Source organism: Cupriavidus sp. USMAHM13, assembly GCF_001854285.1.
Taxonomy (GTDB): Bacteria; Pseudomonadota; Gammaproteobacteria; order Burkholderiales; family Burkholderiaceae; genus Cupriavidus; species Cupriavidus malaysiensis.
In genome coordinates this window covers 57,672-114,229 of the sequence record NZ_CP017753.1, presented here as the reverse complement: position 1 = coordinate 114,229, position 56,558 = coordinate 57,672, and the positions used below count along the sequence as shown (strand labels likewise).

53 protein-coding genes and 1 pseudogene (1 of these 54 only partly in view) are annotated in these 56,558 nt (G+C 62.8%); 27 read left to right on the top strand and 27 right to left on the bottom strand.

All coding sequences use genetic code 11. From position 1 onward, the window contains the following. Positions 1-129: 129 nt before the first annotated feature. The 13 genes from BKK81_RS35870 to BKK81_RS33295 all read right to left on the bottom strand — a co-directional run bounded on the left by BKK81_RS35870 (position 130) and on the right by BKK81_RS33295 (position 14,656). Positions 130-1,074, bottom strand: a complete 945-nt coding sequence (locus BKK81_RS35870) for a hypothetical protein (protein WP_156811586.1) — start codon at positions 1,072-1,074, stop codon at positions 130-132. Between the two features lie 354 nt (positions 1,075-1,428). Beyond that, complete coding sequence (locus BKK81_RS33355; protein ID WP_071023142.1) at positions 1,429-3,141, bottom strand: ATP-dependent helicase; 1,713 nt, start codon at positions 3,139-3,141, stop codon at positions 1,429-1,431. A 51-nt stretch (positions 3,142-3,192) separates the two neighbouring features. Then, entirely contained in the window at positions 3,193-4,068 is an 876-nt protein-coding gene (locus tag BKK81_RS33350; protein ID WP_071023140.1) for an ATPase, read from the bottom strand. A gap of 29 nt (positions 4,069-4,097) precedes the next feature. Continuing rightward, a complete protein-coding gene (locus tag BKK81_RS33345; RefSeq protein ID WP_071023137.1) occupies positions 4,098-4,715 on the bottom strand; it encodes a DUF4400 domain-containing protein in 618 nt (205 codons plus the stop codon). 219 nt (positions 4,716-4,934) lie between these two features. After that, on the bottom strand, positions 4,935-5,447 hold the full coding sequence (locus tag BKK81_RS33335) for a hypothetical protein (protein ID WP_071023132.1): 513 nt from the start codon (positions 5,445-5,447) through the stop codon (positions 4,935-4,937). A gap of 6 nt (positions 5,448-5,453) precedes the next feature. Beyond that, positions 5,454-7,310 (bottom strand): conjugative transfer system coupling protein TraD, encoded by a 1,857-nt coding sequence (gene traD / locus BKK81_RS33330; RefSeq protein WP_071023129.1) that lies wholly within the window; start codon positions 7,308-7,310, stop codon positions 5,454-5,456. 3 nt (positions 7,311-7,313) lie between these two features. Next, positions 7,314-8,597, bottom strand: coding sequence for a TraI domain-containing protein (locus tag BKK81_RS33325; RefSeq protein WP_231908286.1), 1,284 nt, complete (start codon positions 8,595-8,597; stop codon positions 7,314-7,316). After that, positions 8,594-9,643, bottom strand: a complete 1,050-nt coding sequence (locus BKK81_RS33320) for a type IV secretion system protein (RefSeq protein ID WP_083384857.1) — start codon at positions 9,641-9,643, stop codon at positions 8,594-8,596. Before BKK81_RS33320 ends, BKK81_RS33325 begins: the two co-directional genes overlap by 4 nt. 12 nt (positions 9,644-9,655) lie before the next feature. Then, positions 9,656-10,408: a conjugal transfer protein TrbJ gene (locus BKK81_RS33315; RefSeq protein WP_071023123.1), complete on the bottom strand. Its 753-nt coding sequence runs from the start codon at positions 10,406-10,408 to the stop codon at positions 9,656-9,658. 45 nt (positions 10,409-10,453) lie between these two features. Continuing rightward, entirely contained in the window at positions 10,454-12,904 is a 2,451-nt protein-coding gene (locus BKK81_RS33310) for a VirB4 family type IV secretion system protein (protein ID WP_071023120.1), read from the bottom strand. Beyond that, positions 12,898-13,227, bottom strand: a complete 330-nt coding sequence (locus tag BKK81_RS33305; RefSeq protein WP_071023117.1) for a conjugal transfer protein — start codon at positions 13,225-13,227, stop codon at positions 12,898-12,900. Before BKK81_RS33305 ends, BKK81_RS33310 begins: the two co-directional genes overlap by 7 nt. A gap of 5 nt (positions 13,228-13,232) precedes the next feature. Further along, positions 13,233-13,586: a hypothetical protein gene (locus tag BKK81_RS33300; protein WP_071023114.1), complete on the bottom strand. Its 354-nt coding sequence runs from the start codon at positions 13,584-13,586 to the stop codon at positions 13,233-13,235. Between the two features lie 17 nt (positions 13,587-13,603). Then, entirely contained in the window at positions 13,604-14,656 is a 1,053-nt protein-coding gene (locus tag BKK81_RS33295) for a CpaF family protein (protein WP_071023112.1), read from the bottom strand. Positions 14,657-15,066: 410 nt separating this feature from the next. Between BKK81_RS33295 and BKK81_RS33290 the strand changes: the two genes are divergently transcribed. From BKK81_RS33290 to BKK81_RS33225, 14 genes are all read left to right on the top strand, one after another. Continuing rightward, positions 15,067-15,774 (top strand): type IV secretion system protein, encoded by a 708-nt coding sequence (locus BKK81_RS33290; protein WP_071023109.1) that lies wholly within the window; start codon positions 15,067-15,069, stop codon positions 15,772-15,774. 3 nt (positions 15,775-15,777) lie between these two features. Continuing rightward, complete coding sequence (locus BKK81_RS33285) at positions 15,778-16,674, top strand: TrbG/VirB9 family P-type conjugative transfer protein (protein ID WP_071023107.1); 897 nt, start codon at positions 15,778-15,780, stop codon at positions 16,672-16,674. A 12-nt stretch (positions 16,675-16,686) separates the two neighbouring features. Next, entirely contained in the window at positions 16,687-17,889 is a 1,203-nt protein-coding gene (locus BKK81_RS33280; RefSeq protein WP_071023104.1) for a TrbI/VirB10 family protein, read from the top strand. After that, positions 17,879-18,691: a transglycosylase SLT domain-containing protein gene (locus BKK81_RS33275; protein WP_071023101.1), complete on the top strand. Its 813-nt coding sequence runs from the start codon at positions 17,879-17,881 to the stop codon at positions 18,689-18,691. The genes BKK81_RS33280 and BKK81_RS33275 overlap by 11 nt, the downstream gene beginning before the upstream one ends. Next, positions 18,688-19,962: a pilus assembly protein PilL gene (locus BKK81_RS33270; protein WP_071023098.1), complete on the top strand. Its 1,275-nt coding sequence runs from the start codon at positions 18,688-18,690 to the stop codon at positions 19,960-19,962. The genes BKK81_RS33275 and BKK81_RS33270 overlap by 4 nt, the downstream gene beginning before the upstream one ends. Beyond that, positions 19,962-20,384, top strand: a complete 423-nt coding sequence (locus tag BKK81_RS33265; RefSeq protein WP_071023096.1) for a lytic transglycosylase domain-containing protein — start codon at positions 19,962-19,964, stop codon at positions 20,382-20,384. Before BKK81_RS33270 ends, BKK81_RS33265 begins: the two co-directional genes overlap by 1 nt. Positions 20,385-20,401: 17 nt before the next feature. Beyond that, on the top strand, positions 20,402-21,043 hold the full coding sequence (locus tag BKK81_RS34885; RefSeq protein WP_083384855.1) for a TcpQ domain-containing protein: 642 nt from the start codon (positions 20,402-20,404) through the stop codon (positions 21,041-21,043). Positions 21,044-21,053: 10 nt separating this feature from the next. Continuing rightward, positions 21,054-22,853, top strand: coding sequence for a protein PilN (locus BKK81_RS33255; RefSeq protein ID WP_231908285.1), 1,800 nt, complete (start codon positions 21,054-21,056; stop codon positions 22,851-22,853). Further along, positions 22,850-24,199 carry a type 4b pilus protein PilO2 gene (locus BKK81_RS33250; RefSeq protein WP_071023087.1) on the top strand — a complete coding sequence of 450 codons (1,350 nt, stop codon included), beginning with the start codon at positions 22,850-22,852 and terminating at the stop codon, positions 24,197-24,199. Before BKK81_RS33255 ends, BKK81_RS33250 begins: the two co-directional genes overlap by 4 nt. Positions 24,200-24,214: 15 nt before the next feature. Further along, positions 24,215-24,898, top strand: coding sequence for a hypothetical protein (locus BKK81_RS33245; protein ID WP_071023084.1), 684 nt, complete (start codon positions 24,215-24,217; stop codon positions 24,896-24,898). 8 nt (positions 24,899-24,906) lie between these two features. Next, a complete protein-coding gene (locus tag BKK81_RS33240; protein WP_071023081.1) occupies positions 24,907-26,724 on the top strand; it encodes an ATPase, T2SS/T4P/T4SS family in 1,818 nt (605 codons plus the stop codon). Positions 26,725-26,881: 157 nt separating this feature from the next. Next, entirely contained in the window at positions 26,882-28,090 is a 1,209-nt protein-coding gene (locus BKK81_RS33235) for a pilus assembly protein TadE (protein ID WP_156811585.1), read from the top strand. A 63-nt stretch (positions 28,091-28,153) separates the two neighbouring features. Further along, positions 28,154-28,816 (top strand): type 4 pilus major pilin, encoded by a 663-nt coding sequence (locus BKK81_RS33230; RefSeq protein ID WP_071040798.1) that lies wholly within the window; start codon positions 28,154-28,156, stop codon positions 28,814-28,816. 126 nt (positions 28,817-28,942) lie between these two features. Continuing rightward, the gene (locus BKK81_RS33225) at positions 28,943-30,154 is read left to right on the top strand and encodes an adhesin (RefSeq protein WP_071023073.1); all 1,212 of its coding nucleotides are present in this window, start codon (positions 28,943-28,945) and stop codon (positions 30,152-30,154) included. Between the two features lie 59 nt (positions 30,155-30,213). Here BKK81_RS33225 and BKK81_RS34880 read toward each other — a convergent pair whose 3' ends face one another. The 5 genes from BKK81_RS34880 to BKK81_RS33210 form a co-directional block, all read right to left on the bottom strand. After that, a complete protein-coding gene (locus tag BKK81_RS34880) occupies positions 30,214-31,065 on the bottom strand; it encodes a hypothetical protein (RefSeq protein ID WP_083384853.1) in 852 nt (283 codons plus the stop codon). Between the two features lie 254 nt (positions 31,066-31,319). After that, entirely contained in the window at positions 31,320-32,216 is an 897-nt protein-coding gene (locus BKK81_RS34875; RefSeq protein ID WP_083384852.1) for a CAP domain-containing protein, read from the bottom strand. A gap of 569 nt (positions 32,217-32,785) precedes the next feature. Beyond that, a complete protein-coding gene (locus BKK81_RS33220; RefSeq protein ID WP_071023071.1) occupies positions 32,786-32,980 on the bottom strand; it encodes a YqaE/Pmp3 family membrane protein in 195 nt (64 codons plus the stop codon). A 750-nt stretch (positions 32,981-33,730) separates the two neighbouring features. Continuing rightward, positions 33,731-34,990, bottom strand: coding sequence for a FlhC family transcriptional regulator (locus BKK81_RS33215; protein ID WP_083384849.1), 1,260 nt, complete (start codon positions 34,988-34,990; stop codon positions 33,731-33,733). A gap of 176 nt (positions 34,991-35,166) precedes the next feature. After that, the gene (locus tag BKK81_RS33210) at positions 35,167-36,309 is read right to left on the bottom strand and encodes a hypothetical protein (protein WP_156811584.1); all 1,143 of its coding nucleotides are present in this window, start codon (positions 36,307-36,309) and stop codon (positions 35,167-35,169) included. Between the two features lie 641 nt (positions 36,310-36,950). Here BKK81_RS33210 and BKK81_RS33205 point away from each other — a divergent pair. From BKK81_RS33205 to BKK81_RS33170, 8 genes are all read left to right on the top strand, one after another. Continuing rightward, on the top strand, positions 36,951-37,292 hold the full coding sequence (locus tag BKK81_RS33205; RefSeq protein ID WP_071023061.1) for a hypothetical protein: 342 nt from the start codon (positions 36,951-36,953) through the stop codon (positions 37,290-37,292). A 106-nt stretch (positions 37,293-37,398) separates the two neighbouring features. Continuing rightward, positions 37,399-37,827 carry a hypothetical protein gene (locus BKK81_RS33200; RefSeq protein ID WP_071023058.1) on the top strand — a complete coding sequence of 143 codons (429 nt, stop codon included), beginning with the start codon at positions 37,399-37,401 and terminating at the stop codon, positions 37,825-37,827. Positions 37,828-37,837: 10 nt separating this feature from the next. After that, entirely contained in the window at positions 37,838-38,635 is a 798-nt protein-coding gene (locus BKK81_RS33195; RefSeq protein ID WP_071023055.1) for a hypothetical protein, read from the top strand. 19 nt (positions 38,636-38,654) lie between these two features. Beyond that, positions 38,655-39,185, top strand: coding sequence for a single-stranded DNA-binding protein (locus BKK81_RS33190; RefSeq protein ID WP_071023052.1), 531 nt, complete (start codon positions 38,655-38,657; stop codon positions 39,183-39,185). Between the two features lie 260 nt (positions 39,186-39,445). Continuing rightward, a complete protein-coding gene (locus BKK81_RS33185; RefSeq protein ID WP_071023049.1) occupies positions 39,446-40,510 on the top strand; it encodes a primase-helicase zinc-binding domain-containing protein in 1,065 nt (354 codons plus the stop codon). A 105-nt stretch (positions 40,511-40,615) separates the two neighbouring features. Continuing rightward, a complete protein-coding gene (locus BKK81_RS33180) occupies positions 40,616-40,834 on the top strand; it encodes a hypothetical protein (protein ID WP_071023047.1) in 219 nt (72 codons plus the stop codon). Positions 40,835-40,906: 72 nt separating this feature from the next. Further along, on the top strand, positions 40,907-41,248 hold the full coding sequence (locus BKK81_RS33175) for a type II toxin-antitoxin system RelE/ParE family toxin (RefSeq protein ID WP_071023044.1): 342 nt from the start codon (positions 40,907-40,909) through the stop codon (positions 41,246-41,248). Then, positions 41,245-41,580, top strand: a complete 336-nt coding sequence (locus BKK81_RS33170; protein ID WP_071023041.1) for a helix-turn-helix domain-containing protein — start codon at positions 41,245-41,247, stop codon at positions 41,578-41,580. Before BKK81_RS33175 ends, BKK81_RS33170 begins: the two co-directional genes overlap by 4 nt. A gap of 74 nt (positions 41,581-41,654) precedes the next feature. Here the strand turns inward: BKK81_RS33170 and BKK81_RS33165 are convergent, their stop codons facing one another. Then, a complete protein-coding gene (locus tag BKK81_RS33165; protein ID WP_071023039.1) occupies positions 41,655-42,089 on the bottom strand; it encodes a hypothetical protein in 435 nt (144 codons plus the stop codon). A 14-nt stretch (positions 42,090-42,103) separates the two neighbouring features. Continuing rightward, entirely contained in the window at positions 42,104-43,108 is a 1,005-nt protein-coding gene (locus tag BKK81_RS33160) for a PRTRC system protein D (protein WP_071023036.1), read from the bottom strand. A gap of 1,227 nt (positions 43,109-44,335) precedes the next feature. Between BKK81_RS33160 and BKK81_RS33155 the strand changes: the two genes are divergently transcribed. Continuing rightward, complete coding sequence (locus BKK81_RS33155; RefSeq protein WP_071023033.1) at positions 44,336-45,469, top strand: integrase domain-containing protein; 1,134 nt, start codon at positions 44,336-44,338, stop codon at positions 45,467-45,469. Between the two features lie 495 nt (positions 45,470-45,964). Here BKK81_RS33155 and BKK81_RS37175 read toward each other — a convergent pair. The 3 genes and pseudogenes from BKK81_RS37175 to BKK81_RS33145 all read right to left on the bottom strand — a co-directional run. Then, positions 45,965-46,147 (bottom strand): annotated as a pseudogene (locus BKK81_RS37175) (helix-turn-helix domain-containing protein); the annotation flags it as partial. Further along, positions 46,134-47,198, bottom strand: a complete 1,065-nt coding sequence (locus tag BKK81_RS33150) for a phosphotransferase family protein (RefSeq protein WP_071023031.1) — start codon at positions 47,196-47,198, stop codon at positions 46,134-46,136. The gene BKK81_RS33150 and the pseudogene BKK81_RS37175, both read right to left, overlap by 14 nt. A gap of 40 nt (positions 47,199-47,238) precedes the next feature. Next, positions 47,239-48,027, bottom strand: a complete 789-nt coding sequence (locus tag BKK81_RS33145; RefSeq protein WP_071023029.1) for an SDR family NAD(P)-dependent oxidoreductase — start codon at positions 48,025-48,027, stop codon at positions 47,239-47,241. A 256-nt stretch (positions 48,028-48,283) separates the two neighbouring features. Between BKK81_RS33145 and BKK81_RS33140 the strand changes: the two genes are divergently transcribed. From BKK81_RS33140 to actP, 3 genes are all read left to right on the top strand, one after another. Further along, positions 48,284-49,948 (top strand): fatty acid--CoA ligase, encoded by a 1,665-nt coding sequence (locus BKK81_RS33140; RefSeq protein WP_231908283.1) that lies wholly within the window; start codon positions 48,284-48,286, stop codon positions 49,946-49,948. Positions 49,949-50,030: 82 nt separating this feature from the next. Next, entirely contained in the window at positions 50,031-50,345 is a 315-nt protein-coding gene (locus tag BKK81_RS33135) for a DUF485 domain-containing protein (RefSeq protein ID WP_071023026.1), read from the top strand. Then, on the top strand, positions 50,342-51,913 hold the full coding sequence (actP, locus tag BKK81_RS33130) for a cation/acetate symporter ActP (RefSeq protein ID WP_071023023.1): 1,572 nt from the start codon (positions 50,342-50,344) through the stop codon (positions 51,911-51,913). Before BKK81_RS33135 ends, actP begins: the two co-directional genes overlap by 4 nt. A gap of 68 nt (positions 51,914-51,981) precedes the next feature. Here the strand turns inward: actP and BKK81_RS33125 are convergent, their stop codons facing one another. Beyond that, the gene (locus BKK81_RS33125; RefSeq protein ID WP_071023020.1) at positions 51,982-52,398 is read right to left on the bottom strand and encodes a nuclear transport factor 2 family protein; all 417 of its coding nucleotides are present in this window, start codon (positions 52,396-52,398) and stop codon (positions 51,982-51,984) included. A gap of 172 nt (positions 52,399-52,570) precedes the next feature. Then, entirely contained in the window at positions 52,571-53,443 is an 873-nt protein-coding gene (locus tag BKK81_RS33120; RefSeq protein ID WP_071023017.1) for a LysR family transcriptional regulator, read from the bottom strand. Between the two features lie 163 nt (positions 53,444-53,606). Between BKK81_RS33120 and BKK81_RS33115 the strand changes: the two genes are divergently transcribed. Further along, positions 53,607-54,626, top strand: a complete 1,020-nt coding sequence (locus tag BKK81_RS33115; RefSeq protein ID WP_197524090.1) for an NAD(P)H-quinone oxidoreductase — start codon at positions 53,607-53,609, stop codon at positions 54,624-54,626. Between the two features lie 83 nt (positions 54,627-54,709). On the opposite strand, the gene BKK81_RS36205 is transcribed toward BKK81_RS33115, so the two are convergent. Next, on the bottom strand, positions 54,710-54,862 hold the full coding sequence (locus BKK81_RS36205; protein ID WP_197524089.1) for a hypothetical protein: 153 nt from the start codon (positions 54,860-54,862) through the stop codon (positions 54,710-54,712). Positions 54,863-55,245: 383 nt separating this feature from the next. Next, a protein-coding gene (locus BKK81_RS33110; protein ID WP_071023015.1) for a LuxR C-terminal-related transcriptional regulator crosses the window boundary here: on the bottom strand, positions 55,246-56,558 show its 3' portion. The gene runs 1,462 nt beyond the window's last position; only the last 1,313 of its 2,775 coding nucleotides appear in the window; its start codon lies beyond the right edge, outside the window; it ends in the stop codon at positions 55,246-55,248.

Below are 56,558 nucleotides of genomic sequence, written 5' to 3'. Positions count from 1 at the left end.
GTCTCGTCCTCTATAGGGAGTCTGTTCGCGGGGCCACCTTCAGACACATCTCCGCGGCCCAGTTGCAGGCTCTGAGCAGCGAGCTTTCGGCTTGCATCTCTGAGAAGACGATGCGATGCGCTACAACGACTAGCGAAGACTGCCCAACGCGAACTCCCTCCGCGCTGCGCGGAGACTAGCACCGGCCGTGTTCGAAAAGAGATCGGCAGAGCGCAATGAGACTTCCTGCTCGGCGGGGAGTCCTAGGCTTTCTTCTCTGTCCACCCGCGCAAACGCCTGGAGCCATTGAAGTGACCGCTCGTGAGGAAGGGCGTAGCGGACCCCGTGGGCGGTCACGATTACTACCGACGCTTCGTCTATTTCTAAGGCCATCCCATCCTCTCGCAGATGTCGCTGGCCACGAAGGAGACGAAGCAGGTCGGCGATCTTCTGAGACTCGGCTGCTCGGGCCTCAGCGGTAATTCTCTCGACCTCTGCCTTGGCTTGCCGCCTCGCAACGAGATGACCATAGTCAATCGGTTTTTGGATGAGAGCGCGAACGTAGGAGAACAGTGAGCGACCGCGTAGCCCTGCGAGTGCTCGCCCTGTCGCCGCAACTATGTCGGACAGCCTCTGCTTTGCATCACGCGCCATACGCATGAGTAGAAAGAGTGCAGGCAACTCCAGAGCATTCTCGATGACGAGCCAGGCGAGGTCAGCTGGCACGGCTTTGCCTTGAACCAGAACAAATTGCCTAGCCGGAGGCGGCTGTTTCTTCGAAGAAGACTGTATGTGTGTCGGGTTTACATCTCGCATCGACGCGAGGTCAATATGAGCAGGCTCCGAGGTCTCCGCTAGCGCTGGAGACCCGCTTGATGCGTCGAGGCCCAGCGCGAAGATCGCACGGCGCGACAGTCGGATCTTCCCAACTACCTTGAGCTTCGCAATGGTTTGAATGCGCTCCAGGCGCTCGATCCACGATGCGCATTCCAACGCAGCCAGACAGCGATAGATCGTCGCCTCGCTTAGTCCAAGGTGTCGCGCGATCGTTGACTTCTTCACGTAGATCGCGTTATCCGCTGCATCCTTCTTCACGCCGAATCGCATCAAGCAGGCGAGGACCTGTCGCTGCGTGTGTGTCAGCCCCGGTAGCTGCTCATAGACACGCACGATCGCGTTGGCGATCCTACTCGGTAGAGGGGCCGCCGCAGCCTGGACGCCGTCGGGACCTGCCGCCGATCGAGCGATGCCGGCAGGCATCACGCCTGCACCAGCAGAAGTTGAGTATATGGAACGAGTCATTGCTTTCAAATATGTACGATGATGCGTTGACAGCCTGCAAGCGCATCCCTCAATCGCTCCTCGAGTGAAGCGAATCAGCTGCTCCAGATCATGCTCGGGCCGTCAGCATGCGAAAGAGTCAGGAATACGGTTCCTGACTCCGTCTGGCTAAGCCAAATCGGCTTCCTGCACAAAGCGTGATGTGGGGTTCTTTCGCGCAGTGCTGATGTGCAACTGGTCTCTCGCCCTCGTCATTGCGACATAGAAGAGGCGCCGCTCTTCGCTTTCGGTGCTCTTCTCATCAGGTATGACGGTTTCCTCGGCACGAATGATCTGCACCGATGACCACTCCAGCCCTTTGGCGCTGTGCATGGTCGTAAGGACAAGGGCGTCCTCCGCCGGTTCATTGTTGTCGCGTCGAAGAAATTCCAATCGCTCGGAGAACGGACCGCTCAGGCGGGAGAGCACGTCATAGGTTGTACGGATCGAGCGCTTCGCAGCATCGGATCTCGCGAACTGCATCATCCATTCGTTCACACCGTCGAGCACGAGTGCGTAGAGTTGCCTGTCACAGAGACTACGCCACTCCAAAAAGCGCTTGAGCAACTCTCGATATCGGTCCGCACTGATGTCAGATAGACCCATATCGGTCAGGTCCTTCTTCTGCTTCTGCTCCAAAGTCGGACCAAGCTTGGTGTGGAGCAGCCGCAGCTCGTAGCCTCCGAGCCCGGCGAAGCCGAGGAGGGCGTCGAGCCCCTCTGACTTGGATTTCTGAATCAACTCCAGAAGGTTCCCCATCAGGGCACCCTCTGGCCGATCAAGAATGGACCTTCCCGAAGCACGGTAATAGCGGACGCCATGCGAGCGGCAGACAGCCTCTACCGGATCGAGGATACGGTTGGTGCGAGCTAGTACCGCTGCTGTCTGCCCAATACGCAGTACAGCGGCCAGAGTTTCGACCGCGGCAACGGCCTCGGCATATTCGTCGTCGAAACGCTGGAACAACACACTCCCGCCGGGACCGCGCGCCGCCACCAGTTCCTTCGGAATTCGATTTCTATTGCACTGGATCACCTTGTCGGCGGCGGCGAGGATTTCGGAACGACACCTATAGTTTTGACCGAGGACGACCGGGGTAGCGTCGAACTCACGGATGAATGTCTCCATCCCGCGAAAGCCCAGTGCTTCCCGAAAGCCGTAGATGCATTGGTCATCGTCCCCGACAACGGTCACGACGGTTCCCCCTTCCGCATGTAGCGCAATCCACTTACTCTGTATCGAGTCCGTATCTTGGAACTCGTCAACCAGGAGCTCCGTGAAGGGATAGGGCTTGATGGTACCGCGTTGCATTCCAGCGACCGCGAGGCGCAGCATGTCCTGAAAGTCGATCTTGCCATTGCGCGCCAGCGCGTCCTGATAGGCCTCGAACAGCAGCGCTTCCGGTGTGCCGGCCGGTGGTGCGTCCATGCCAGTCTTCGCGCGCTCAATTGCCGCCACCGCGTCGTCGACCCTCCACTCCACCCCAGTCTCGTCTAGTACCTGGGCGACCAATGCAAGTCGGTCACCGTCCGACGCAATCCCGGGGCGTTTGCCCCCCGATCCCAGTTGCTTGAAGGCCAACGAATGGAAGGTGCCGGCGAGCAGCCGCTTCTTGGCGCCAGGCCCAGCAAGTGCCAAGATGCGGTCCCGCAACTCGACTGCCGCATCCTTGCTGAACGTGACCGCTCCGACCCGCGCATTCTCGTTGGCCAAGAGCAAAGCAGCCTTGGTCGCGATGGTCTTGGTTTTCCCCGCACCGGGCACGGCGACGGCGACGCAGTGCCGGCGCAGAAGCGCAACCTCGCGCTGTGAAGGGTTGAGTTCGTCGATGAGTTGCTGCATTTCCGAGCCTCTGCGGAAGCGGTGGCGTGCGATTCGGCTGGCGCTGACGACTTATAGGCCGCGAATCGTCGTCATCAGCTTCAGGTGGGTCATGTACGAGCGAAGGCCCAGCGGCTGGAACTTGCGCAGGAAGCGCTGCACCTCGGCATTCACATCCGTCTGGTCACGCAGCCCGTTCCACACCATGAAGTCGAACTGGGTCATCGTCTTGTCGAACTTAGAGATGACGCTGAGCGCGCGCATGGCGAACCGCGAGTAGACCTCGACGTCCATCTCCAGCGAGGGGCGCGTAACGGTGGGCTGAAAGACGATGTCGTTGCGGGCGCGCATGTCGGCTTCGGAACGTTCCCGGAACGCTTCGGCCACGCGCAATTGCTCGTCGACATACTCCTCCAGACGGGAAACCTCTGCTTCCAGATAGGCTTCCACCTTGCCTAGATCGCCCTTGCCGAACGTGCTCTCGCCGAAGCGCTGCAGGTTCACGCTCATGCGATTCAGGTACGGCCACCACTGCTCGAACAGCGGGCGAAGCCGCGTGTGATCGAGCTTCACGTTGACCGAGACGACCGCGGCGCCGGCCAACTGGCGGCTCAGCATTTGAACGCCCAGTTCACGACGACGCCTGACGATCTCGGCGCGCGCCTCGGGTGCCAGGTCTCGGAAAACCTTGCGGGTGCGCTCGACCTCCGCTTTCTTACTGTCGGCTTCGGAGCTGGAAATGAGACCTTCCTTGCGCAACGCATCGGCGGCATTCTCCATCTCGTCCAGTTCGGCTTCGATGGCACCTTCGCCGCCGGTCAACGATGTCGCCACATCGGTCGAGACCGGCGCCGCCGGGGTGGCTGGCAGGGGAGCCGAGCTGTCGGCGCCAGCAATGGTTTCGTCGGCGAGTTCGAGGGCTGCGGTTTCGGAGATTGCAGTGGTCATACGGACTCCTTGGGAGTGGGTGTTGAGGACTATCGTCCGACGTGGAAAGACGACGCCATGCGCCAGCAGAGCAGGCCAGCGCCCACCAGGGCGGCGGTGCACCATTCGGCGGACAGCGAAATAGGTAGAAGAAGGGCGCTGGCACCCACCCCGGCGAGCGCGAGAATGCCGTGAGCAGCCAGGTGAAACGCCACAGGATTCGCGAAGCCTGCTGCTGCGGCACGGATGCTCCGGTGCACGGCGCCGTCGTTCAGCATGGCGCCGAGGAATACCAGGCCGCCGGCCAGCCAAGCCAAGCCTGCACCGGCGCGGTACAAGGCGCGATAGACGTTCATCCAGAAATGCCGGATCCAACCGGCTGCTAAGGATGTGGCGCCAGCATCAGGGATCGCCCCCGCCGCGTTGTTCACGCTCATCGTGGCACGCACGGCGCCCGTATCGACAAACCAGCGTTGAAAACGGTCATTGGTCACCCGGGACAGCCGGGCAGCGCCGTCCTCGCCCAAAGCGCGTTCGACGGACTGCTGTTCCTCGCGACCGATCTCGAACGCGGCATCATCGGGGATCGCCGGCGCGAGGACGCCAAGAAGCAGCGGCGCGGCCAACAGCCACAAGCGCAGGTGTGAGACGAAGCGGCTGTGGGCCATCAGCGCACCCAGCGGAGGACGAGCAAGGCAGGAATCGCGACGACAGCCAGTCCAGCGCCCCAGAACAGCCCAGGCCGCGAGAACGCGAGGCTGAAGAGGGCATAGCAAAGCGCCGGACGGCCGGCGGCAAACTCGGCTGGCGCCGGCGACTCGTCCCGCAGTTCCGCTAACACGGCCGCGCGGACGGCGGCTGCCGTCTCAAGTGTCACGCCGGATAGCCTAGCAATCAGCGAAGTGGTCGGCGACATGGTAGTCCTCGAAATAGAGGTGGAAGGTGTGTCCATTCATGACGCGTGCGGCAAGCTGGAACGCCACGCTGCGCTGGGAAACAACATCAGGGCAGGCTTCGGCGACATTGCGGCAGACATAGCCAGGCTTCTGTCGCCCCTCAAACGCGGGGATGGACTCCAAGAACGGCGCCCAGACCTCGTACTTCTCCCCTTTGAAGGCGGCGTAACGGCTTGCGTAAAGCTCGTGCGAGCGAGCCAGCAAGCCCTGGAGAAATGCAATGTTGGGCGGGCGATTCGCCTTACGTGCCGCGCGATAGCCTGCGATCGCGTCGACTAGCATTTCCTTGGCCAGCGGCTCCACGCGGATGCGGAAGTTCACGCCGGTGAAGTCCACGATCTGCGTGCAGACGTCGCTCAGCTCCGGATAGGCGCCGAACATGGGCGCCAGCTTGGGGGACAGCTTGTACTCCTTGACGAGTTGTCGGAACAGACTAATGGGCATTGAGACTCAACCTTCGATGATGGGAATGCGGCCCTGATAGACGGCGCCGCCCGAGATGCGCATGAAGTACTGCAGGTTCGGCAAGCCGGTGATCAGTTGGACTGGGATGAGAGGGACCTTCTCCAACTGGGCCGAGCGCGACACCGAGCCGGAAAACTCGCCGATGTGCGCCTCCGATGCCGTTGCCGCACTGCTGGTGGTGACCAGGTTGCGGATGGCCGTCTCGCCGACCTTCTTGGAGAACCACTCCGCGGTGTCGGTATCCTCCAGGCGCAGCACGATCTGGTTATTCATGTTGCCAAGCACCTGGAGCATCTTGGCGGCGCTGCCCAGCTTCGCTTCCAAGTCCGAACGGCTCTGGAACGCGGCGAAGACCTTGAAACCGGCGCCACGGGACTTGTTGAGCAGTTGCAGAGTGTTTTCCGTCAGGCATTCCGCGATCTCGTCGATCATCAGGACTACCTCGGGCCGCTTGTCATAGAAGTTGTAGATCGCGCCGGCGACCGCGGCGACGTCTGCGGTCAGCATCGAGGCAATGGCCTTGGCGACGATGCTGTTCGACAGAGAGTCGAGGCCGATGTACAGCACGGCCTTCTGGCGGATCACCTTCTGGATGTCCCAGATCTCCCGGTCGTCGCTGAAGTCATCGGCCTTCGGCGCCAACATCAGGCCGGTCTCGCCGGTGGCCAGCATCTGGAGCAACGGCAGCGCCGAGGCGATGATGCGCCCGTAGTGGTCGCGATCGTGGTGGAACGTCGACACCAGTCCGTCAATCGTCTCGTGGCCGCGGCCCTTGTTGGCAAAGCGGTCCATGTAGAGGCAGACCATCGCGTCGAGCAACGTGCCTCCTGCCTTTTGACCAACCTTCTGCATCATTGGGGTGGCTTCATCCTCCCAGTCCGCCAAGCCTGCCTCGGGAAAGAAGCTGCGCAGCGCGCGATCGAGCAGCTCGTTGATGCCGCCCTGGGCATAGCGCAGGATCGAGCGGAGATTCGGCTTGTCCCCGACATAGAGTTCGCCCTTGACGGCGCGATCGATGAACAGGAAGGCAAAGTCGCGGAAGGGACCCTCCTCCATCAGCTGCGCAATACGGCTCGCGATCTCGGACGGCTGTGACCAGTTCTCCAGGGGATTGAGCCGAATTGACTGTGATGGCGTGGCCTGCTTCCAGTACAGGAACTTGCGTCCCGTGCGCTCACATTCCTTCCTGGCGCGCTCCTTGAATTCGGCATCGTTCTTCGGATCAATGATGATGAGCACATCATTTGGGTTGTGGATCACCTGAGTGGCGATCACCTCATAGGTGCGAGTCTTCCCCGCGCCGGTTGTGCCCGCAATGGCTGTATGGCCACCGAGCGCCTTGTAATGCAGCGGCACCGACACCTTGATTGGCTCCATGCCTTGAATCCAGGCCTTGCCCTGCGGCGCCGGATCGGGAAAGCTGTTTGCTGGTGCGAAGAACGACTCGATCCGCTTCGCGGCGCTTGCCGGAACCCAATCCGGTATCCCCGGAATGTCGGAGCTCGGCATGCGCATGATGTCGTGGGCGATTTGGCAGTGCCTCTGCGTCCACTCAAAGCCGGTGCCGAGGAACATGGCGTCCTGCTGCGCGCGTAGCGCAGCGCTTGTGCGCAGGAGCGCCTCGATGCGGATCTTCGTGAGCCATTTCGTCGAGATCCCCATGCGAAAGCGCAGAGCAGCCCATACCTGTGTACCCCGCACCGCCAGCATCAGAAGGCAGACCAGCGCGAGGTAGCCGCCGTGCGGCATTCCCGACAGCGGAAGGACGACGCAGGCCAGTAGCCAGCCTGCCACGGCGCGGGCCTCGAACAGGGGCCGGAAGTGATTCGTGTAGGCAGCCATGGCTTAGCGCGGGCTCACGAGTACGCCGACGCGTTCGACAAGCACGATCTCACTACCCTGCACGCTGGCGAGGAGATTCAGCTTGCGCAAATGCTCGATCAGGGTCTCGCTGGTGATGCCGTAGCTGGCCAGGCTGCGCTTGGAAAGCGTCAGGCCCCGGTCGCCCCAGGCCACCTGCACCTTGCCTGCCGCGACGTCCTGAGTTAGCGCTCGGAAGAAGTCGCGCATCAGGTTGGACGCGCCGCTCAGCACTTCGGCAAACGGGTCGGCGGCGCGATCGGGAGCCTCCCGGCGGGGCGAGCGAAGGGTGTCCAGCGGTACCGACGGGGTTACATTCGCCTTAGGCGAGGGCGCCGGAGCCGGTGCCTGCGCAGTTGCCCCGTTGCCAGTGTCCTGGCGCGGTTCCGTCGCCGCGAACATGGCCGTCAGGCCAGCAGCTGCGTTAGGTCCGGCCGGCAGTTCCGAGGTCGGTGGCTTCGCCGTAGCTGCTGGCGCAGGGGCGGGGGCCTCGCGGCGCGCGACTTCGCTGGTGGCGGTCGCCTCCACCTGGCTGGCCGGCGGTGCGGGCGTGGTGTCCAGGGCAAACGCTGCCCGGCGTGCTTTGCGCTCGAAGTCGCCCGTGACTTCCACTGCTTGGCGGACGAGCCTGTGCAGCAACGATTCGTTGCCGATCGGCCGGCCTTCGGGCTGGATAGCGCCGAAGAGGTCGTTTTGGACGATGGGGTCCAGCCAGCCTAGACGATCACTGCCGAGAATGGCGTGGGCGAGCAGGGCCGTGCGCATCCGCTGCACCGGCGCGGAAGCCTCACGTCGGATGACACGGTAGGTGGCGTCGCCAAGCCACACGTTGAAGGCACCGTGCGCGGCAGGGTTCCATGCTTCGCCGTCCGGTTCCCGGTGGAAATGGAAATGCCGACACGGCTCATCCAGCCAAGTGCAACATGCCGCCAAGAAGAGCGCATAGAGATACTGCGGCTCCAGCAGACGGCGTCGCTCGGAGGACTCGTTAGCAGCGAATTTCTGGCCGCCGGACAGCCGCATCGCATAGTACGCGGTTTCCACCGATGCCCGGAACGCCCCGCCCGATTCCGCGTGTTCGTCAGGCCGCAGCGGCATCGTCGAGAACCACTGCGCGCAGCCCCTGAGCACCGATTGCCACTTGCGCTCAAAGTCAGTCGCGTCGGCCTCATTGGCATATTGCCGGATCAGATCCAGGCGACCCGCATGCTGGGCGAGCATCGCGTCGGCCGAGGCCGTAGGGTGGCTGTCGTGCATGAAGACCGTCATGACTTGTTTCCCATGAACTTCTTGAGTGCCTTGCCGGCAAGGCCGCCACTTTTCCCGATAACGCTCAGACCACCGCCGCCGTCAACGCCACCGCCAGTGCCGAAGATACTTCCGGCGATCGAAGGGATCTGCATGGCGACGAAACACAGGTAGAGCGCCATACACATCGCGTAGCAGGCCGCGTAAAGGGTATCCGTGCCGATGCCGTTGACGCCGTCCGCCTTCGGTTGGATGACGCCAAGCACCAGATTCGAGATGATGCCCGCCACCACGATGTACATGCATCCGGTGATCATGTAATGCAGCCAGGAGAAGAAGTACTTCCGGGTGAAGCTGGCAAAGCCAAGTGCCACGGCGATCTGCCCGACGACGATCCCAATGGCAACTTGGAGGTCCCCTAGATTGACGTAGAAGATATAGATGATCGTGGCGACGTACAGCAACAGGAAGGCGACCCCAAGGGGCAGAGCGCTGATAAAGGCGGCGATCTTTGACAAGCCGGAAGCGTCGCCTAGCGCGCGAGCCCAGGCGTCCCACAGTTTGCTACCCAAGTTGAACATGGATTGCGGCGTGGCATACACGGGTGTGCCACCGTTGACTTGCGTGCCAACTTGCTGGAACCAATTCCAAAGGCCCGTGACCGCGTCGGTGTACCCAAGATACAGGGCAATGAAAATGCCAAGCATCATGAATTCCTCGAGCAGCGTGGTCCAAGCCGAGATCGGGTGATGGGAACCGGAGAAAGCCAGGCACGCGCGGATGATCGTGATGACCGCCAGGGCGTAGGCGAACTTGTTGGCGTCCGAGGACAGCGTCTTGCTCAACTGGGTTGCTGATGGAATCAGCTTGCCGCGAAGTTCCGTCATTAGATTGCTGAAGCCGCTGAGGGCCTTGCCCGCGTCACCAGCTTTCCCGATCGCTGTTGGTGCGGTGGAGCTGGCGTCGGCAGCCGATGCGGAAGCGCTTTGTGCGAGAGCATCGGCAGAGGTGACGACGAGAAGCAGCGATAAGAGCGAAGCCAGAAGCGCCAAAGCGACACGGGACATGATGGAGTTCCCTTACTGGACGTTGGTCAGATCCAGCAGCTTTTGGCGCTGGGCGTCCCGGTCGTTTTGGAGCTGCTGCGCGGCGTCGTTGGCCGCCGTCGCCGCAGCGTTGGCCTTCTGGTCTTTGATCGCATCCGATTGCAGTTTCGCGCCGATCAGTTGCAGCATGTCCGAGTTCTGCCCGGCTACCAGATCGAGCAGGCGGTTGGTGGTCTGCGCGGTGGCTTGGGCGGTCGGGTTGCCCTGCATGTCTTGCTGGATTTGCTGACGACGCTGGGCGTTGGCCTGATTGGCTTTGACGATATCCGTGCCTAGGCTGAACAGCCGCTTCGCAGTCTGGTCGCCGTTGTTGAGCAGGGTGCGCTGGTCCGCGAACCATTGCGATGGCGTTTTGCCGGACTGCGCAATCAGGCCATTGACCTGCTGGAGGAAGTCGACGTTCTGGCTCAGGCTGCCGTACAGTTGATCCAGTGCCTGACCATAGTTCTGCTGCTTCTTGATGTCCGACTGCACCGAACTGAGCTGCTGGATCAGCGTGACCGGGTCGAGGCCGGTGGCTTGCTTCAGTTGGTTCGCCAGCATCTGGTACTGGTAAATGATGTTGCTGTTCTGGTAGGCCTCGGTCTTGACGGCTTGCTCGGCGGTGATGGTGTTCTTCAGGAAGTTGGCAGCGTCGAAAACGGGCCACCCGCTGGCATGCGCGAGCATGGGGACGGCGAGGGCAAGACCGGCGAGGGCCGGCACGAATCGGGGAAAGCGAGTCATTTCTGGAGTCTCCAGCGATGGGCGGGGGGGCAGGGCAGCACGCAGCTATGCCGCGCGCGCGAGGATCTCGCGGACGTAGCGGTCCTGCCAGTCAGGCTCGCCCGAGGCGAAGTGACGATCGAGAACTGCTTGTGCGTAACCGTCGGACCGAAGCGACGCGACCATTTCCGGCGTGAAGTTCGTCTGCAGCATGCGGGTCTGCGCTTTGGTGATCCACAGGTAGTCGCGATTCGGGACGGCATCGTTGACCATTTGCACCTGGTCTTCAGTCAGGCCGAACACGTCGCAGTAGAGATCCTTGCTCGTCGCCGCCTGGTTGTTCGGCAGGTAGATCAGGTTGGCGATGTTGTCCTTCAAAATCTCGAAGTTCTTGACGCGTGCGACTTGCCGCAGCGATTGGGTGGCCATCCAGATGACGCCGTTGAGCTTGCGGATAGTGGTGATCCACATCTCCAGGCGCGCGTAGAACCGCTCGTTCTGGAAGAAGAAGCCGGCTTCCTCCACCTCGATGATCGTGAAGCGCACGCCGTCCATCGCCTTGCTGATGCGGTAGAACGCATAATCCATGAAAAGCGCAGCGACGCGCGGGTAGTGCAGAAACAGGTCGCCCATCTCTATGGAAAGGTCGTCGCTGACCTCGAAGGCATCGTCGACGTGATCAAAGAAGTGGCCGTACTGGCCGCCGGCGGTCCAAATCTGCAGGCGCTCGCGGAGTTCCGCGTGCAAGAGCGTGATCAGGTTGCCGAGCGTCCACCGCTCGCGGGGATAGCCCGCGAGTATCTGCACCGCCTCAAACAGGCCTGTGCGCTGCGCGGGGGAGGCCCGGAAGCCTTCGTCTTCGAGCGCCAGGATCAGCCAATCCGTCAGGTAGGTATGACTGCCCGAGTCGCCAAGGAGCGACAGCGGGTTGCAGCGAGTCGCGGCTTGGAACTTGCCCGTGATGTCGATGAACGTGCCGCCGCCCAAGACCGTAGTGATGCGTGTCGACCGGTCCTTGTCGAAGCGGATACGGCGCGGGTGATGGCGCCCGGCCTGAGAGACCAGGAAGTTCAGGAACACCGATTTCCCGGCGCCGATGGGACCGAGGATCAGCACATGCCCGTTGCCACCGGGCTCGTGCATGTCGACGCGTTGCAGGGTCCGGTGGCGAGTTGGCAGACAGGTCAGCGGGGGCGTGAGTACCCCGGACTTGTCGGTGAGCCATGCATTGTGGGTCGGTCCCTCCAGGACCGAGCGCAGCGGAGCGATATCCGAGACCGCCGGCGTTTCGACGAACTGCAGGCGGCGCTGTTTGTCCCACCGACCGGGCATGGTGCTGTTCCATGCGGCCATCAGGTTCGCCTTCTCGACGATGGTGCCGAACCCCGCGTTGGTCATGGCGCCGACGACCTCGCTGACGGCATCCGCGCACTCGGTTTCGGTGGCGCCATAGACGATGATCGAGATATTGGCAAAGCCGTGCTGCTGGCCGGTTGCTGTCAAGCGCTTGAGTGCTTCGCCCGCCTCGTCGGCCAGTTGCTGCCGGCCTTCGTCGGGCTCCTGTTCCTGCTGGGATACGTAGGTGCGAATGATCGCCCACAGGTTGAAGCTGGCCATCTTGAAGAAGCGACGGATCTTCTCGATGTACTTGGCCGCGTCCGCATTGCCGAGGAACCGGTACAACACGCAGACGTCGAGTTCCGCGTCGAGCTGCAGCAACGAGTCCAGCGCGGCTTCCTGAAAGCCGAGCCACTCCTTGACGGCCACAATGGCCGCGTACCGCTTGCCGTGGGCGGACTCGAATAGGAGTTGCTCCGCGCCGACGCTCACCTCCGATTCGGTCAGGTGCGAATCGAGCAGGGTCATCGGGAAGCGAATGCGCCGCGGAGGAACGGAAGGGTTCGCGGTTTGATGGAGCGCCGCGAAGCCGTCTTGCATGGTGAGGCGGCGCAGGCCGATGCGGGTGACCCCGCCCGTGAAGGCATCCAGCATTCCCTCAAAGCGCTTGATGTCGGAGTTGGTCTTCTCGAGATCAAACACGAAGGCACTGCGGGCCAGTAGGGTGTCCTTGAGCGTCTCCCAGATGGCCTGGCCGATGTTCTTGCCACCCACCATCATGTGGTACGAGACTTTGTCGAAGATCTTGTTGATGCCACTCTCCGGCGTATAGGAGAGCGAAAGCGAGTGGGTATTCCGAAAGAACTTCCCGGTTGTGGAGTTGGCGCGGTTGAGCGCGTCCAAGCGAGCGTCGGAGGGGGAATCGAAGTCGCCCCCGATGTAGCCGATCGTGCGGCGGTGCCGCACACGCCACCACGCCGTGATTCGGCCGTCCAGGCTGCGGCATGCCTGGTCGAGTTGGTCGCGGGCGGATGTGATGTCGTTCGTGTTCGCGCTGTCGGCATCGACTCCGGAGAAGTCGAAGTTCGCCAGAAGCGATCCGTCTTTGTCGAGGACGAGGCCAGGGGTGACCGGCGTCAACCAGGGCACAATCTCCTGCAGGGGGCGGCGCTTCAGCATGGCAGGTCGCTATCGAAACCGTAGGGGCGGCGGAATCGGGCATGCAGACGCCCGTGCCAGGGCATGGACTCGTACAGATCCCCGTAGTGGTTGTAGACCGTCAGCAGTTGGTTCCACCACGGGTCCTTGTTGGTCAACCAGCGCAGCAGCGCGTGGAAGCCCATCCCCAACAGGAGGAAGCCGCAGAAGATCTGCCAGCCACCGTCGTGCGTCGCGTAGCAGAGCAGGGCCGTGATGGTGCCGTTCGCTAGCGCGTAGCCGCGAACTGCCCCGCCCATCATGCGGGGCAGCGAGAGGGAGCGGCTGACGTGATGGGACCGCATGGCGCTTACCAGTTGCAGGCCGGAACGATGCCCCATTTCTGGAGCATCGGCACGCCGACGGCCGCCAGGCCGATACCAATGCCGGCGCCTGACAGGAACTTCATGATCGTCGACTCGGACGAGGCAATGGCGATGCTGCTGATCACGATGATGATCAGTCCCGCGCAGAACAGGAACGTCGTGTTGAAGAAGCCGGCGACCGTGCAGAAGAACAGGGGCAATTGGCCCAGCATCGACAGGTCTGGTACCGCGTAGGCGTTGGAGATACCGCCAATGCTCGCGAGCGCTGCAGCGAGCAGGGCATTGCGCCGCGCGCGGCGCGCCTGCTTGGCCAGGATGGGGGGAAGTGGGTGACGCATGAGGATGACTCCGGTGGTTAGAAGACGCGACGGGTGACGTAGTCGCCGTCCTTGAAGCCTTGGATCTCCAGGACTTCGGAGACATGACGCATCTCGCCGGAACGGCGAAGATGGATGACGTAGTGGAAGCACTCGGCGATGAGCTTGCGCATATCGTCGAGTTCCCAGCGGGAGCCCAACGGGATACCGAGCATGGCGAGGCTTTCCAGTCGGGAGAGCGCCGAGCGCGCACTGTTGGCGTGCAAGGAACCCATGCCGCCGTCGTGGCCCGTGTTCAGTGCTTGTAGAAAGTCGAAGGCCTCGCCGCCGCGGACTTCGCCGACCAGGATGCGGTCGGGCCGGAATCGCAGGCAGAGGGCGACCAACTGCTGAGTCGTGACCTGCGTGTCCGGATTCGAGAGCAGCCGTACCTTGTTCGGGACCGACAGCTTCAGTTCCATCGTGTCCTCGATGGAGATGACACGCTCGCTGTCGGGGATACGGCCGACCAGCGAGTTCAAGAACGTGGTCTTGCCGGAGGACGTGCCGCCGGCCACCAGCACGTTCTTGCGCTGCTGAACCATCTCAGTCAAGGCATCGCGCAAGGCCTCGTCTTCCACGGGCCCGGAGAAGATCGGGCGATCCTCCGCCGGGTTGCGGGCCACGCGGGCCGAGAAGGCGCCCATGGCCACGTAGTCGTCGAGGGTGAGGTTCTTTTCGCGATGGCGGCGGATGCTCAAGGCATGACCGTCGATGGCCGTGGGACGCATCACGGCGGCAATTCGCAGTCCCTGGTAGCCGGCGTTGATGATGCCTTGTTGGGTACCCCGGACGGCGGATTTATCGACGGAGGAGGCCAACGCGCGGATCGCGCCCTCCAGCATCGCCGGATTCAGCTGGAGGTCGATCTGGACAAGCTGTCCGTGACGCTCGACCCAGATGCTATGCGCGTGGTTGACCATGACCTCGGCCACCTCCGGCGCATCCAGGTAGGCGCGCAGCGGGGCCAGCGACTCGAAGAACATCGATACCGCGCTCGATTCAAGTTGGCTGACCTGCAGAAACAGGTTGTCTGGGGCATGTTCGGACATCCCCTTATTGTTAGGGATATTGCGGCGGTCCTAACTCTCGAAAGCTCACGAGTTTTGGGTAGCTTTCCGCGCTTCAGCGTCCAACATGCTGAACGCTGAATGCTGAACGGTCCCTTGCCGGCGTCTCGCCGACCGCTCCCTGGCCGCTCCCTAGCCTCTCTCCTGCCTCGCGCCCGTTTCTCGCAGCCCTCTCGTCGGTCGCTTCGGTGCCTGGCCTTACCGCCGAGCTACTCACTGCGAACGTCGGCGGCCAGCACTGCGTCCGCGCGCGGAACGTTGGGTGGGGTCGAGCGAGAAATGTCGAGAAACAGGGGGGAGCACCCGAAAGGCTCACGAAACTCGTGAGCTTTCGAGGGATGCGCTCCCGCCTTTTGCTGTTCCAATTGTGGGTATCAAATTCAGGTGCCCTCATGCGGCTATTCCAACGCAAAACCGATCAGCAGAAAGCGCTTTCGCCCTTGCCAGGCATGTACGCCGGCGAGGACCCAGCGCAGCTGATCTTTGATCGCGGCGCGCGGATCACGGTCGAGAAGAACCACTGGAAGCTGGCGACATTGATTGCCGGCGTGGTCGCACTCGCCGCCGTCATCACGCGCGAGCCACCGCCGCCGCAGATTCGCGCCTACGGCGTCTCCGCGGATGCGCAGGGCAAGCCAGTCGTGCGTGAACTCCAGGCCTATGAGCCGAAGGCCCTTGAGATCGGGGTGGCGGTCAAGGAGTTGGTCAAACGGATGTTCACCATCGAGCCGGTGCTGACCACGCATGTCGAGGAGTCGCGGCTGTACAAGAACGTCTCGTCTGCCAAGAAGCAGATGGTGGGCGCTGCGCGCGATCAGTTCGAGAAGTGGTTCGACGAGGACGCACCGTTCAAGGCGATCACCGCCAGCCCGACGCTCGCGCGGGAAGCGCAGTTCACCAACATCGCACTGCTGCCCGACAACACGGTCGCCGTCGAGTTTGTCACGACCACGACGGAAGAAGGGATGAAGCCCGTGAAGATGCGCTACGCGATGACGATCCGGTACGAGATCAAGCCGCCCGACAACGACGCCGTGCTATCCGACAACCCGTTTGGCGTGCACCCCGTCTTCTTCACCCTTCAGAAGTCTCCAGCCTAACGTATGCGTGTTCCTCAACTCTCCCGCCGCACACTCGTGTGTGCGCTGCTTGCTGCGTCGGTTGCCTCGGTATCGGCAGCGGCGCCGGCCAAGCTGTCACCGAAGGCGGACTCGTCGCTGCCGCGCCTCGGGCTTGGGGATATGGCCGATGCGATGAATCCGGCGAACCCGTTCAATATGGGAGCAGACCCGGTAGCGATGCCCGGTGACTCCCGACTGGTCGTCTTCACGTTCAGCCGCGACCAGATCTTCCGGGTGTTGTGCGCACCGTTGAAGGGCACGACCATCGAGCTTGGCGACGACGAGCAGTTGGTGACGGAGCCTGTCATGGGCGATACCGTCCGCTGGGAGATGACCAACGACGGCGCGAACCACATCTATCTCAAGCCGCACGCGCCGGGCTTGATCAATACCCTGTCCCTCTCCACGAACAAGCGTAGCTACGAGTTCACGCTGGTGTCGTCGCCGCTGGGCGGAATCTACTACCAAAAGGTGCGTTTTCGCTTCCCGGAGCCGGGGCTGGCCAAGATCAAGCCCCGCGCGGCGGGGCCGGGTACGGTCGAGGCTGCTGGCACCGAGCCAGCCAGGCCTGGTGGTGATCGCGTGGGGGTGGCGCCGGACAAGCTCAACTTCGACTACCGGGTGTCGGGCAACGCGGAATTCAAGCCCGAAGCGGTTTTCGACGATGGCAAGTTCCTCTGGATGCGTATGCCGAGCGGGGCCAGCGAGTGGCCGGTCGCCCTGATCAAGGATGGCAGCGACTATGTCGTGGCGAACTTCATTCGTCGCGGAGGCTACCTGGTGCTGCAGCGCCTCGCGGACGAGGTTGCCCTGCGTTCCGGCGATACCGAAGTGCTGGTGCGTCGCGGCAAGGGTGGCTTCTTCGGCGGACTCTTCTGAGAGGGCGGCCACGTGCGGAATGTCGAGGACGTCACCGACGCGCAGTCGCGCTTCTTCAAGGGGAAGTTGCCGCGCAACATCGTCTATATCCTGGGCGGGGTCGCCGCATTTCTGATTGCTGGGCTCGGCTACTACTACCAGAGCCGCACGCAGTTGGAGATGAAGGAACAGGCGGAGCAGAGGAAGGCCGAAGAGCTCAAGGCCCGCACGTCCGCCCCGGACAACGCCAGGACACTGGCGCGGACCATCCGCGAGCAGCAGGAAGCCGCGCGCGCCGAAGCGGCGCGACAGCAGGCCTCGGCGGTTCCGGCCGAGCCGTCAAAGAGCCCCGTGATGACGGCCAAGGACTTCTCGCCGGCTGGGGCTGCCACGACGCCGCAATTGGCTGAGCAGAACAAAGAGGACAACCTCTTCACCGCACCGCTGACCAAGGGGGGCGGCGGCAAGCTTCAGGCGCCTCAACGTCCCGCGCTCAGCGGCATTCCGGATCCGACCCAATTGCGGGCAGTGCAGGAGGCCGCCGTGGCGGCCGCCAATGCACGCAGCACGCCGGTGCAAGAAGCGGCGGCGGTTTCCAGCGACAAGCAGTTCCTGCGCGAGGCGGAAGCGACGACGTTCCAGCGCACGGGCATCGTCGGGAAGCTTCCGGACTGCACAGTGAGCAAGGGGTTCGTGATTCCGGCGACGTTCGTCGGTGGCAACAACTCGGATAAGCCGGGCGAATTCCGCGCCATGGTGTCGCAGAACGTCTACGACACCATCAAAGGGACGTGCCTGGCCGTCCCGGTGGGGTCGGTGCTCGTTGGCACCTACAGTCCCGACATCGCCATCGGCCAGGAGCGGCTGCTGGTCGCGTTCACACGCCTTCAGCTGCCGAACGGGAACTGGGTTCCGCTGCTTGGCAGCCAGGGTACCGACCCGAATGGCGAATCTGGCGTCAGCGGTAACGTCAACAACCACTGGCTGAAGATCTTTGGTGGTGCTTTCGTGATCGCGGTGCTGGAACAGCGCTTCAACAACCAGTCGATTGCAACCACGCCGGGTCCCGCCGGCCTGACGACCTACGGAAATGCTGCCGGCCAGGTGGCTACCCAGACGGCACAGACCATCCTGAATCGCAACCAGTCGATTCGTCCGACGATCACCACCAAGCCCGGGGACAGACTCCTGATGCAGGTGAAGCACGACATTGTGATGGAGCCTTATGTTGAGTAAGCAGCTTCTCCCTCTTGCGCTCGGCGTGCTCGCCGTCACCGGGTACGCGGCGACCATCGAGGCCGTCGTCAGCCCCACGGCCCTGGTCGTGCGTGAGCATGGCACCCTGCAACTGCAGGCGCTGGAGGGAAAGCCAGTCCTGTACTGCGGCCTGGAGCGCTTCGCCGGCTGGGCCGCGCGCTGGATTGGCACGGCGGTGACGCTGGGCGGGGCGAGCGGCCCGCAGGTTGAGGTAGACGGCCGCAAACAGCCGCTGCGAGCCGTCTTCGCGTCGGCCGGCTGGTTGCGGCCCCCGACCTTGGATGACGGTGCGCAAGCCGCGATGGCGGAGCGCCGTGGCGGCTGGGCTTGTGCGTCGAAGGTAGAGCCCTTCGCGCAAATGCGCGAGCGGGTCGATCCGGCCGTGCTGGCGAGCATCGCCATGAACGAATCGTCGTATCGCGGCCAGCCCTGGCCGTGGACGCTCAATGTGGCGGGACAGGGATTCTTCTTTGCCACGCGCGAGGACGCCTATGCCGCAATTCAGGCGCTGCTTTCTGCCAAGCGGTGCGATTTCGATGTGGGCCTCATGCAGGTCAACTGGTGCTTTCATGGGAAGCGCTTTGGCTCGGCCTGGGATGCACTCGCCCCCGCTACGAACATTCGGGCGGCCGAGTCCATCCTGCTCGACAACCGGCAGCGGAGCGGCTCGTCGATGCAAGCCGTCGCCTGGTACCACAGCGCCAACCCTAGCCGCGGCGGGCCGTATCTTGCGCGCTTCCTGAATCATCTGAAACGCTTCGAAGCGCAATCATCCCTATGAGCAACCGATTGCTACTTGCAGCCGCCGTGCTGCTGGCCGCCGGGCCGGCCGTCGCTGCGGAGACCGACCCACTGGACTTCGACTATTTGGTGGTCGCCCGGGCCGCCGATCGCCCGGCGATGGTCTTCAACGACGGGGCCAGCACCTATATCCAACCGCGGTTCGGACAGCGTGTGGAAGCCGAGGGGGGCCAGGAGAGCGGTCCATACATCGTGATCGCCGGCGTGCCGGATGTCGTGCACTACACGGTCAACGGGCAAGCGGTCACAGCGCGCTGGAAGCGGGCGACCACCTTCACGGCAGAGCCCGCCAACCCAAGTGGTGATCTGCCCCGCGGATTCCAGGGCTTTACCGGGCGGATCGCACTTGTCGGGAGCCACGGGAACCTGGCGGTCGTGCGCGCTGGCACCTCCACGCTACCGCTCGCGCAGCTGGTTCGCTCGATCGCGCCGGCCGGCTGGACGGGATCCGCGCAGAAGGAGATCGCGCTGACCGAAAGCTCCACGCTGCGACTGACCGCCGGCGAGAACTGGCTGCAGGCGCTGGGGCAGGTGCTGGAGGACAAGGGCCTCTATGCGGAGGTCGACTTCAACCGTCGGCACATCGCATTGCGGGCGACGGCGCCGAAGTCCCTTGCCATCGGTGGGAGCGCTGGCAGTCGCGCCACGGCACCGGCGCTCGCGCCGACGGGGGCGGAGGCCGCTCAGCCAGTGGCCACACCGACCATTTCGGCAGCTATCACTGGCTCGTCGCCGGCGCCCGCTGCCGAGCCCGATTCGCTCCTCGCCGGAGCCTTCGACGCCGTGGGCATTCGGGACAACAAGGCCGGGCGGATCGAGATTCGTTTCGGGGCGAAGCCCGATGACCTGGCAGTGAAGGACAGTGCCGGGAAGCGGCTCAACACCGAGTGGCGCGAGGTCGATCACATCCTGTCGTTTCCGACCGTCGATCGCTTCACCGTGACCAGCGGCGGCAAGGCAGTCGAGGTGGCACGCGTGCCCGGCATCCACTACGCCTTCCCGGCGAACAATGAGGCGGGCCTGGAACGGGTGTTCGAGAAAGACAACGCCACCTATCTGAGCTTCCGCCATTCGTTGGCGAACGTCTCGGTCTTCAACGAGCAGCACGAAGGGAGCGGCGAACTCAAGGATCGCTTCTACAAGTTCAACGGCATTGCGGCTCGCCTGACGGTGATTGCCGACGGCAGCGTGTTGAACGTCGAGCGCTCGCCCGAGGTGCGCTTCTACGAGCGTCATGGGAGCGCGAATTGATGTGGGGGCATGGGATCGTGTTGGCGGCCGCTGTCCTCGTTTCGGCCGCCGCCCGAGCGGACTGCCTCGACGACGCTGCGAAGTTCCACGGTGTCAGCCCGCTGCTGCTGCGCGGCGTCGCGCAGTGGGAATCACGCATGAATCCCAGCGCCGTACATCGGAACAAGGATGGCAGCGAGGACATCGGGCTCATGCAGATCAATTCGAGCCATCTGCCTCAGCTGGCCCGATGGGGGATCTCCCGGGCGATGCTCTTTGACGCTTGTGTGAGCGCCTACGTGGGCGCGTGGATCCTGCGCGACAACATCGACCGACACGGGGCGACCTGGACAGCGGTCGGTGCCTATAACGCGCGCTCCGACGTCAAGCGGATGGAATACGCGCGCCACATCTACGACACGCTCCAAAGCATATCGCGTTGAACTGAGAGGTCATTTTTATGCGCTGCAAGAATAGTCGTACCTACATCTTCTTCCCCTTGGCTGTGCTGCTTCTCGGTGTCGCGGCAGGGGCCCGTGCGACAGCCGGTCCGGCGCCCTTCGGGCCCGACAGTTTTGGTGGCTTCGAGCCGACTAAGCCACTGGCCGGCGATGGCTGGCAGCTGCTGTCAGCGAACGGCAGGCCGCGCACAGCCGGGACGCAGGTCGTGTCTGCGCAGTCCGTCTCTGCTCCGGTCATGGCGACAGCGCCGGTCGCGCCGGCGGCGCAAGCGGCACCCGCGCCGGCCGATCTTGCGCCAACCGTGCTGCCGAGCGCGGCCGTCGCCTCCCTGGGTCCGGTAGTCGGCACGCCGTCTCCGACAGCGGACATTCAAGACTGGGCGATCAGCCCAAGCGACGGCAACTACCGCCGGTTGATCGAGATCTGGGCCGCCCGCGCCGGGTGGCAAGCCTCCGCGTGGGAGCTGGAGAAGGATGTGCCCGTCGAAGCGGTCGATACCGCGCATGGCGACTTCAAGGCGGCCGTGCGCTACGCGCTGTCGGCGACCGAGTTGACCGACTACGTCCTGAAGCCCTGCTTTTACTCGAATCGTGTCGTGCGGGTTGTGAAGGTCACGACCAAGTGCGATATCTCGCAATAAGGAGTCAGCTGTGCGAACCCCGACCCTCATGAGGCCGATTGCCGGCGCCGTTCTGGCAGCGCTGTCGCTCGCCGGTTGCGTGTCCCCGGAACTGTTACGCGACACCAAGCAGGCGGCCGACGATGCCGGCACGAAGGCCGACGCGATGACCGCAGCGCTGTACGCGCGCATGCACCGAGACCGCGCCGCGGTGGAGCGGGAACAGGAAGTGGCAAAGCCATTCCTGGCGGGACGGGCCGTGCCGATCTCGCGTAATGTCACCCTGCCGGTGGCGCTGCGCAAGGATGTCGATACGTTCGTGATCTTCCCGGAGCGGACGATGCCGCTGGCGGTGGCCGCGCAGCGCATCTTCATGGCGACGGGAATTCCGGTGAAGGTCGAGTCCGACGTCTACTTGCCGGCGGCCATGCTGATGCCGCGATCGATGCTGCGCACGCCGACACAGGGCGCCGCCAGCGCAATGAACGCCGTTGGGGCGGCCACCATGCCGACGCCGAACGGGATCGGGGCTGCGCCGACGCCACAAGGACCACTGCCGGCCGGGCTGGCCGGCCCCACTTCGAATGCCGCGGCGCAAGCGGTTCCGCAGGCCGACACGGCGATGAATGTCGAGTTCAAGCAAAGCGAGAAGATGCCGCTGGCGAACATGCTGGACCTGATCGCCACGCGCTTGTCCATCAACTGGGAGTATGTGCCGAGCAAGGGCGTCATCCGCTTCTACCGCCTGAAGACCAAGATGTGGAGCTTGCCGTTCCGGGGCAAGGAGTCCTTCTCGACGGACTTCCTGCCCCCCGCACTGATGACCAGCAGTGCGGGTAGCGGCAACACGGGCCTGCAGGCCGCGGCGTCGAGCTCCAAGTCCGATGACAGCGCGACCGTGGAGATGGACGGCATTCGAGACAGCATTGCGCCGGTGATGACGATGGCGGGGTCGGTCTCGCTCAACGCTAATAGCGGGCTGCTGACGCTGACCGACACGCGAGAGGCCGTGGAGCGCGCGGACGAGATCGTGCGAGCGCAGATCGCGCAGGCATCGCGCCGGATCTACGTGAAGATGCAGACCATCGACTTCACGCTCAACGACAACAGCGAAGCGGGTGTGGACTGGAGCGCGGCGCTGTCGAAGGCGCTGGCGCATATCCCTGGCTTCGCATTCAGCGCGCTCTCTCCCGCAACACTGACCGATAGCCTCGCCGGCAGCTTCGGCCTGAGTTTGACCTCGGGCGACGGTACCGGCACTTCCGCTATCGTGAATGCGCTGCGGGAGTTCGGCACGGCTACCACGGCGGTGTCGATTCCATTCAACCTCCGCAACCGGCACGCCTCCGAGGTCGACAACCGCCACACGTTCAACTACGTGGCGAGCACCACGCCAGCCACCTCGACTGTGGGGGGGACCGGTGGCGTCCCGGGGATCACTACGGCGACCGACGCCGTTGGCCTGCGCGTCAAAGTCTATGCGGATGCCACCTCGCGTGACGATGTCTCGCTGACGCTGGCATTCGAGCAATCGGTGCTCGACGGCCCGATCGAGAAGTTCACCTCGGGGTCGGGTTCGAATCAACAGTCGGTGCAGCTGCCGAAGAAGATCGTTCGCAGCATTCCGCAGCACGACTTCCAGGTCCGTAACGGCCAGACGTTGATCGTGACCGCCATCGACCAGACCGATACTGCGATGACGCGGCGCACGCTGGCCGACCACCTCCCGCTGCTCGCCGGAGGCTCCCAGGTCGCGAGCAAGAGCCGCACCGTCACCCTGGTGGTGGCGACGGTCATGGTGCAGGATCAAGGCACGGGCGGCGCCGAATGATCCTGGATATCCAAGGCAAGAAGCTGGTCTTCGGCATGCAGTGGCGCACCTTGACGGGCAGCGATGCGCCGCCGGCATTGGCGGCGCGGATCGCGCGAGAGGCCAAGGCCGAGCGCATCTGGCATGAGGACCAGGCGCTACACATGGGCTATCCGGACGCCGCTGACGCGCAGGCCAAGGTCAAGGACCGACTCTATTCGGCGGCGGCGGCGCTGTCGCGCGTGACGCAATGTATCCCGAATGCGCTCTTTGTCTACCGGCTGGAGCATGGTGGCCAGCACATTGCCTACCTGGTCTGCGGCATCGCGAAGGGTCGCCCTCGGGTCGGCTTTGACCAGATCGTCAGCGATGAAAAGGCGCTCGCCGCGCTTGTCGCGGACTTTCCCAATCGGTGTGATGGCGAGTTCAAACTGGTCGGCAACCTTCCGGATCTGCTGACCCTGATGCCTGAGGACCGAAAGGTCCAGTATGTCCCGTACACGCTCGAGATGCTGGTGGCGGAGGTCGGGCCCTACGCGCTGCTCAGACGGCCCAGCGCGGCTAGCCGCCACAAGCGGCTGGTGGTCCTGGCGGCCCTGGCGGTCCTGGCTGTGGCCGCCGGCAAGTACGGCAAGGCCGAATATGACGCGTATCAAAGACGCCTCCATCCGCCACCGCCGGCAAAGACGCCTGCGCAGCGCTATGCAGAGGACCTGGCGAGCCGCGCGCAGGCCGGCGTCGCGCCCGCTGGCCCGGCAGTGGCCGGCTTCTATCAATGGTTTGCGGAGCAGGTGGACATCACGCTGGGGGGATGGTCGCTTTCGTCGGTGACCTGCGAGGCCGTGAAGACGCCGGAGACACCGTGCAAGCTCCTGTACAGGCTCGCGAAGGACACGCGCGGGGCAACCAATCAGACGTTTCTGGAGGCCCTCCCGGACTACTTCTCGGCACCCAACTTCCTGAGCATCGGTGATGAGTCGTCTGCGGAGGTGGTGGCCAAGGTTCCGATGGGGAGAGCGACAAAGCTGGGCGATCTGCTGCCGGGGCTACCCACACCGATGGCTGTGCGGACGCAGTTCGGGTCCGAGTTGCAGACGCTGCGCCCCGTCCTCGCTTCGGTGTCTCTGAAGGCCTTCCAGCCGTTCGGCGCGGTGGTGCCGGAGGCCATCGCGATGATTCCGCATCTGGTGAGCGCCGCGCAGTGGTCGACGGTAGGCCCGTTGCGCAATGCCACGGAACTGTCGCGGTTCCCGGCTGGGGTGACAGTGGATCGCATCGAACTGGCTGTGAGCCTTGATACAGCCCCGGATGCCAAGCAATCGAAATTCAAGCTGACGCTCGGCGGTGACGCCTACGCGCGCGACTGATCTTTGGAGAAAAATATGCGTACCCATTTCTGCGTTGGTCGGTATGTGGCGATGGCTGCTGCCGTGGTCGTGCTCCTGCCGGCGGCGCATGCCGAGGATGACCGCTCGATGACCCGCAAGTTGATTGACGCCGATGCGAAGCTTGCTCTGCAGAAGCTGGAGGCCGACCTCAACAAGAACGTGCCGACGCAGAATGTATCGGCGGCCCCGGCGGGCGTCGGCGTGCGCTCCGGTGGGGGCGAGGGCGGCCCGCAAACGATCGCCCTTTACGGCGTGGACGGCAGCGCAGCCGGATTGCCCTCGAACCTGCGCGCGTACGTGAAATGGGGGGAACAAGTCTATCCGGCCAGGGTCGGCGCGAAATGGCGTGGCTATACCGTCGCGTCGATCAACGAAGACGGAACCGTTCTCAAGCGCGGCAAGCACGTCGTGCTCGCGCCGTTGGACAAGGACGACGCGGCGGTGTTCGAGCGGCCGTCAGCACGGGCCGGCGATGCCGCAGGCGGCGCGCGCCCGGCGGGGCCGATGCCGGGCGGTGCGGGGGGCGGGCAACCTGGTGGCACGTTCGGCCAGGGCAGCCCGGGCCTGCTTGGCGCCAACAGCCCTCAAACTGCGGCGCCTTTCCCGGCGCCTATGCCGGCGCCGATGCCCGCCCCCATGCAGGCGCCGGTGACGCCGGCGACGCCGGTGGCGCAATGAGGGCGGCCATGCGACTCTTTCCCAAGCGATCGAACGACGAGCGGGGGCTTACGGTCGGTGGCGTGACCGTGGTGTCGGGTGGTTCCATGCCGTTCGCTCCGCCGGCGCCCGCGGTGGCGGCGACGGCGGAGGCGCCCGACCTGCCCGATGGCGGCGAGATCGGCACCGTCGATGACCTGCCAACGTTCGAGCGCACGCTGTACGACGACCTCTCGCTCGCACCGTCGCTCCGCCATCAAATCTGCCCAGTCCTGGTGGAGTCGGTAGCCTCGGGCCCGGCGGCGACCACGCGCGGACGGTATGCGCTGATTCTCACGCGCGACATGGCCACGTCCGATGTCACGGAAGAGATCCAGCGCCAACTGAGGCTGCGCTTCGACCCGGCCGACACGCCGATCTACTTCGCTGCGGCCCCGGTCATGGTGGCGCTGGCACGCGGCAGCTTCGATATTGCCGGCGCCAGCGGCGATGGCGCCAAAGGGGCCGGACGTCGCTCGTCCAGCGCGTTGTGGCAGAACTTCGAAGCGGCGGGGGGCTTCGCCCTGGCAGAGGCCGCGTCCGACTTGCACTGGGAGGTCGAGGACAACGGCGGCTACTCGCAGCTGCGCTTTGCGATCGACGGTCACCTGGTGGCGCCGCCGCAGTTCCGAATGGAGACGGGGGTGATGCTCGATACCCTGTCGCACATCTGGCAGAAGGGAAAGGGCGGCTCGCAGGGCGTGTTCAGTCGCGTATTGCCCCAGCAGACTTCTATCCGTGCCAGGATCGGCGGTGAGCCGGTGGTGTTCCGCTGGGCGTCGATGCAGAGTGCGACCGGCCATGTGACCGTAATGCGGATGCACCGCGAGGAGGCGCAGACGACCGAGGTCGACTTCGTTCACGACCTGGGCTATTTCCCCCAGCAGGCCGAGTTGCTCGACCGCAATACGATGCATCTGGGTGGTGGCACGGTGCTGGTGGGTGTCGTGGGCTCGGGCAAGACCACGACGGCCCACGCGATCATGCAGCGGCTTCCGGACTGGATGCACAAGATGGCGATTGAGGATCCGGTGGAGCTGCTGGCCAAGGGCACGCACCACTTCTCGGTTGCGCGGACCTTGGACGGTGCGAATCGCCAGGAAGACCCGTTCATCGTGGCCAAGCGCCAGATCAAGCGGATGAACCCCCATTTCGTCATGATCGGCGAAGTGCGGGACTTCGAATCGGCTGGCCTGTTCCGCGACGTCGCTGGCGCGGGGCTGCGCGCGCTGACCACGGTGCACGCGCCCAGCGCGCTGGCCGCGCCGGACCGGCTCGCAGATGGCGAGCTGCAGATTCCGCGCAGTGTGCTGGCCACCCCGGGCTTCGTGAATCTCTACTCCTACCAGGCGCTGCTCCCGAAGACGTGTAGCTGCGGCCATACGGGCGCCGAAATGAAGCAGATCTTGGGCGCAGACAAGCTGAGCCAGATCGAGCGCCTGTTCCGCTTCGACATCGAGGGCATCCGCGTGCGCCGGCTCGACGGGTGCGACCTCTGCCGGCGCCCGAATCTGCCGGCGCTCAACGGGGCGCGCGGCCGGACGGTGGCCGCGGAGATGTTCGAACCCGATGAACAGGATCTGCTGTTCATCCGCGATGCGAAGAACATCGAGCTGGCGGCCTATCAGCGTAGCAAACGGGTACACGGCTTCGAAGTGCCCGACAGCACTGGTAAGACCGTGTTCGAGGTGGCTATGTACAAGGTGTTTGCCGGCATTGTGGACCCACGCGAGGCAGAGCGAATCATCTCGCTCGACGCCTATGAGGCGAAGCTGCTGCGCCAGCGCGCGCGAGAGGCGGGCCAATGAATCGATACCAACCCGCGGGCCGAGGGGAACCGTGCGCAGAGCTGTGTTTTCGACCCGGTGACGTGGCGTGGCGGCAGCGCGTCGGTCTTCTAATCGTCGACTCCGCGGACGCGATCGGGCAGTGCGCGGCGCCTATTTCCTCTACCGGACAAGAACTGTGCAATTTCTGAAACAAATGGCGCGGCGCACGCTTCGCGTGTCCTCTCGCCTGGGCGGTGGCCGCGCGATCTTCGAAGACAAACTGTTCTGGGCAAAGTATCGCTTCCGCTCCGAACGAGCCACCTACTACCACGACCTGGCACAACGCATCGAGCACATGCCGGGTGAGCCCCTTTCGAACCACTTTGCCAAGGACGCCGCACGCCGCGCCGGCGAGCCCGTTGGGATGCTGGCCGCGCATTGGCTGGCGCGATGGGAGGGTGCCGACGGCGAGATCCAGCGGTCGCGTCTGACCGACATCTTCCGGGGCACGGTGCCGAACGAGGATCTACCGATTCTCGCGGTCGCGGAAGAGGGCGGCGACATCAAGGAGGGCCTGCTCTCGCTGGCGAAAAACCTCAAGGCCCTGGAAGGAACGAAGGTCAAGATTTTCCTGACGATGGCCAGCCTGATTGCCACGTTGGTGATTCTGCATGTGTATATCGCAGTGATGGCGTTGATCGTGGCGCCCCAGATCGACAACGCCTTTAGCCACGTGCTTTCCGTGAAGGACTATGGACCGATCGCGTCCGCCTATCACAACGGCTCCGTGTTCGTGCGGCATTGGGGTTGGCTCGTCGTCGCGGTCGAACTAGCAGCCGCCGCATGGATTGCAGTCGCGCTGCCGGGCTATGTGGGCCGATGGCGCGGATGGCTCGACCGAAAGACGTTGATCTTTGATTTCTTCCGTCGCTTCCAGGCCGCGCAGTTCTTCGCCGGGATGGCGTCCGTGACGAAGCGATTCGGTGGCGACGCCAAGAACCTGGCGAACGGGCTGGCGCTGATGCGAGTCAACGCCTACCCGTACCTGGCCTACCACATTGAGCGCATTGAGCTGAACCTTGAGTACAACCCGAACCTCGGTGGAAAGGTGTTCGATACCGGGCTGCTTGACCGTGAAACGGCCTATCGGATCGAGGATATCGCGGAGTATGAAGGTGACTTGTCGGCGATGCTGTCGAAGGTCTCCGAGCACATGCTTGAGTCCGCTCCAGCGGAGATGCTCGAACGCGCGACGAAGTTCAATCGGCACATGACGATCCTGCTGATTATTGTCATCACCGGATTGGCGTACCTGCCTGCCTTCATGGCGCAGGAACTCAAAGCCAGGGCCCAGTTCGCGGCCATGGCCAGGCAAGCCGGCGCAGCGACGCCGGCCGGGCACTAGTTTTAATTCGCAGTCTTTCAACGTTACGCATTTCAACCGAAGGGAGTGACCATGACCGCATGTATGAACGAATCGAACGCTAGCCTCCAGATCGCCGAGGGCGCTGACCAAGGGCACGTCGAAACCCAGGGAAACGGCGCGCTCGAGGGCAATACGCTCCACTGTCGGATGCTGGACACGGCGAACCGCATGCGCACTCGACGGGCGAGCGGTCAGCGAGGCGGGATTCTGGACGAGTTCGGCTTCTACCTGATCATCGCCGGGCTCATGCTGGTGGCGGTCCTCGTCCTGTTCGGCAGCAATTCGTCGGACACGGCAACGCAGCAACTGACCGTGGAGCTGAACACCGTGATCGGTAAGACGACGACCAGCTACCGGGGCCAATTCAACAAGGTGTCGATCAGCGCCCTGGTCGCCAACGGGATGTTCAAGAACATGACGGCGATGACCGCGAGCACCGGTAGCTCGTCGAACGTGACCTTGCAGCCTGGCGGTGGCGCGCTGACCGTGGCGGCGGCGACGCTGCTGGTCGCCAACGACGCGCTGGATTGGACCATCAGCAACCAGCCGGATTCGGCATGCACGACGATCGTGTCGGCCTACCAAAGCAGTGCCAGCAAGATTCTCGTAAACGGCACCACTGTGAAGGCGGTCGGCGGGACCGTGGACCCGAGCAAGGTGTCGTGCTCGGGGAATGCCAACACGATCGATCTGTTCACGGCGTAACGGCGGGGGCACTCGCGCGGCGGGGCTGCAAGCGGGGCGCGGTACGCCGCGTGTCAGAGAAAGCAAAACGGATAGTCGACGAGGGCGTAGGCCCCCGGGACTATTTTATAAGTTGAGGAATTGTCCATGATTGCGAGTGCAGAGTTGGCCTTCACACTGATCGCGGCGACGGGGGCGGTCACGATGTCGATCTTTCAGACCAACAATCTGATCGACAGTGCGTTGACGATGGGCACTGGCCAGTACATGGCGAAGCTGGCCAGCGCTGTAGACACGTATGTGTTCGACAACTTCACGACACTGGCGGGTAGTCCTAGCGGGCCGACCACTTTGGTTGCCGGCAGTGTTTCGGCCACGGTAAGCAATCCCTTGCAGCCGACCGTGCAGGACCTCATCAACCTGAAACTGCTACCCCTTGGAACGATGTCGACGGCGCCGATGGGAATGTCCTTCGCTGTGAACCTGACGCCGACGAATTGCAGTGCGGGTCTCACGAACTGCACGATTCCGGGCCTGATGTACTCGACGACGGCGTACCGTGACGGCTCGGGCAATGTCAGGACCGACCTGCTCACGGCAGTCGTGGCGGCCGCTGGTTACGATGCCGGCGTATCGTACGCAGAGAGCCCGGCGCTGATTACTGGCATGGCTGCAAAGTGGTCGACAGCCAATCCCGTGGCGGGCAACCAGGTGGGCGTGTTGGCCATGCAGGTTGGGAGCACGTCGCTGCTGGCGCAATCGCTGAACCAGTTCTACAAGCGCGACGGATCACTGAACCTGACCGGTCCGATGGACGCCAACAACCAGGCGATGAATCGGGTTGGCAACATCCAGTCGAATGGGGCAGTGTCGGCGAACGGAAACGTTTCAGGCAACGGGGTCTACGGAAACTATGTCCAGTCCAATGGCAGCGCCTTGGTGCAGGGCGTAATGCAAGCGAACCAAGTAAACGCGAATCTTCTTCAGTCGAATGGCAATGTCACAAGCGCCGGAAGTATGGTGGCCAATGGCTACCTGTTTGCGGCAGGGGCGGTAGTGCCGTCAAGCGGGGCAGGCCAGCAGGTGTGGGCCGGTTGGGGCTGCGGAGACCCACAGGGGTCGATTCGAAGCGACCCGAACGGTGTCACACTGTCCTGCCAGAACGGTGTGTGGCAACCGGCATCGGGGTCGTCCAATGGTGTTGTCGTGAGTTCGGCAATGTACTGCGACAACCTTTGCCATTATGGGATCTGTATTACGCAGAGCGGCTCAGGAGGTTTCAGTTACGCGGGCAATTGGGTATGTTACCCGAACTCGACCTTCGTGCAGGTTGGGCCCAATACAATGCCGGGAAGTTAGCAGAAAAGAAGGAGCCGGCGTTGCCGGCTCCTGTCTCATGCGCTTACAAAAGCGGCATTCTATTGGCACTGCATGACGACCACGCCGGTAACGTCGCCACTTGAGGGAGTAGGCATCGCGTATCCGAAGGCCAGATAGAAATTCGTTTGCGATGTCCCAAGCACTTCGACGTGATGTAGGACTCCATTCGACGAGAAGACTCCGTTCAATATCGTTCCGGAGATAGTTGCGGTTGCGTGGGCGTCAGACCCTATTGAGATGTCTAGCGATACCGTTTGCAGTGTCGGGCCGCTCATCGCGATTGTGGCTGTTGCGGAGTTCAGTCGACCGGGCGCATAGTTCCCGCTCACTGCTGTGGGCAAAGTGTTAGCAACTGCAGTACATGTCCGCTTCGGACCGAGGGTCAAATCGGGCTGGAGTGTAAGATCCTGAATAAGGGTCAGCGGCTTGCCAACTGCGTAGTGCGCGCCTTGGTTCGCCGAAACGTTGCCAATGCTGTCGGATCCGTTCGTCCAGCGGCCGATGGCGAAACTGCCATTGCCAGCGACGTCGGCGACCGTGCCACCGTTGAGCTTGACTAGGCTGTTTGCGTCGACGCCGAGTTGCGTGTAGCCGCCGTTGCTCGGTGCGAGCTGCAACGCTGCGGGAAAGGCATTCGATGCGATGGAATGGCCGGTAGACTTGGTCGACGTTTCATCTTGTGGGACGAAGATCACTGCCAGCGGATCGCCGCTAACGGGCGTTGCACTGCCCGAGACCGTGATGGTCGGAGTCGGCGCAGGGGTAGGAGTAGGTGTGGCAGCGGCCGCCGGGCTGCTGGAGCCTCCGTCGCCACCACCACCGCAGGCGGACAGAGAGAGAACTGCGGCTGCAATTGCGCCGAGGATGAGCTTGTTATTAGTGTTTTGCATTTGAATTTCCTTGCTGGAAGTTTTGCGGCTCGCCACTCGATCCGCCTAGTTCCAGATTACCGACGCCAGCGAGAAGTCAAGTCGCGTTGGCGTCCCGACAGAAGCGGCAATGAAACGACCGCTTAGCTGTCTCTATTCGGCAGGGTGGTCGGAAATTGAATGCCCCACTGGAGGGGTGGCAGAGGTGGTGGCAGATGCTGAGGCCGACTTAGATGCACGGGCGCCTTCGCCTTTTCGGGCAGCTTCGTCGATGGTTAGAACGTTGAGAATTGCCACGATTTGACCATAGGGACACCGTTCCTCGCACCAACGAATGTCGCGGTGTACTTGCCGGCTGCTAGCGGCTGCTCCGGTAGCAGGAAGGCAACGCCCCGATACAGCTGGCTATCCTCGATCGCAGTGGATACCGAATCTGGCTTCGCGCCAGACGGGACCAGTAGTCGCACCGGTACGGGCGAGCCAGTGGGGCCGGTCAATCCAAACTCACGGACTGTAAGCACATCGCTAGGGGCCGCGACGTTGACGCGCACCATTACGGGATGCCCGGCTAGCGGAAGATCTGGAGCTGGATTTGGCATTTCGTTGGCCGGGGAGAAGGTGCCAGGCACGCGACCGCGGCCAGTGGGGTAGTAGGCGATGGCATCCAGAGGCATCTGCTGCCCGCCCCACTGAGCCAATCCGTAACCGCCATCGGCAATGCCCGACACGACCCCAAAGTTCGCTACACAAATGCTCTCGCGTAGTGCGAGGCCGATGGTCTCTTGATTGCTCGTGAGCGTTTGTAGGTGGTAGACCGAATTTGCAAGATACGCAAAGCAGCCAGAGAGTTCACCGCGGAAGGTCGCTTGCCCTATCCATTGATTTGTTTCTGCCCCGGCAGCGAGAGCTTGCTGGTAGGGGTCCGCACGGGTGTAACCTGGATTTCCTTCGATCTCTGTATGCGCGATCGTCGCATTGAGCTGCATATAGCGCAGATGAAGATCGGCTGCTAAGTCGAGCCTGGCGTCTTGCCGCACGGCGCCAACGCCCATAGCGGCGCGCATTTCGTTGAGGTCGACGAAGAATGAGTAGCGCGGGTCCGGATGGCCGTAGCTCGGCGAAGGGACTGACGTGACCAGGGGCGCAGCGAGGATCCCTGGCGCGGCGAGCATCGACTCCTCGCCTGATGGCGCGGCAGAACGCGCCGCGGTTCCCCAAAGGCCGGTGATTGCCAACAGGCTAAGTGCGGCCCTCCGATAGGGGCGGGTCGGCTCTGCCAAACTCTAGCCGGATTTTCCTGCCGAAAGAGGTATGCGGTCGCACATATGGAGCTCTCGCGGAGAATAGGCAGGGCGGTTAGCTGTTGTAGAGATGCGTGCCACAGTGATTGCAAACGTGCCGCTTCGAACCGCCGTCTATCCACATGCGGATACTTCCTGAGCCACAGTGTGCGCAGGAGATTCCGCGACTGGTCTGGCAATTTGGATGCTTCTCCAGATAGTCCTTAAGCGTGTCGGCCCGACGCCCACGAAGCGCGAGAACAAGCAGCGCCAATATCTGGAAGACGAGCGCCAGCATTGCCCAGACCCAGGGGTTCCTACGGAAGGCACGGGCGCCAAAGAATGCCAGCGCAGGGCAGATGAGGAGGCCAATAGGGTGGAAGCTGGCGGGCATTGAAGGATCCTAGTGATTGATGTCGCCTCCCCCGCAGAAGCGCTGGAGGCTGATGAGCTAAGGATGATCAGCGTCGCGCATCGAGTGCGGCGTTGATCTTCTTGTCAGTCTTGTACTGGCTCAGGGCATAGGCAGACCAGATTGCAGCTGGAATCCAGCCGATGAGCGTGAGTTGGAGCAGGAAACAAAGGAGACCGGCAAAAGGGCGACCAATTGTGAAGAACTGGAACCAGGGAATGAAGATCGCGAGAAAGAGGCGCATGCTGTGTTTGTATTCGAGATGATTTAGGGACATATTCCGGCCCGCGGGTCGCCATTCGAACCGCGTACCTTCAGGCTATCGACGCCCGTGCGAAGTCAAGTTTCACAGGCGTCCCGACAAAGACGGCAATGAAACGATCGCTTAACAGTCTCTAGACGGCAGGATGGCTAGAAAGTTAATGCCCTACTGGCGAGGGGGGTAGCGTGCGAGCGTCCCGATCGATCGAATTTGCGTGGGGGCGCCGTTTCGCCAGGGGGGCAGGTGCTGGCCGTCATGGGCGGCGGCTACATGGCCGCCACGGCGGCCCGCGCTCCTAGCTGTTGTAGAGATGCACGCCACAATGATTGCAGAGGTGCCGGTGCTGCGCACCGTCGATCCAAATGCGGATTCTTCGCGAGCCGCAGTGAGCGCAGGTAATGCCGTGCGGCGTCTTGCAATGCGGATACTTCTTTAGGTACTCGTCCAGCTGGTCCATTCGGTTACGGAGCACGAGAATCACTGGCACCGCAATTAGCTGGAAGACGAGCCCGATGACGGCCCAAGCCAGCGGATTTCTAGCCTTGCGCTTGGCGATGAGACAGCAGAGTACCGGGCAAACGGCAATGAGTGGAAAGGCCGTGAATACGCCAATAAGAAGCTCGAATGGGGAAAGTAGGAACTGGAGCATTACTTTGGGGCAATGGTGTTGGACGGTACCACGGGAGCGGCGGATTGCCCGGCGATGCGCCGCCCGGGCACTTGACGGGTGCTCTAGAGCAGGGGTGAGCCCGGCACGCTTGCGTTGGGTGACCGCGTTGCAGGCGGCTGTGCCGACCGCAGTGCAAGACTCCCGGCACGCGCCGCCCGCCCGCGTCGCCGCACTGATTGCATGCCCAGCAGCCCGCCGCAACTTGGGCAAGCGAAAGCGCCACTGAACTCAACCTTCTTGCCGTTGTTGGCGATGAGGTAGTGCGTCCCGCAGGCGCGACATGGCGCCGTGGCAATGCCTGCTGCGCCGCCAGAGACGCGCACCAGGTGATAGGCGCGGTCGGCCTCCAGCTTTAAGCTTTGGCCAAAGAGGGTCTGGGTGAAGTCGTAGGCGGAGATCAAGGCCTCCGGAACGTTGCTGCCGCCGGCGAGAGCTGCCTTGTAGAGCCAGAGGAATACGGTGGATTGGACGCGCACGGCCGCGGGTCTGAGATGCCAGCCCAAGGAGCTAGGTGCCTGCCCGCAGGGAGACGACACGCCGTGAATCTCTTGGTACATGGCGCGGGCGCGGTGCGAGGTGATGCCAAGGAGCGCGACTACGCTGGCTGCCCGACAACGAAACCCGATCAGCTGGGCGGCGTAGGTGTCGATGAGATTGCGTAATCCGCGGTCGTGCCTCGATTCCTTCGCCTGTAGGTTGCCGAGGCGGATCGGAGAGCTTTGCATGAAGAAATGCGCGACGCTCTCGATTCCCACTCGGTGGGCGCCATACTCCAGCAAGAAGCTTGGATGAGCAACGCGCCAACGGAAGATGGGAAATCCGAGGTCGGAGATAGCCAGATCAAGCGTGTGCTGCGGAATGGTAGCGAGGTAGGCCGCCAAGTCTGTGCTGATACCCAATACCGGGGCAGCGAGTGCGCAGGTATTCAGAATCTCCACTAGCAACCAGATATACGTCCGGTTGTTGAGGTAGATGAGATGCCTTTCGTTGGGCGTGAGTTGCGGGGTGACACGCGCCAGGTTGTCCACTGCGACGGTCGTCGTTGACCGATGAATGAGGGCTTGCCAGTCCGCGATTTCGGTGAGCGACGGTGCGACCACGAGAAACGGCGTACCCATCAGCACGCGGTAGGCTTTCTCCTGCGCCCGCACCATCGCGACATCATCGCGCGAGATGCCAAACGCATCGGACATTTCGGGTCTGATGCGCAGCGCCTCCGCCACATAGTCGAGAAGGTAGTAGTTGGCGGAGCGAATTCGATCTCTCGAAAAGGGCGAGAGGACGAGATTGTCCGTATTACGTGCAGAGATGGGTTCGGTCATTTTTCTTTTTAGCAGGAACCCGTGCGTTTGGAAGCACGGTCGGGATAGCGCGACGCGGCAGGGTGCCAGTTTCCCGCTTCCCCATTATTAGTGGCTATCCGAATCCAGTGTGGATCTTATGCTCACGGTGCAATGTTCACCGGAGTGGATAATTATCAGTACGGCAAGAAACCCGGCTAGACGCGTTTTAGCTCCAGGTCGAGCTTGTTGGAGAAATCGGCGACAGCAGCTGCGAAGGACGCGATGGCCAGACGGCCACCTCCTTCCAGCTTTTTGAAGGCAGGGGAGGCATGGAGTTTCTCGAAGCGCTCGGCCATCGCTGAAAAACTCTCAGTGATCCTGGAGAATTCCTCGGTGGCGGTCTTGATGAGCGTAAGACCTTGGGTCTCCTCTTGAACCTGCCTGCGCAGGTCGCGAAGGCGCTGCTCCTCGGCGGCGAGCTCGGCTTCGACTTCACGCTGTCGGCCCGCCAGGGCTGCGAGCTGTTGTTCCGCAGCCGCAGCATCGACGGTGGCCGCGGCCGCGGAAGATGCTGGAGCGGTCGACGCTGCGAGCAGAGCTGCCTTGAGGCTTTCACGCTCTTTGCTCAGCGTATCGATGGTCATGTTGAGCTGGCTCACCGCGCCATTTCGACGGGACAGTTCTTCCGTCGTATCGGCCAGTGCTGTCCGGTGCCGGTCCACCGCGCTGTTCAGATCAGCCACCTGGGCGCGAAGTTGTTTGGTCTCATACTCGGCATCCATCTGTTTTGCCAAGCTATTGGCGAGATCTTCGCGCGCAGCTTCCAACTGGTGATTGACCGTCTGGAGGCCTTCGTCTTGCTCGCGCAAATGCTTCGCCAACGCCTTGAACTCGGACCGTTTGAGGCCAGGATTCTGGCGTTTTGCCTCGGCGAGTATGGCGACATGCTCATCCGTGATCTCAGAATGCACGATGACCTGCAATTCGCCAATATTAAACGGCGTGATCGCGTCGTAGTTGTTCATGAACTTCGCGTGGGCTTTCAGATAAAGCCACACATAAGATCGGCTAATCTTCAGTACATTCTGGCAGTACTTGAACAGAACCGTGGAGGCGCGCTTGCGCGCCTGCGGCACGTCTCCCATCGCCCGTTTCATATGCGAGTGAATCGTTCGATCAATATGGGCGATATTTGAGCCGATCGACGCGATCTCCATCTGGATCCGATCCTGCGACTCCAGAATTTCTTCTGAGGCCTGTACGATCTTCCCAAGGGCGGCTTCATCGAGGACTGGCATCAGTTCGTGACGCGCAAGGGAGTAGAGTGCCTCCGGCGCGTTGCCGGTGGTGTCGATCAAGGGAAAGTCGTCTTGCATATTGCTGAGGTACCGGGAATTGATGCGGTGGGAGGCGACAGCACGATGATGTTGTCGCTCCAGCGTAGCGCGCCATCGGCGAAGTCAAGGGGTGACATGGCGGATGACGGGGTGGAGAGAGGCATGTTGCGTTGCTGCTTTCAAATTCTTCTATCGGCATGCATAGCCATCGTTGAATCACCCTCCGTGGGAGGGGCTGAGTGCGTCGATAATCGAACACGCCTTAGGTGCAATCGGAGCGCCGAAAAGACGTAACAAAGCAGCACGCTTTCCGGTGGAGAGCGTCCAGCATGTTGTACGCTGGCCCGCCCAGGCGCGCCGTTGGCAATGCTTGCGTGCAAGGCCCCAGTGCGATAAAGTCCAGTCACCTCCGCGTCTCTGACGCATCGACCTAGCGCAAGACGGACTCTCCCGTCCACTCCACTCGCCCAACGGCGGCGGACATTGCAGCGCCACCCCCATTTTTCTAGTTCACACGGCCTCGGCCGCCAGCACGTTTGCCTGATGCATTGCGCATGAGGCAAGCGCGTTGACGCTTGAAGGATTCCTTGCTCACTCGAGCATCGAATGGTCCCGGGTATCCGCCTGGGCATCTCATCTCTACGTTTTCCGGAGTGAAAACCATGGAATCCTTGATGCGCCTTCTGGGCCTTTTCCTTTCCTTTGCCGTTCGTCACCCCCGCGGCTTTCTGTTGCTGTGCTTGGCCGTCATGCTGTCGGGCCAGTTCTACTTGCTGCCGCCGCTGATGGTGTATGCCACGGCCGCAGTCGTCTTTGCCTTCGTGGGATGGGTACGCCGTGCGTTCAAGACGGCTGTGCCCGCCGCGCCTGATGCAGTCATGCCGCAGCCCACGGCTGCCGCTCAACCGGCGCCGGCGCGCCATGCCGTTCGCGGCGCCAACCGGACGGTCTACGCGAAGTCCGCTGTGATGGTGCCGATGCCTCGATCGACCTCGGCGAAATAGCCGTCGATCCAATCCGCCTTTCGCTGAAAGGCGGCCCCCAACCCCTGTCGTGGGACTCGCGCCCACCGACAGGTGGTGCCGCGGGTTCTCGCGAGGAGAGCCCAAGATGAATACCCAAGTCCGCGGGTGGCAACTCGACATCTTCGGTGATGCTGCGCCGGTCGTGACCGCGCCACCGAGAGTCGATCCGTTGCCTGACCCGAAATTCTGGAGCGATGCCATACGCTCGAAGATGGTTGACGCCCTGATCAGCCTGGCGTGTGATAGCCGACGCGGCGACAAGATGCCGGAGTCCTTGATCGATTGCGCGGAGATGCTGCGCGCGCGTATGCAAGGGAAGACGGTGGATCCCGAGGACTACGCGATGACGCTCGGATGGATCTTCCACTACTGGGAAGGTGCCGTGAGCTACGAGTACGTCTGTCGCGTGAACGGTGTCGATCCGGAAGTGCTGCAGGACGTCATCCTCAACCACCAGCGCCTGCGCCGTGATCTGGAAGAAGTACGCCGGATGGCCTGCGGGTCGCTGCTGTAGGAGCTGCGCCATGAGCTGGATGAACAAGCTATGGAAGGGCGCTTGCGCTGCTGCTGACGTCGTCTGCGCGCTCGCGACAACACCGAGCCCTCCTGTGGTCGTTGGCCGCGGCTCGGCGAACGAGGTGCAGGTGATGATTGGGGAGCTGCCGCACCTGTTCCGAGACGAAGGGGACAGCGTGGTCCACTTTGTCGCCGCATTCGAGAAGCGCCTGACGTCGACCCGGTTCGGACACAAGCTGCTGCCTTCGGTCGCGCCCCATTGGGAGGCGGTGGAGACCATCAGCGGCCGCACGATATCCGATGCCGTGTCCGATGCTGTTCGCGCCCATGAGGCGACCCAGGGCTGTGCTGCACCGCTCAAGACCTCCGTCGCTCCGGCGGACACGCCGGCGTCCACCGCCGGAAATACACGGCAGGCGGTGGCAACGCCGGATGGGCAGGCGCCTCGTGGTGAGCCAGCCAGCCGGCGCAGTGGCGGCGCCAGGCAGCATTCGCTGCATGTCTATCACGGTAAGGCCGCCTGGTGGGGAGAGGACGATTTCCCTGACCGCAAGCGTCCTGGAAAGACCTACCGGTCCTTTGCGTTGCGCCTGGATGGCCCGAGTGGTCAGCAGATCCTGCAGGGCGAAGGCCTCAAGGACGCGATCACTGATGCGGGTTGCCGGCTCGGCGACATGGTGGAAGTGACGCGCCTACGAAAGGTGAAGGTACCTGCCTTCACCACCTCTGGTGAACCCAAGCGAGACGAACACGGCAACCAGGTTCTCTGGGAAAAGTGGCTGTGGTCGATCTCTCGTGCCCATTGAATAGAAGGAGTAACGAAGCATGGCTTCAGTGAACAAGGTGATCCTCGTCGGAAATCTCGGCGCGGACCCGGAAACGCGGTATATGCCGAGCGGAGATGCGGTGACGAATATCCGGCTGGCGACAACGGATCGCTATCGTGACAAGGCGAGCGGCGACATGAAGGAGCTGACGGAATGGCACCGGGTCTCGTTCTTCGGCAAGCTGGCTGAAATTGCTGGCCAGTACCTCCGCAAAGGCTCTCAGGTGTACATCGAAGGGCGCATCCGCACCCGGAAATGGCAGGACCAGAGCGGCCAGGACAAGTACTCGACCGAGATCGTCGCGGACCAGATGCAGATGCTGGGTTCGCGGCAGGGCGGCCGTGACGATGGCGCGGGCCAGACGGGCGGATATGACACGACGGGAGACAGTGATGACTCCCGGGGTCCGATACTCAGTCGTCCGCAACGCGAGCAACGTGCTAGCGGCAGCGGTGGCGGCGGCCAGCGACGCCAGCCGCAGGCGCCATCGAATGGCTTTGAGGACATGGATGATGACATTCCTTTTTAGCGGTTCGAAAGCTTGCTTCGCGCCTTGTCGACGTGAGGCCAGCAGCGGCTTTTCCCTAGCATGACCTTCGCGATCGTTCTCCGGCTGAGTGCCGGAGGACGATCGCGTCTCCTCTTCCGCCCTGAGTTCTCAGGGCGACTCTCCCCCGCACGTTTCGCGCCATGCTGAAAAGGCCCCCTGCCTCGCGGGGTGCCTTTTGAGCAAAGCGTTTCCCTGTCTGATTCAGGCATCGAACCCACCCTCCAGAAGGAGACAATCCCATGAAGTTGCGTGACATCGTTGGTACCTGGACGCCCTCTCAGTGGGATGCCATGGTGCTGAAGTATGTGGACGAGCGCTACCTTTCGGGGCGTCCGTGCCCGTGCCCCATCTGTGGCGGCACGGATCGCTTCACCTATGACAACAAGCATGGCCGCGGCGACTGGGTCTGCCGGAAATGCAACAACGGCGCCCCAAAGGCTGGTGACGGCTTGGAGCTGATTCGCCTGGTAACAGGCAAGTCCTTTCACGAATTGGCATGCGAGATCGAGGGCGGGCGAGTCCCCGAACCACGTCTCGCCTGCGAACGTCCGAACCGTGCGGGCACGGCGAGCAAGACTTGTGACGCAAAGTGGAAGGCGCGTCGATTGGCAAGCATCCGAGCCGCCGCAGTGCCAGTGGTGCGAGGCGACCACGGCATGGCGTACTTGGCCGGCCGCGTTCCTGGACTGGATGTGGCGCCCTCGCCGGCGCTGCATCTGGCGCAACTCGACTTCTGGCACGGGAAGCAAGCTTTGGGACGTTACCCGGCGATTCTGGCCGAGTTCACCTTGCCCGATGGCCGACTGGCAACGTTGCATCGCACGTTTCTCGACCGTGACCGTCCGTGCAAGGCGACCATCGTCTGCCCGGAAGGCGAGATATTGCCGTGCAAGCGGAATGAGGTGTCGGCGTTGCCGCTCGCCGGCGGTGCTGTGAGGTTGATGCAGCCCGTCGGCGGCGTGATCGGCGTCGCGGAGGGCATGGAAACCGCATATGCGGCGCACATGCTATTTGGGGTGCCGACCTGGTCGTGCCTGAATCGCGTGCTCCTCAAGGCGTTTGAGGTGCCAGAAGGATTGGGCATCCACACCGTGCACATCTTTGCGGACTTCGACAAGGTTGATCCGAAGACCGGAAAGTCGCCGGGCATGGCCGACGCGCTTGCGCTGGAGAAGCGCCTGCGTGCCTCCGGCTTCAAAGTCGTGCTCCACCGACCCAAGGTGCGTGGCACGGACTTCTGCGATGAGTGGCTGACAGTTTGCCGCTTGCGCGGGATCACGCAGGCCTTGCCCGTCACCGCATAGCACCTTCACTCGAAACGGCTTCTCGCCGATCCTCACCATCCTCGCCCTGTGGGTTCGACCCACGGGGCGAACTCCATGGGCGATCTCTTCGAAAGGAGACTCACCATGTCGTTCAAAGGATTCACTGCCATCGTCAATAAGCTGCACATCCACGCGATGCGCAGCGCTGGAGCGCGGGTCATCGAAGCCGGCCAGTCAGATGCGCAGTTTTTCGAGGTCTATCGTCGCGGCCCATCCGGTGTGCTGCTGTTCCTGCAGCGCGAAGCGTCGTTCGATGCGGCGTTCGAGTTCTGCTTCGATCGCAAACCGGTTCAGGTTCATTGAGATTTGTGGCACGGCGCCCTATCCGGTGTGTCGATTGGGACACGTCGCGAACGTACAAAATTTGATACACTTATGTCAACTGAAAAGGAAATCCGCTGGGTCGGGACAGCCTTGGCGGATCTGCTTAGCTTCCCCGCCGCCATTCGACGTGAAGCCGGCTTCCAGTTGAGCAAGGTCCAGGCGGGTCTGGACCCGGACGACTGGAGGCCATTCGGCGAGGTTGGGGCTGGAGCGCGAGAGATCCGGATTCGCGAGAGCGAAGGGACGTTCCGCGTTTTGTATGTGGCGAAGTTTGAGGAGGCGATCTATGTGCTGCACTGTTTCCATAAGAAGACCCAGGCGACAACGCGGCACGATAAGGACGTAGCCGAGGCTCGCTACCGAGCCGTTGTGAAATCTAGGAGTGCGACATGAGCGCGATTGATACGGAGATCAAGCACGTCACAAAGTCTGGGGCCAATCTATTCGCGGAACTCGGCTTTGCGCCGGAGGAAGCAAAGGGCTACCAGGTGGAATCGAAGAAGCGGATTGCGGAAACATTGGCGCTCAAGGAACAACTGATGGGAGAGTTAGCCGCTTGGATTCGGGACAATCACCTTAAGCAGGAAGAGGCTGCTGCGATTCTGCACGTTACCCGTCCGCGTGTGTCCGACGTGGTCAATAAGAAGGCTGGAAAATTCACCTTGGATGCATTGGTCGACATGCTGACTCGCGCTGGCAAGTCGGTGAGGATGGCCGTTTGCTGATGGATCGGGCGAGGCTCGCCCGCAATATATTTGAGCAAGAAGCCCGGCATATGCCGGGCTTTTTTGTTTTCTGCCTACTCGAAGCGTGCCATTGCCGCATTCAGCGCGCCGATATCGAGGCTTCCAAAGCCCTCGCTCAATGCTTCCTGCGCTGGTGCCTTATCACCTGTGGCTGCCGGTGCCGCTGGTGCCGGGCCGGGCGCCAACACTGCGCCGGAGCCGGGCGGAGTGTCTTGGGCCGGCTCCGCGAGAGCGGCAACTGGCGTGGCTGCTTCGAACGTGCGCGCCGGCGAATCGCCGAGGTCATGGCGAGGGGGCTGTCCGACAGGGGACGGAGCAGGAAGCGCGACCCTATCCAGCCCGCCCGATCCAAGGCCCGCAAGCCCTCGCTGGGCGAGGCGCTTGAGGATGTAAGCGCGCTCGCGCGCGCTCGGGATGCCGCGCAGGTAGGCCAGCAACTCCGGGTTGGAGTCGGCTGTCAGCGTCAGCTTGATCTCCAGCTTGTCCATCAGCGCATCACTCCTTACGCGGCTGCTTTCACGGGTTGCCGTGCAGCGCCGATCGTGTAGAAGCCCCGAACGTTGGCGAAGCAGGGTGCGTCCATGACGTGGATGATGTTCCGCGGGAATGCGGCGCGGATGGTTGGCGCATACAGGCTCGCGCCGCCGCCGGTCAGTATGATCGCGCGGATGTCTTCGGTACGGCCCACTCGGGTCTGCACTTCCTTGATCGACTGGTGAGTGACGGCCATCGCCTCGGCCAGGAAGGGGCGGACATCCAGATCCTTGCCATAGAAGAGCAGCGGCTTGGCGTCGCGGATCGCCTTGTCGATCCGTTCGAGGCTGTCGACGGCCTCGCCCTCGGCTTCGGAGAGCAGTTTGGCGACCTGTTGATAGACCCGCGCCGCGCCACCGGGGACACCGCCGCTGCGGGTATCGTCCATCGCGTATCCCCGCGCGACGACCCAGTCGGTGGTGAAGTAGCCGACGTCGATCACCAGGTAGGAGTTGTCCGGGTCATATTGCTGTCCGCTCTGCTGCATGAAAGAGACAAGGGAGCCCAGAGGCTGGGGCAGCGGCAGGACGCTCCGCACGCGCACGAGCTTGTCACCGAAGTCCAGGTCGCCACTAAAGCGGTCGCGGAGGAAGTCTGCGTACTTCTGGGTGTTATGAACCGGGAGGCCGAGAACCAGGCGGTCGATCTCGGATGCATTGGCGTAGTGCAAGGCACCGGCCAGCAGCGCGGCGTAGTTGGGCGTGGTGACGAAATCCTCGGACAGGACCCGGCCGGTATTGCCGTAGGCGGCGCTGATCGAAACGTCCGGGCCGACCTCGTAGCGGGCGCGGTCCACCATGACGTTCACGACGTTACGTGCGCGGAAGAAACTGCCGCTGTGGGACGCGAGGGAGTGGACAGACGTCGGGGGCGCGAGGGAGGGAAACATCTGGGTTGAGATTTCCGCGCCCATACCGAAGGCGGATTTCGTGTTGCCGTAACCAACGTCCACTGCGACGGTCGAGATCTTCATGGTGCTCTCCAGGTTGACTGCTCTGATGTGAGGGAAGTGACACCATCTGACAGTTGCTCACCGTATCTCACCGGGAGGGTGAGGACGTGGCACTTGATGTCGGTCCCGGTGAGCAACTGTCAGTAGCTCACCGCAACTGACCGATGAGCAACTGCCAGCTGCTCACCGAATCTCACCGTACGGGTGACCAAGTGCCACTTGGTGACAGCTTGCTCCGGGGGAAATCTGACAGGTGCTCACCGAACGGGGGATCAAGTGTCAGTTGATGACAGATTCGGAGACCAACTGACAGTTGCTCACCGTAACTCACCGACGCGGTGATCATCTGACACTTGCTCACCGAGACTCACCGAAGGGGTGACTTCCTTGTGACCCACTCTACCGACAAAACGACGAAGTCAAGGCCGCAAAAGCTCGGGAGTTGCGGGGGGCTTTCGCTGTGCCTTGCACTGCTGCTCGCTGGTGCTATATGCTGGAGGCTCTTCTCGCGTCCCCGACGCATCGACCTTGCCGCCTGAGCGCGGCACATCTCAAGCATCAGCGGCCACCCGCTAGGGTGGGTTCTGATCGCCCGCTGTCCAAGCCGCACAATGTCGCGGCATTTTTTTCAATCGGCTCAGGTACATACTGGCCCACACTGAGGACACCGGACACCGCGATACCAATTGGCTTTGCGGGTAGTCTGGAAGAATCGGACGCACTGAGGACATGTGCAAGCCGGACACACCGGACACATTTTGTCCTCCACACCCACCATACGCCCGACAGCGAATCGCGGGGTAGGCGAACGCTGGAACCCGACACACTGCGGTTCAGATGTCGCTACTCGAGGGGCGGGACGTCGGTTGCGCAAGGCAGCTGGACGCTCTGAATCCATACGACACGGTAGGCGCGACCGTCACAGAACAGCGCAACAAGAGTTACGCGGGCGGCGTAGGTCGGTGCTTCGCACTGACAAACGTTCATGCCGGGAGCGATTCCCCGGCAACCGGGTAGCCCGACGAGCCGGCAGATCGGTCAGCACGACGATGTGTTGGATTGTTCGGGACAGTCATGCACGTTCTTCCACGTGCCGGCTGACCAGCCAAGGGGATCGCTAAAGGTCTGGAAGGCAGGACCATGGCCGATGGATAAACGGCAAGAGGTGGGCGCTCGGTGTCGAGGCGCATGTCAACGGGGGGCATGCAAGTCGGCAGAACGCGCAGTGCGTTTGAATAGGGGTATTGGATGCGACAGTCAGCAGTGTTTGACGTGCGTGGGTTGCTGGCGCGGTATGACCTTCCGGTGCGGATGATGGCGGAGATGGAAGCGGTCCTGACAGAGAACCTGAAGCGAATTCTGAGCCGGACCCGGACGAGCTCGAAGAGCGCGTCGATCAAGACGCAGGAGCGACGGATGTACACCGTGTGCCGGTCGTTCGTGGAACTGCGGGAGGTTGGCTTCATGATCGAGAGCCCTCACTCGCTGCGGCACAAGCATGTGCAGGCGCTTGTGACGAGGTGGGTGTCGGCTGGCCAGACCGGCGGGACGATCGAGAACAAGCTTAGCCATCTGAAGGCGTTCTGCCAGTGGCTGGGTAAGCACGATCTCATCCGAGCGCTTGGGGATTACACCGACCGTGCCGCACACGGTTTGATTCGCTCCTACGTGACGACGCGGGACAAGTCGTGGGAAGGCAACGGCGTGGATGCGGTTGCCTTGATCGCGAAGATCGCCGAAGCAGATGCGCGGGTGGCGGTGCAACTGAAGCTGCAGGCGGCGTTCGGGCTGCGCATCGAGGAGAGCTTCTCTCTGAAGATTGGGACGGCCCTGCGCAACCTGGACACGCTGCGGGTGGTAGACGGAACGAAAGGGGGGCGGGCGCGGGAAGTTCCGGTGCGGATGCGACTCGGCGTTCTGGAAGAGGCCGCCACGCTTGTCGATCCGAATAGCGGATCGACCACGCCGTCGACGTATTCGATAGCACGGTGGCGGAGCCACTACAACGCCGTTCTTCGCAAGTTCGGCGTTTGCAAAGCTGAGCTTGGCATCACCAGCCACGGGCTACGACATGAGTGGATGCAGGCGCTGTACAAGGAGGCCACTGGCGTAGACGCTCCGGTCAAGGGAGGCCGCCCGGGGGATCTGGAGGTACATCGGCAGGCGATACAGGAGATCATCCTCAGCGCAGGCCATAGTAAGGCAGCCAAATCTGGCGCCTATCTGAGCACCGTGACCGCGATGGAACGTGACCAACGCCCGCGCGTGACTCGCGAGCAGGCGGAGGCCCAGTTGATTGCGCAGAACGGGAATAAGGCCCAGGCAGCAAGGCTGTTGGGTATCAGTCGGTCAGCCCTCTATCGGCTGATCGGTGCGATGTAGCAGGAGGGCCGCCTCTAGACCTCAATGGCTTGGGTCGGGCTGTTGGTCGCTGGCTGGGACGCCCACCCGCACCATCTCATCGTGGGATTGAACATCTCAAGCGAAGAGGAGCGGCAGCAGCCATTGATCGAACGTGACCGCTACATAGTGCTGCGATTCTTCGGACACTAGGCTGCAGCAGCTTCGCTGCCTCTCTTCGCGGTGGTTGGGGGCGTTTAGCTCGCTCTCATGAGGCTAAGAAACGCCAGAACGTTTACTGGCCGGTGCATACGCGCCGGCATCAGTACATAGACCTTCACTGGCGACGAGACATATTCGGGAAGAATCGAGAAAGCCCTCCACTTTTTACTTCGTCATCATGCACAAAGGCGAAAGAGAATCGTGCGACACCAAGTCCTTGTAGCACTGCTTTTTTCCGGATTTCTGCGTTTTCTGTACGGAGGCGGGGACTAACAGTGAGCACGGTCTCTTTGGCGCTCTCCGTGTTGCGATTCCTGTGACACGCACCTTGCGCGTTGTTCGCTCGAGCAGACGCACTCCGAGATGTGACTCCAGTCGCGTAACGGATGCGCTAGCCGAAGATTTCGGAACGCCAGCCAGATTGGCCCCAGAGGTAAAGCCGGCCCCTTCCACAACACGGCAGAAGATTTCCCCGTCTTTCCATTCAATTTGCTGCATTGCTACACTCGGTACTACGATGCCGGATAGCCTCATAGCGCATCGCGTAATGCCATCCCAGGTCCGCTATCGGTCCGGCTTTTCGGCCAGTCTCGACGGCATCCGCAGCGGCAGCGTTGCCTTGCCGTGCCCTCTCTGCAATACCGAACATAATAGCGGCCAACCTGAACAGGTTGTAGGCAATGTAGAAGTCCCAGTGTTCAATACCCGCTGTGCCGTTGGCTTCGACATACCACTGCAAATACGTCTGTTCGCTCGGGATACCGAGACCCGCGATGTCGAGATCAGCGATACCGCGCCACAGCGATGAAGGGATGTGCCAGCTCAGGCAATGATAGGCAAAATCAACCAGCGGATGTCCCAGCGCGGACAACTCCCAGTCCAGCACCCCGATGACCCTGGGCTCGCTCGGGTGGAAGATCAGGTTGTCAAGGCGGAAGTCGCCATGGACGAGACGCGTCTCCTCGACCGCGGGGATGCTCCTTGGGAGCCAGCTCATCAGCGCTTGCATGGCGGAACTTTCGAGCGCGCCAGTGGCACGGCTCTGGCGCGTCCATCCGGCAATCTGACGCGCCAGGTAGTTGCCAACAGGGCTGTAGTCGGCTAGCCCTGCCGCCTGGACATCGATGCGATGCAGCGCTGCCATCACGCGATTCATCTCCGCGTAGATGGCACTGCGCTCGGCGCTCTGCATCCCCGGCAGCGACTGGTCCACCATCACCCTGCCATCCAGGTACTCCATCAGGTAGAACGGGCTGCCAACCACGGACAGGTCTTCGCTGTACAGGTACACGGCGGGGACGGGCACATTACTGCCCTGGAGCGCGCTCATGACGCGAAACTCGCGGTCGATGGCGTGCGCCTTGGCCTGGATGTGCCCGGTAGGCTTCATCCGCAGTACGTAACGGTGTGTGCCGGAGGAGACCAGGAAAGTCGGGTTGGACTGGCCACCGGTAAGCCGGGTGGCAATAAGCGACGCTTGGTCGATCAGCCCGCGTGCATGGAGCAGCCGGGCCAGCGCGTCCCAGTTGCGGTGATTCGTATCGTTCATTGGTCTGTCCTTTGGCTGGTGTGGGGACTCGCGTGAAGCATCAGAGCGTGCTAACGAGATGCCCGCCGTCGACGGGCAACACGGCGCCGGTGATGTAATCGGATGCCCCCGATGCCAGCAGCAGCAAGGCGCCATCAAGCTGGGAGGGCTGTCCCAGGCGCCGCTGAGGGATCCGCCGGACCATCGCTTGCCCGCCGTCTGTCTCGAAGAAGGCACGATTAATTTCAGTGGCGAAGTACCGCGGCGCTAGTGCGTTGACGCGGATGCCATGGCGTGCCCATTCAAGAGCCAACGATTGCGTCAGGTGGATCAAACCAGCCTTTGCTGCCGTGTATGCGGGAACCTGCTGCGCCACCCGCAGCCCCAGAATGGAAGCGATGTTGATGATGCTGCCCTGCCGGCCAGCTTCGCGCATCTGCTGGGCGGCGTACTGCGCCACACGCCAGGCGCCGGTCAGGTTGGTATCGATGACCCGCGCCCAATCCTGCTCACTCGTCTCTAGCGCGGGCCCGGTGGTTGCAATGCCAGCACTGTTGACGACGATGTCCACGGTACCCTGCGCCTGCTCGGCCCGGAAGAAGGCGCCGGATACGGAATCGGGATCACACACATCCAGCTGCACAACACATCCGTCTGCACCCGTCGCCCGGATCTCCGCCAGCAAGCGTTCCCCTTCGGCGAGTCGACGGCCGGCAAGCACTACGCGGCATCCAGCGTTTGCCAGGGTCAGCGCGAAGTGGCGACCAAGCCCGCCGAATGCGCCGGTCACAAGTGCCACTTTGTCCTCCAGATCGGGAAAGACAGGTTGAGGACGAGGTGCGGAAGCCATATTTTCAGTCTCCTTCGACGCGATTGTCGGAGCGCAGGTTAAGCCATCACGTCTGGCAAGCCAGCCACCCGAACGGGGAGGCAGCCCACGATGCCCCCCGGGGCAACCCTCAGGATGCCCGGTGCCTCCCCTATTGGGGGGCTGGAAAGCGGTGCCACGCCGCTTACGCTGGCAGGCATCCGGCGTCCCTGGCGCTGCATGCAAGTCATGGCGCATGCTGCCCAGGCCGCTGCCACAGCGATCAAGGAGTTCCTCCGTGACACGGCCTATCCCTATCCCCCGCACGCCATCGGCGTACGCCTATCCGCTGCTGATCAAGCAGCTCCTGCACGCGCCGCTGGCGGTTAACCCGGAACAGGAAATCGTCTACCGCGGTCAGGTACGGCACAGCTACTGGACTATGCGGCACCGCATCGGCCAACTGGCCAGCGGCCTGCAATCGCTCGGCATTGCACCGGGCGATACGGTGGCAGTCATGGACTGGGACAGTCACCGCTACCTCGAAAGCTACTTCGGCATCCCCATGATGGGCGCGGTGCTGATGACGGTAAATGTACGGCTGTCGCCGGAACAGATAGCCTACACACTGAACCACGCTGGCGTCAGGCTGCTAATCGTCCATGCCGACTTTCTACCAACGCTCGCCCTAATCCGCGCTCAGCTCGAAACCGTCGAGCGCTTCGTGCTGGTCAGCGACGACACCTTCACACTCGACAACGCGCCCTTGCCCGATGGCTTCAGCGCCGAGTACGAAGCGCTGCTGGCGGCGTCGCCACCTGACTACGCCTTCCCGGATTTCGACGAGAACGCCCGGGCCACGACCTTCTACACCACCGGCACCACCGGGCTGCCCAAAGGGGTGTACTTCAGCCATCGGCAGATCGTGCTCCATACGCTGGCCACCATGGCGGCTCTGGCGGGTGCGCCCAGCCAGGGACGCGTGCATCGGGACGATGTCTACATGCCGCTGACGCCGATGTTCCATGTGCACGCGTGGGGGATGCCCTTTGTGGCAACGGCGCTTGGTATGAAACAGATCTATCCGGGCCGCTACGCCCCTGAACACCTGCTGCGGCTGATGCAAGGCGAGCGGGTCACGTTCTCCCACGGCGTGCCCACGCTGCTCCACATGATCCTGTCGCACCCGGATTCGGCCGCGGTCGACCTGAGCGGCATGAAAATCATCGTCGGCGGATCGGCGCTGCCGCGGGGCCTGGCTCAGGCCGCCATTGACCGCGGCATCGACGTGTTCACCGGCTACGGCATGTCGGAAACCTGCCCCATTCTTACACTGGCGCAGGTGAAAACCACGCTGCTTGGCGATGCCGCCACCGAACTCGACGTCCGCACCAAGACCGGCTTGCCGGTTCCGCTGGTCGACTTGCGCATCGTCGATGACGAGATGCGCGACATTGCGCACGACGGCAAGGCCAGCGGCGAGATCGTGGTCCGCGCGCCGTGGCTCACGCAAGGCTATCTCGGCAATGCGGCGGAGTCCGAACACCTGTGGTCCGGTGGCTACCTGCATACCAACGACATTGGCTCGATCGACAGCGACGGTTATCTGCAAGTCACCGACCGCATCAAGGATGTGATCAAGAGCGGCGGCGAGTGGGTATCGTCGCTGGAGCTCGAAGACCTGATCTCGCGCCACGCCGCAGTGAGCGAAGTGGCCGTCATCGGCATCAAGGATGCGCGCTGGGGCGAACGTCCCCTGCCATTGATCGTGCTGCGGCCGGGACAGTCAGCTGGGACGGAAGAAATCCAGGAGCATTTGCGCGACTTCGTCCGCCGCGGCGCGATCTCGAAGTATGCGATCCCGGAACGGGTGCTCTTTGTCGACGCGATTGAAAAGACCAGCGTGGGCAAGATCAACAAGCGCCTGCTCCGCGAAAGGTACCAGGCCGCCCCTTTCTCCTAATTCCGGCACTCACCCATGAGCCGGCAGCCAATGCCGGTGTGGCAACGTTTTCACTAGAAAAGCCGCTTCAGGAGACAAAGCAATGCAAGCTTCCACCATCACAGAGCGCATCAGACGCCATCCCAGGTTCGGCGAACTGGTGCGCCGCCGCGCCCGCCTCTCGCGGGTATTGCTGGTCCTAGTCCTCGCCCCCTCTCTCGCGCTGATGCTTGCGGTTGCGATGCAGCCCCAACGCCTGGCCGAGCCGCTTCATCCGGAAACACTGGTCAACCTTGGCATCGTCCTTGCTGTCGGGATCATGCTGCTGGGATGGGCCGCGACATGGTTCTACGTGCGCCGTGCCAACGGCAAGCTTGAGACGATGGTGCAGCAGATCCTGTCGGAGGCCGGACAATGAATCTCCAGGCCATTGCCATGTTCCTGCTCTTCGTCGCGCTGACGCTGGGCATCACGTACCGGGCCTCCTCGCGCACCCGGACTGCCAATGACTTCTTTACCGCAGGCGGCGGAATCACGGGTATGCAGAACGGCCTGGCCGTGGCGGGTGACTACATGTCGGCCGCTACGCTGCTCGGCGTGGTCAGCCTGGTCTATGCACGCGGCTTTGACGGGCTGCTGTATATCGTCGGGTTCTTCATCGGCTGGCCGGTCATGCTGTTCCTAATGGCCGAACGGCTGCGTAATCTCGGCAAATTCACCTTCGTCGACATTATTTCGGACCGGCTCGATCCCGTCACCACGCGCTGCATGGCAGCGGCCAGCAGCCTGGTGGTCGTGTTGCTCTATCTGATCGTGCAGATGGTCGGCGCCGGCGAGCTGGTGCAGTTGCTGTTCGGCATCGACTATGTCTATGCCGTTGTCGGGGTCGGCGCGCTGATGATGGTCTACGTGACAGTCGGCGGCATGGTCGCCACGACGTGGGTGCAGATCACTAAGGCAGTGCTCCTGCTGTTCGGCGGCTCGCTGCTGATGCTGTTGGCGCTGGCGCATTTTGGCTTCAGCTTTGAAACCCTGGCAGCCAAGGCAGTCGCGGTGCACCGCAGCGGCCCGGCCCTGCTCGCGCCTGGCACGATGTTCGCCGATCCGGTCTCGGCACTTTCGCTGTGCGTAGCCACTGTACTCGGGCTGTCGGGACTCCCCCATATCCTGATGCGCTTCTTTACGGTGCCAAATGCGTGCGAGGCACGCAAGAGTGTGTTGGTGGCCAGTACCTGCATTGGCTACATGTTCCTCGCCATGTTTGCCATTGGTCTTGCGGCCATCGTGATCGTCGGTACCGATCCGCGCTACTTCGAAGGCGGCCAGGTTGGCGGAAAGCTGCTCGGCGGCGGCAATATGGTCGCAATGCATCTCGCAAGCGCGACCGGTGGCAACCTGTTTCTCGGGTTCCTGGCGGCTGTCGCCTTTGCCACGATTCTCGCCGTGGTGTCGGGCCTGACACTCGCGGGCGCTTCCGCGATCTCGCATGACATTTACGCCGGTGTCCTGCGGCGCGGTACTACCACCGAGGCAGCCGAGGTCGTCGTCACCAAAAAGGCCACGCTGGCCATCGGTATCGTCGCGGTGCTGCTGGGAATTGCCTTCAAGGGGCAGAACCTGGCGTTCCTGGTCGCGCTGGCTTTCAATGTAGCGGCCTCGGCGAATTTTCCGGTGCTGGTGCTGTCGATGTACTGGCGCGGCCTGACCAGCCGCGGCGCGGTCTGGGGCGTGGCGTCGGGCCTGGCGTCGTCGGTCGCGCTGGTGATACTTTCCCCTGCCGTCTGGAAGAACGTGCTAGGGCACCCGTCAGCCATCTTTCCGTACGACCACCCGGCGCTGTTCACAGTCCCGCTCGCGTTCCTGGTCACATACCTGTGCTCGCGCTTCGACCGGAGCGCCAGGGCCGAGGCAGAGCGCCAGGCCTTCGACGCGCAACTGGTCCGCGCACAGACCGGCCATGGGGCGGCGGCACCATCCAGCCACTGACACCCGGCGCATGACCAAGCGCGGGTTGCGTGCCACACAGAGGTGCAACCCGCTGCGGTAGCCCCGTGCTAGGTCGCTGCAGGCGTCAGCGCGGCATAGAACGCCGCGCTGTCCCAGTAAGCGCGCATGAATTCGATTCTGCCATCCGTGTCCATACGAACGATAAAGACGTGCGGCAGCGAGAAGGACTGGCCTCGGCTTGCGATCCCCAGCACGTCCCGAGCCTGCGTGCCCGTGATAGTGACCTCGGCAATTACGGTGCGCTGGTCATCGTCGCCATAGACCGCAGTGACCTGGTTGCTCAAATCCGGGAAGCCATCCATCAGGCCGCGCCAGATTGTCTTGCCGGCCTCGCCGGCAGGCCCCTCCAGCCTCATGGGGACATAGTCGATCCGCGCATCTTGCGAAAACATGGCGAGCATGCCGTTTATGTCATGCTCACGGTAGCGCGCGAAGAACGCCTTGACGATCTCGATTTGGCTCATCACAGATCTCCCTGAAAATGGGACATAGGGCAGGCCGGCGTGGCGCCCGATAGGTCCGCCACGCCCGTGCAGTCATCATCATCTCGCTTCGCCGAACCCTGTCAATGCCCCTCCCCGAACGGGGGCTGCGCCAACGCCGGCAGCCGGGAATGGCCTGGCTGTCGCCTCCCTCCTACCGAAGGCGTTCGAAGGCATGCGCGATCTCCTCGATCGCAGCGCGTATCCGCGCGGTGTGGCGCAAGTCCTTATGGGTCACCAGCCACACCTCATAGGGCACGTCGCGGCAACGCTCAGGCCAAAGCCTGACCAGGTCGTCGGCCTTGCCCATGTAGACAGGAATCTCGCCCACACCCAGCCCCGCCTTGATGGCACTGCGCAGCATCAGGCTGGAATTGACGGCTGCCACGATACGCCCGCCGGAAATGGGTTCGCCCACCAACATTGGCTCCCTCGACCCAAGCACATAAGGCTGGTACACCACCAGGTCATGGCCGGAAAAGGCCGTACCGGCCTGGGGCTCTCCATGCTCGCGAAGGTAGCCTGGTGAGGCGAACAGCCCCATCGGCCATTGGGCCAGACGGCGTGCGATCAGGTCGGGATTGTCCGGCCTGGCCGTGCGGATCGCGATATCCGCTTCCCGTTTTGCCAGGTTCAGCATCCGGGTCGATGCATCAATCTGCCATACGACCTCAGGGTACTTTGCGTGTAGCGCCTCAAGCGCTGGCATCAGAAAATCCATGGCCAGCGAATCGGTTGTGGTGATCCTCACCTCGCCCGCGAGCCGGTCGTCGAGTCCCTGCGTCAACCGCTGGAAGTCATTTGCAGAGTGCTCCATGCGCTGCGCCGCGTCAAGCACGCTCTCGCCCGCCATGGTCAGCACATAGCCGCTTGACGTGCGCAGGAACAGGGTTGCCCCAACCACGCTTTCCAGTGCCGCAAGGCGCCGCCCTACTGTGGCCTGGTCCACGCCAAGCGATCTCGCCGCGGCGCGCAGCGTGCCATCCCGATACAGCGCGAGAAAAACCCGGGCATCGTCCCAGTTCATATCCCCCTCTCAACCGTACAAATCGTCCGATGCGATTCTGCATGTCAGCCATGAAAACCTGCATCACATCATTGAATCGCAGAAACCTATACTGCCTCAACCGCGACAGCAATTCCCACGACCTAGATCTGCGCCGCGCTCCACGAGTTAATCAGGAAATCCCATGCCTTCGCCTTCGCATAACATCCCCGATACGATGACGGCCATCGAAATCAAGCACCCCGGAGGCCCGGAAGTGCTGGTGCCCACACGGCGGCCAGTGCCCACGCCCGGCCCGGGCGAACTGCTGATCCGCCACCATGCGGCAGGTGTCAACGGCCCCGACGTATTCCAGCGCAAGGGGCTGTACGATCCGCCTCCCGGCGCCTCCGACATCCCCGGGCTCGAGGTCGCAGGCGAAGTCGCGGCCCTCGGCCAGGGCGTCACCGGATTCAAAGTCGGCGACCTCGTCTGCGCCCTGATTCCGGGGGGGGGATACGCCGAGTACAGTGTCGCCAGCGAGCACAATACCTTGCACCTGCCCGATGGTCTGCAGTTGGTGGAAGCTGCCGCGATGCCAGAAACCTTCATGACCGTCTGGCTCAACCTGTTCCAGCGGGGCAAGTTCACCAAGGGCGACACCGTCCTGATCCATGGCGGGGCCTCTGGGATCGGCACCACAGCCACCATGCTCAGCAAGGCCTTTGGCGCGGCCAAGATCATCACCACCGTGGCCTCCGACGCGCAACGCGACGCCAGCCTCGCACTTGGCGCCGATTACGCGGTCAATTACCTGGAAGAGGATTTTGTCGAGGCCGTCATGCGCGTCACCGAAGGCAAAGGTGTCGATGTCATTGTCGATATCATCGCTGGCGATTATGTCCCGCGCAACTACGCTGCCGCGGCCATTAACGGGCGCATCGTGCAGATCGGTGTCATCAAGGGCATCGCCAAGGAAGTCGACTTGTTCCCGATGTTGACCAAGCGCCTCACCCATTTGGGCTCGACCCTGCGCTCGCGCACGCCTGAAGAAAAGGCCCAGATCATCCGCGAGCTCGAGGCGCAGGTCTGGCCGCTGATGGCATCTGGCGCGGTCAAGCCGCTCATCTACCAGACATTCGCGCTGGAACAGGCGCGGGCAGCCCATGAGCTGATGGACTCCGGCACCCATATCGGCAAGATCGTGCTCACGATGGGCCAGTAACGGCACGGAGCGGCAAGTGCCGGGTGCGGGCGATGCCGTCCGCCCCGGCCGTTCCGGTATGCCTGCCCCGTGTGCACGCATTCCTAGCCGAGGTGCCCGTCAAGGCTGCGATGAGGTGGATGGCAGAACACGGTGGCGACGGCCGCTACCATCGACAACAGGGTCAGCGCGCCGCCAAACCAGTAGGTTGCCGCCACTAAGCCGAGGCCGAAGAAAAAGATGCCGATGCCCTGCAAGTTCGCCCAGCAGGGTGACGCCGAGGCCCGTCATTAGGCACAGCGCTCCCGCCATCATGGATTGCCGTGCCGTCCAAGGACGCCCGGCCAGCACCGCGGCCGCTGCGCTGATAGCACGAACACCAGCAAGGCTCCCGTCAACGGTGCCTGCCAACCCGTGACACTGCGGGCGAGCGTCGGGCCTAGGGAAAGACAGAACCCATTCATCGACCAGACCGCGACATTGATCGGCGACGACAGGATCAGCGCGGACCTCGCCTGTGCAGTGCCATCGCGGTGAGAATGACTGGACGCCGGCCGACATAGTCCGACTGCGCGCCGGTGGTCAGGAAGGACATGGGGCGGGTTGATGGGGTTCGCGATCGGATAGCGCCCGCGGGAAGCTAGCTCCGCGCCACGGGGCGCTCCGCGACCCGCGGCAGGTCCCGGCCCAGGCCGCTGCGGACCGCCTGGATGCGGGAGTTCACTTTCAGCTTCTCAAAGATATTCTTCAGATGCCACTTCACGGTTTCCGGGGCGACACGAATGGCCCGGGCAATCTCCTTGTTGGAAAGCCCCCGTGCCACGTAGTCGAGAATTTCCACTTCACGGGCGCTTAGCCTGCTGGCGGCCACCGGCTCCGCCTGGTCATCCGCGGCGTCTGGCTCGCTTGCCGGCGCATCGAACCCGGCGCATAGCCTCCTCACATACCAGGGCTCAACCTCGGCCAGGCGGTCTTGCTGCTGACGCAGCGCGTCAAGGACTTCCCGGGCCGCAGGGCCGGCATCGAGAAACACGCGGTGCAGACCGTTCGCCTGGCCATAGGTGAGCGCGGCGCGCATGGCCTGGACAGCTTCTGCACGCTGCCCCGCACTGTGCAGGGCGACCGCCCGCATCACTGAAATCTGGGCGGACAGGTACTGCATGCCCGCTGCACGCACCTCAGCCTGCACGCCATGCAGGATGGGCACGGCTTCCGCAGACCGGCCACGAGCCACCAGCAGACGGCTATGCGCCATCTGGAAACGCTGCCAGGTCTCCAGGTAGCTGCCCTGCAAGCTCGCTGGCCGCTGCCCGACCAGCGCTTCCAACTCGTGGCCGATCCTCGTGGCGCGGCCCAGGTCGCCGGACCGGATACCGATCCGGATCGCCTCGGCCTTGCACGCAACCTGCATGCGCAGCCATCGGCGGCTTCTGGCAACGGCTTCCGCGTCTTCCAGGATCCGATAGGCTTCGTCCTGTTTCCCCGCCAGCAGCCTCAGGCGCGCCAGCGTCACGCAGAAGCCGACCAGTGGCCCCAGCGAGCACGATTGCATCGCCATCTCGAGCCGCCCGTCCAGCAGATCGGCGACGCGGTCCAGATCATTCCATTCATAGTGGATGGCGGCCAGGTATCCGACCGGGAGCACCGATGCGGCAGACTGCCGGCCGGCGCGCGCGTTGGATTCGCGCAGCACATCTTCCAGGGTCTGAACGGCCTCGCCCAGCCGGCCCTCCACGAACAGGCTGAGCCCGACCATACTCTGCCGGTACACCGTTGCGTAGATCGGCGCATTCGCCCCGGTACCGAACGTCAGCGCGCCCCGCAACCGTTCGATCTCCTCGAACCCGGAAGCATAGCTGAGACCGAAGATAAGCGTCGTCAGGCCGATTCCTTCAGCCCATGAGCCTTCCGCCGGGCCGAGTTCCAGGACCTTGCGCCCCATTTCCAGCGCGC

What these genes read in the sequence shown, in the direction of transcription:
- BKK81_RS33310 (WP_071023120.1), bottom strand. Translation starts at nt 12,904, where the DNA reads ATGCTGAAGCGCCGCCCCCTGCAGGAGATTGTGCCCTGGTTGACGCCG.
- BKK81_RS33185 (WP_071023049.1), top strand. Translation starts at nt 39,446, where the DNA reads ATGAAGTTGCGTGACATCGTTGGTACCTGGACGCCCTCTCAGTGGGAT.
- BKK81_RS33215 (WP_083384849.1), bottom strand. Translation starts at nt 34,990, where the DNA reads ATGACCGAACCCATCTCTGCACGTAATACGGACAATCTCGTCCTCTCG.
- BKK81_RS33240 (WP_071023081.1), top strand. Translation starts at nt 24,907, where the DNA reads ATGCGACTCTTTCCCAAGCGATCGAACGACGAGCGGGGGCTTACGGTC.
- BKK81_RS33325 (WP_231908286.1), bottom strand. Translation starts at nt 8,597, where the DNA reads ATGACGGTCTTCATGCACGACAGCCACCCTACGGCCTCGGCCGACGCG.
- BKK81_RS33190 (WP_071023052.1), top strand. Translation starts at nt 38,655, where the DNA reads ATGGCTTCAGTGAACAAGGTGATCCTCGTCGGAAATCTCGGCGCGGAC.
- BKK81_RS33175 (WP_071023044.1), top strand. Translation starts at nt 40,907, where the DNA reads ATGTCAACTGAAAAGGAAATCCGCTGGGTCGGGACAGCCTTGGCGGAT.
- BKK81_RS33200 (WP_071023058.1), top strand. Translation starts at nt 37,399, where the DNA reads ATGAATACCCAAGTCCGCGGGTGGCAACTCGACATCTTCGGTGATGCT.
- traD (WP_071023129.1), bottom strand. Translation starts at nt 7,310, where the DNA reads ATGGCTGCCTACACGAATCACTTCCGGCCCCTGTTCGAGGCCCGCGCC.
- BKK81_RS33285 (WP_071023107.1), top strand. Translation starts at nt 15,778, where the DNA reads ATGCGTGTTCCTCAACTCTCCCGCCGCACACTCGTGTGTGCGCTGCTT.
- BKK81_RS33355 (WP_071023142.1), bottom strand. Translation starts at nt 3,141, where the DNA reads ATGCAGCAACTCATCGACGAACTCAACCCTTCACAGCGCGAGGTTGCG.
- BKK81_RS33300 (WP_071023114.1), bottom strand. Translation starts at nt 13,586, where the DNA reads ATGCGTCACCCACTTCCCCCCATCCTGGCCAAGCAGGCGCGCCGCGCG.
- BKK81_RS33160 (WP_071023036.1), bottom strand. Translation starts at nt 43,108, where the DNA reads ATGAAGATCTCGACCGTCGCAGTGGACGTTGGTTACGGCAACACGAAA.
- BKK81_RS33350 (WP_071023140.1), bottom strand. Translation starts at nt 4,068, where the DNA reads ATGACCACTGCAATCTCCGAAACCGCAGCCCTCGAACTCGCCGACGAA.
- BKK81_RS33290 (WP_071023109.1), top strand. Translation starts at nt 15,067, where the DNA reads ATGCGGCTATTCCAACGCAAAACCGATCAGCAGAAAGCGCTTTCGCCC.
- BKK81_RS33270 (WP_071023098.1), top strand. Translation starts at nt 18,688, where the DNA reads ATGAGCAACCGATTGCTACTTGCAGCCGCCGTGCTGCTGGCCGCCGGG.
- BKK81_RS33305 (WP_071023117.1), bottom strand. Translation starts at nt 13,227, where the DNA reads ATGCGGTCCCATCACGTCAGCCGCTCCCTCTCGCTGCCCCGCATGATG.
- BKK81_RS33135 (WP_071023026.1), top strand. Translation starts at nt 50,031, where the DNA reads ATGCAAGCTTCCACCATCACAGAGCGCATCAGACGCCATCCCAGGTTC.
- BKK81_RS33125 (WP_071023020.1), bottom strand. Translation starts at nt 52,398, where the DNA reads ATGAGCCAAATCGAGATCGTCAAGGCGTTCTTCGCGCGCTACCGTGAG.
- actP (WP_071023023.1), top strand. Translation starts at nt 50,342, where the DNA reads ATGAATCTCCAGGCCATTGCCATGTTCCTGCTCTTCGTCGCGCTGACG.
- BKK81_RS33295 (WP_071023112.1), bottom strand. Translation starts at nt 14,656, where the DNA reads ATGTCCGAACATGCCCCAGACAACCTGTTTCTGCAGGTCAGCCAACTT.
- BKK81_RS33320 (WP_083384857.1), bottom strand. Translation starts at nt 9,643, where the DNA reads ATGTCCCGTGTCGCTTTGGCGCTTCTGGCTTCGCTCTTATCGCTGCTT.
- BKK81_RS33170 (WP_071023041.1), top strand. Translation starts at nt 41,245, where the DNA reads ATGAGCGCGATTGATACGGAGATCAAGCACGTCACAAAGTCTGGGGCC.
- BKK81_RS33250 (WP_071023087.1), top strand. Translation starts at nt 22,850, where the DNA reads ATGATCCTGGATATCCAAGGCAAGAAGCTGGTCTTCGGCATGCAGTGG.
- BKK81_RS33120 (WP_071023017.1), bottom strand. Translation starts at nt 53,443, where the DNA reads ATGAACTGGGACGATGCCCGGGTTTTTCTCGCGCTGTATCGGGATGGC.
- BKK81_RS33315 (WP_071023123.1), bottom strand. Translation starts at nt 10,408, where the DNA reads ATGACTCGCTTTCCCCGATTCGTGCCGGCCCTCGCCGGTCTTGCCCTC.
- BKK81_RS33275 (WP_071023101.1), top strand. Translation starts at nt 17,879, where the DNA reads ATGTTGAGTAAGCAGCTTCTCCCTCTTGCGCTCGGCGTGCTCGCCGTC.
- BKK81_RS33165 (WP_071023039.1), bottom strand. Translation starts at nt 42,089, where the DNA reads ATGGACAAGCTGGAGATCAAGCTGACGCTGACAGCCGACTCCAACCCG.
- BKK81_RS33335 (WP_071023132.1), bottom strand. Translation starts at nt 5,447, where the DNA reads ATGCCCATTAGTCTGTTCCGACAACTCGTCAAGGAGTACAAGCTGTCC.
- BKK81_RS34885 (WP_083384855.1), top strand. Translation starts at nt 20,402, where the DNA reads ATGCGCTGCAAGAATAGTCGTACCTACATCTTCTTCCCCTTGGCTGTG.
- BKK81_RS33220 (WP_071023071.1), bottom strand. Translation starts at nt 32,980, where the DNA reads ATGCGCCTCTTTCTCGCGATCTTCATTCCCTGGTTCCAGTTCTTCACA.
- BKK81_RS33265 (WP_071023096.1), top strand. Translation starts at nt 19,962, where the DNA reads ATGTGGGGGCATGGGATCGTGTTGGCGGCCGCTGTCCTCGTTTCGGCC.
- BKK81_RS33195 (WP_071023055.1), top strand. Translation starts at nt 37,838, where the DNA reads ATGAGCTGGATGAACAAGCTATGGAAGGGCGCTTGCGCTGCTGCTGAC.
- BKK81_RS33345 (WP_071023137.1), bottom strand. Translation starts at nt 4,715, where the DNA reads ATGGCCCACAGCCGCTTCGTCTCACACCTGCGCTTGTGGCTGTTGGCC.
- BKK81_RS34880 (WP_083384853.1), bottom strand. Translation starts at nt 31,065, where the DNA reads ATGCAAAACACTAATAACAAGCTCATCCTCGGCGCAATTGCAGCCGCA.
- BKK81_RS33180 (WP_071023047.1), top strand. Translation starts at nt 40,616, where the DNA reads ATGTCGTTCAAAGGATTCACTGCCATCGTCAATAAGCTGCACATCCAC.
- BKK81_RS33145 (WP_071023029.1), bottom strand. Translation starts at nt 48,027, where the DNA reads ATGGCTTCCGCACCTCGTCCTCAACCTGTCTTTCCCGATCTGGAGGAC.
- BKK81_RS33115 (WP_197524090.1), top strand. Translation starts at nt 53,607, where the DNA reads ATGCCTTCGCCTTCGCATAACATCCCCGATACGATGACGGCCATCGAA.
- BKK81_RS33205 (WP_071023061.1), top strand. Translation starts at nt 36,951, where the DNA reads ATGGAATCCTTGATGCGCCTTCTGGGCCTTTTCCTTTCCTTTGCCGTT.
- BKK81_RS33225 (WP_071023073.1), top strand. Translation starts at nt 28,943, where the DNA reads ATGATTGCGAGTGCAGAGTTGGCCTTCACACTGATCGCGGCGACGGGG.
- BKK81_RS33245 (WP_071023084.1), top strand. Translation starts at nt 24,215, where the DNA reads ATGCGTACCCATTTCTGCGTTGGTCGGTATGTGGCGATGGCTGCTGCC.
- BKK81_RS33230 (WP_071040798.1), top strand. Translation starts at nt 28,154, where the DNA reads ATGAACGAATCGAACGCTAGCCTCCAGATCGCCGAGGGCGCTGACCAA.
- BKK81_RS33155 (WP_071023033.1), top strand. Translation starts at nt 44,336, where the DNA reads ATGCGACAGTCAGCAGTGTTTGACGTGCGTGGGTTGCTGGCGCGGTAT.
- BKK81_RS34875 (WP_083384852.1), bottom strand. Translation starts at nt 32,216, where the DNA reads ATGCTCGCCGCGCCAGGGATCCTCGCTGCGCCCCTGGTCACGTCAGTC.
- BKK81_RS33150 (WP_071023031.1), bottom strand. Translation starts at nt 47,198, where the DNA reads ATGAACGATACGAATCACCGCAACTGGGACGCGCTGGCCCGGCTGCTC.